At 59.2% G+C, this 56,396-nt stretch carries 54 protein-coding genes and 1 pseudogene (2 of these 55 only partly in view); 30 read left to right on the top strand and 25 right to left on the bottom strand.

Annotated elements, in window-relative coordinates:
- A protein-coding gene (locus tag JFT87_RS09560; RefSeq protein ID WP_201200699.1) for an endonuclease domain-containing protein crosses the window boundary here: on the top strand, window positions 1–96 show its final stretch. It extends 273 nt beyond the left edge of the window; only the last 96 of its 369 coding nucleotides appear in the window; its start codon lies beyond the left edge, outside the window; it ends in the stop codon at window positions 94–96.
- A gap of 393 nt (window positions 97–489) precedes the next feature.
- On the opposite strand, the gene JFT87_RS09555 is transcribed toward JFT87_RS09560, so the two are convergent.
- Both JFT87_RS09555 and JFT87_RS09550 read right to left on the bottom strand, forming a co-directional pair.
- The gene (locus tag JFT87_RS09555; RefSeq protein ID WP_201200697.1) at window positions 490–897 is read right to left on the bottom strand and encodes an HPF/RaiA family ribosome-associated protein; all 408 of its coding nucleotides are present in this window, start codon (window positions 895–897) and stop codon (window positions 490–492) included.
- Window positions 898–1,110: 213 nt separating this feature from the next.
- Window positions 1,111–2,058 (bottom strand): LysR substrate-binding domain-containing protein, encoded by a 948-nt coding sequence (locus tag JFT87_RS09550; protein ID WP_054049783.1) that lies wholly within the window; start codon window positions 2,056–2,058, stop codon window positions 1,111–1,113.
- 135 nt (window positions 2,059–2,193) lie between these two features.
- Here JFT87_RS09550 and JFT87_RS09545 point away from each other — a divergent pair, with 135 nt between their 5' ends.
- The 3 genes from JFT87_RS09545 to JFT87_RS09535 all read left to right on the top strand — a co-directional run bounded on the left by JFT87_RS09545 (window position 2,194) and on the right by JFT87_RS09535 (window position 5,463).
- On the top strand, window positions 2,194–3,570 hold the full coding sequence (locus JFT87_RS09545) for an L-serine ammonia-lyase (RefSeq protein WP_201200693.1): 1,377 nt from the start codon (window positions 2,194–2,196) through the stop codon (window positions 3,568–3,570).
- Between the two features lie 62 nt (window positions 3,571–3,632).
- The gene (locus tag JFT87_RS09540; RefSeq protein ID WP_201200689.1) at window positions 3,633–4,934 is read left to right on the top strand and encodes a serine/threonine transporter; all 1,302 of its coding nucleotides are present in this window, start codon (window positions 3,633–3,635) and stop codon (window positions 4,932–4,934) included.
- A gap of 211 nt (window positions 4,935–5,145) precedes the next feature.
- Window positions 5,146–5,463 (top strand): DUF3509 domain-containing protein, encoded by a 318-nt coding sequence (locus JFT87_RS09535; RefSeq protein ID WP_201200688.1) that lies wholly within the window; start codon window positions 5,146–5,148, stop codon window positions 5,461–5,463.
- Here the strand turns inward: JFT87_RS09535 and JFT87_RS09530 are convergent.
- Window positions 5,460–5,960 (bottom strand): phosphate-starvation-inducible protein PsiE, encoded by a 501-nt coding sequence (locus JFT87_RS09530; RefSeq protein WP_201195733.1) that lies wholly within the window; start codon window positions 5,958–5,960, stop codon window positions 5,460–5,462. The two genes, JFT87_RS09535 and JFT87_RS09530, sit on opposite strands and share 4 nt — an antisense overlap.
- Window positions 5,961–6,316: 356 nt before the next feature.
- Between JFT87_RS09530 and JFT87_RS09525 the strand changes: the two are divergent.
- Window positions 6,317–6,571: pseudogene (locus JFT87_RS09525) on the top strand (YebG family protein); the annotation flags it as partial.
- Between the two features lie 249 nt (window positions 6,572–6,820).
- Here the strand turns inward: JFT87_RS09525 and JFT87_RS09520 are convergent.
- Window positions 6,821–7,840: a Glu/Leu/Phe/Val dehydrogenase family protein gene (locus tag JFT87_RS09520; RefSeq protein WP_201200684.1), complete on the bottom strand. Its 1,020-nt coding sequence runs from the start codon at window positions 7,838–7,840 to the stop codon at window positions 6,821–6,823.
- A gap of 183 nt (window positions 7,841–8,023) precedes the next feature.
- On the opposite strand from JFT87_RS09520, the gene JFT87_RS09515 reads away from it, so the two are divergent.
- Window positions 8,024–8,827, top strand: coding sequence for a SirB1 family protein (locus JFT87_RS09515; RefSeq protein ID WP_201200682.1), 804 nt, complete (start codon window positions 8,024–8,026; stop codon window positions 8,825–8,827).
- A gap of 77 nt (window positions 8,828–8,904) precedes the next feature.
- Here JFT87_RS09515 and JFT87_RS09510 read toward each other — a convergent pair whose 3' ends face one another.
- The 4 genes from JFT87_RS09510 to hmgA form a co-directional block, all read right to left on the bottom strand.
- Window positions 8,905–10,260, bottom strand: a complete 1,356-nt coding sequence (locus JFT87_RS09510) for an MFS transporter (protein ID WP_201200680.1) — start codon at window positions 10,258–10,260, stop codon at window positions 8,905–8,907.
- Window positions 10,261–10,408: 148 nt separating this feature from the next.
- Window positions 10,409–11,044: a maleylacetoacetate isomerase gene (gene maiA / locus JFT87_RS09505; protein ID WP_201200678.1), complete on the bottom strand. Its 636-nt coding sequence runs from the start codon at window positions 11,042–11,044 to the stop codon at window positions 10,409–10,411.
- A 12-nt stretch (window positions 11,045–11,056) separates the two neighbouring features.
- A complete protein-coding gene (gene fahA, locus JFT87_RS09500; RefSeq protein ID WP_201200676.1) occupies window positions 11,057–12,361 on the bottom strand; it encodes a fumarylacetoacetase in 1,305 nt (434 codons plus the stop codon).
- A 3-nt stretch (window positions 12,362–12,364) separates the two neighbouring features.
- Entirely contained in the window at window positions 12,365–13,669 is a 1,305-nt protein-coding gene (gene hmgA / locus JFT87_RS09495; protein ID WP_201200674.1) for a homogentisate 1,2-dioxygenase, read from the bottom strand.
- A gap of 165 nt (window positions 13,670–13,834) precedes the next feature.
- Here hmgA and JFT87_RS09490 point away from each other — a divergent pair, with 165 nt between their 5' ends.
- On the top strand, window positions 13,835–14,623 hold the full coding sequence (locus tag JFT87_RS09490; protein ID WP_201200673.1) for an IclR family transcriptional regulator: 789 nt from the start codon (window positions 13,835–13,837) through the stop codon (window positions 14,621–14,623).
- Between the two features lie 13 nt (window positions 14,624–14,636).
- On the opposite strand, the gene JFT87_RS09485 is transcribed toward JFT87_RS09490, so the two are convergent.
- The 8 genes from JFT87_RS09485 to JFT87_RS09450 form a co-directional block, all read right to left on the bottom strand.
- On the bottom strand, window positions 14,637–17,198 hold the full coding sequence (locus JFT87_RS09485) for a LuxR C-terminal-related transcriptional regulator (protein WP_201205138.1): 2,562 nt from the start codon (window positions 17,196–17,198) through the stop codon (window positions 14,637–14,639).
- A 139-nt stretch (window positions 17,199–17,337) separates the two neighbouring features.
- Window positions 17,338–18,705, bottom strand: a complete 1,368-nt coding sequence (locus tag JFT87_RS09480; protein ID WP_201200671.1) for a DUF1329 domain-containing protein — start codon at window positions 18,703–18,705, stop codon at window positions 17,338–17,340.
- Window positions 18,706–18,728: 23 nt separating this feature from the next.
- Window positions 18,729–20,522, bottom strand: coding sequence for a DUF1302 domain-containing protein (locus tag JFT87_RS09475; RefSeq protein ID WP_201200669.1), 1,794 nt, complete (start codon window positions 20,520–20,522; stop codon window positions 18,729–18,731).
- Window positions 20,523–21,367: 845 nt separating this feature from the next.
- Complete coding sequence (locus JFT87_RS09470) at window positions 21,368–22,279, bottom strand: SDR family oxidoreductase (protein WP_201200667.1); 912 nt, start codon at window positions 22,277–22,279, stop codon at window positions 21,368–21,370.
- 186 nt (window positions 22,280–22,465) lie between these two features.
- Complete coding sequence (locus JFT87_RS09465) at window positions 22,466–23,368, bottom strand: alpha/beta fold hydrolase (protein ID WP_201200666.1); 903 nt, start codon at window positions 23,366–23,368, stop codon at window positions 22,466–22,468.
- Window positions 23,368–24,144 (bottom strand): class II aldolase/adducin family protein, encoded by a 777-nt coding sequence (locus JFT87_RS09460; RefSeq protein ID WP_201205137.1) that lies wholly within the window; start codon window positions 24,142–24,144, stop codon window positions 23,368–23,370. The genes JFT87_RS09465 and JFT87_RS09460 overlap by 1 nt, the downstream gene beginning before the upstream one ends.
- A gap of 139 nt (window positions 24,145–24,283) precedes the next feature.
- The gene (locus tag JFT87_RS09455; protein ID WP_201200663.1) at window positions 24,284–24,970 is read right to left on the bottom strand and encodes an LrgB family protein; all 687 of its coding nucleotides are present in this window, start codon (window positions 24,968–24,970) and stop codon (window positions 24,284–24,286) included.
- Window positions 24,960–25,361 (bottom strand): CidA/LrgA family protein, encoded by a 402-nt coding sequence (locus JFT87_RS09450; RefSeq protein WP_416195308.1) that lies wholly within the window; start codon window positions 25,359–25,361, stop codon window positions 24,960–24,962. Before JFT87_RS09450 ends, JFT87_RS09455 begins: the two co-directional genes overlap by 11 nt.
- A 96-nt stretch (window positions 25,362–25,457) precedes the next feature.
- Between JFT87_RS09450 and JFT87_RS09445 the strand changes: the two genes are divergently transcribed.
- Entirely contained in the window at window positions 25,458–26,354 is an 897-nt protein-coding gene (locus JFT87_RS09445; protein WP_201200662.1) for a LysR family transcriptional regulator, read from the top strand.
- Here the strand turns inward: JFT87_RS09445 and JFT87_RS09440 are convergent.
- A complete protein-coding gene (locus tag JFT87_RS09440; RefSeq protein ID WP_201200661.1) occupies window positions 26,335–26,790 on the bottom strand; it encodes a flavodoxin in 456 nt (151 codons plus the stop codon). The two genes, JFT87_RS09445 and JFT87_RS09440, sit on opposite strands and share 20 nt — an antisense overlap.
- A gap of 152 nt (window positions 26,791–26,942) precedes the next feature.
- Here JFT87_RS09440 and JFT87_RS09435 point away from each other — a divergent pair, with 152 nt between their 5' ends.
- Together JFT87_RS09435 and JFT87_RS09430 are read left to right on the top strand one after the other, a co-directional pair.
- Window positions 26,943–27,419 (top strand): PAS domain-containing protein, encoded by a 477-nt coding sequence (locus JFT87_RS09435; protein ID WP_201200659.1) that lies wholly within the window; start codon window positions 26,943–26,945, stop codon window positions 27,417–27,419.
- Between the two features lie 54 nt (window positions 27,420–27,473).
- On the top strand, window positions 27,474–28,079 hold the full coding sequence (locus JFT87_RS09430; RefSeq protein WP_054616118.1) for a hypothetical protein: 606 nt from the start codon (window positions 27,474–27,476) through the stop codon (window positions 28,077–28,079).
- Between the two features lie 3 nt (window positions 28,080–28,082).
- Here the strand turns inward: JFT87_RS09430 and JFT87_RS09425 are convergent, their stop codons facing one another.
- The gene (locus JFT87_RS09425; protein ID WP_201200657.1) at window positions 28,083–29,042 is read right to left on the bottom strand and encodes a MerR family transcriptional regulator; all 960 of its coding nucleotides are present in this window, start codon (window positions 29,040–29,042) and stop codon (window positions 28,083–28,085) included.
- A 234-nt stretch (window positions 29,043–29,276) separates the two neighbouring features.
- Between JFT87_RS09425 and JFT87_RS09420 the strand changes: the two genes are divergently transcribed.
- The 6 genes from JFT87_RS09420 to JFT87_RS09395 all read left to right on the top strand — a co-directional run bounded on the left by JFT87_RS09420 (window position 29,277) and on the right by JFT87_RS09395 (window position 32,410).
- Window positions 29,277–29,846 (top strand): antibiotic biosynthesis monooxygenase, encoded by a 570-nt coding sequence (locus tag JFT87_RS09420; protein WP_201200655.1) that lies wholly within the window; start codon window positions 29,277–29,279, stop codon window positions 29,844–29,846.
- A gap of 156 nt (window positions 29,847–30,002) precedes the next feature.
- On the top strand, window positions 30,003–30,713 hold the full coding sequence (gene folM / locus JFT87_RS09415; protein ID WP_201200653.1) for a dihydromonapterin reductase: 711 nt from the start codon (window positions 30,003–30,005) through the stop codon (window positions 30,711–30,713).
- Window positions 30,714–30,734: 21 nt separating this feature from the next.
- Window positions 30,735–31,310, top strand: coding sequence for a GTP cyclohydrolase I FolE (gene folE / locus JFT87_RS09410; protein ID WP_201200651.1), 576 nt, complete (start codon window positions 30,735–30,737; stop codon window positions 31,308–31,310).
- A gap of 2 nt (window positions 31,311–31,312) precedes the next feature.
- Complete coding sequence (gene folX / locus JFT87_RS09405; protein ID WP_201195761.1) at window positions 31,313–31,684, top strand: dihydroneopterin triphosphate 2'-epimerase; 372 nt, start codon at window positions 31,313–31,315, stop codon at window positions 31,682–31,684.
- Window positions 31,685–31,782: 98 nt separating this feature from the next.
- Window positions 31,783–32,079 carry a DUF1244 domain-containing protein gene (locus JFT87_RS09400; RefSeq protein WP_017336573.1) on the top strand — a complete coding sequence of 99 codons (297 nt, stop codon included), beginning with the start codon at window positions 31,783–31,785 and terminating at the stop codon, window positions 32,077–32,079.
- Complete coding sequence (locus JFT87_RS09395) at window positions 32,072–32,410, top strand: HopJ type III effector protein (protein WP_201195763.1); 339 nt, start codon at window positions 32,072–32,074, stop codon at window positions 32,408–32,410. The genes JFT87_RS09400 and JFT87_RS09395 overlap by 8 nt, the downstream gene beginning before the upstream one ends.
- A gap of 187 nt (window positions 32,411–32,597) precedes the next feature.
- Here JFT87_RS09395 and trxB read toward each other — a convergent pair whose 3' ends face one another.
- Window positions 32,598–33,560 (bottom strand): thioredoxin-disulfide reductase, encoded by a 963-nt coding sequence (gene trxB, locus JFT87_RS09390; RefSeq protein ID WP_201200649.1) that lies wholly within the window; start codon window positions 33,558–33,560, stop codon window positions 32,598–32,600.
- A 566-nt stretch (window positions 33,561–34,126) separates the two neighbouring features.
- On the opposite strand from trxB, the gene JFT87_RS09385 reads away from it, so the two are divergent.
- From JFT87_RS09385 to JFT87_RS09355, 7 genes are all read left to right on the top strand, one after another.
- The gene (locus tag JFT87_RS09385; protein WP_201200647.1) at window positions 34,127–34,642 is read left to right on the top strand and encodes an Hcp family type VI secretion system effector; all 516 of its coding nucleotides are present in this window, start codon (window positions 34,127–34,129) and stop codon (window positions 34,640–34,642) included.
- A gap of 108 nt (window positions 34,643–34,750) precedes the next feature.
- A complete protein-coding gene (locus JFT87_RS09380; RefSeq protein ID WP_201200643.1) occupies window positions 34,751–37,504 on the top strand; it encodes a type VI secretion system Vgr family protein in 2,754 nt (917 codons plus the stop codon).
- A complete protein-coding gene (locus tag JFT87_RS09375) occupies window positions 37,497–38,111 on the top strand; it encodes a hypothetical protein (protein ID WP_201200639.1) in 615 nt (204 codons plus the stop codon). Before JFT87_RS09380 ends, JFT87_RS09375 begins: the two co-directional genes overlap by 8 nt.
- Window positions 38,108–38,845: a hypothetical protein gene (locus JFT87_RS09370; protein WP_201200637.1), complete on the top strand. Its 738-nt coding sequence runs from the start codon at window positions 38,108–38,110 to the stop codon at window positions 38,843–38,845. The genes JFT87_RS09375 and JFT87_RS09370 overlap by 4 nt, the downstream gene beginning before the upstream one ends.
- A gap of 80 nt (window positions 38,846–38,925) precedes the next feature.
- Window positions 38,926–41,070, top strand: a complete 2,145-nt coding sequence (locus tag JFT87_RS09365; protein ID WP_201200629.1) for a T6SS effector phospholipase Tle3 domain-containing protein — start codon at window positions 38,926–38,928, stop codon at window positions 41,068–41,070.
- A complete protein-coding gene (locus JFT87_RS09360; RefSeq protein ID WP_201200627.1) occupies window positions 41,070–42,656 on the top strand; it encodes a type VI lipase adapter Tla3 domain-containing protein in 1,587 nt (528 codons plus the stop codon). Before JFT87_RS09365 ends, JFT87_RS09360 begins: the two co-directional genes overlap by 1 nt.
- Window positions 42,657–42,802: 146 nt before the next feature.
- Complete coding sequence (locus JFT87_RS09355) at window positions 42,803–43,063, top strand: PAAR domain-containing protein (protein ID WP_054048120.1); 261 nt, start codon at window positions 42,803–42,805, stop codon at window positions 43,061–43,063.
- 51 nt (window positions 43,064–43,114) lie between these two features.
- Here the strand turns inward: JFT87_RS09355 and JFT87_RS09350 are convergent, their stop codons facing one another.
- On the bottom strand, window positions 43,115–44,575 hold the full coding sequence (locus JFT87_RS09350; RefSeq protein ID WP_201200625.1) for a fatty acid desaturase: 1,461 nt from the start codon (window positions 44,573–44,575) through the stop codon (window positions 43,115–43,117).
- Window positions 44,576–44,818: 243 nt separating this feature from the next.
- Between JFT87_RS09350 and JFT87_RS09345 the strand changes: the two genes are divergently transcribed.
- Window positions 44,819–45,478, top strand: coding sequence for a hypothetical protein (locus JFT87_RS09345; protein WP_201205133.1), 660 nt, complete (start codon window positions 44,819–44,821; stop codon window positions 45,476–45,478).
- Window positions 45,472–46,587: a hypothetical protein gene (locus JFT87_RS09340; protein WP_201200624.1), complete on the top strand. Its 1,116-nt coding sequence runs from the start codon at window positions 45,472–45,474 to the stop codon at window positions 46,585–46,587. The genes JFT87_RS09345 and JFT87_RS09340 overlap by 7 nt, the downstream gene beginning before the upstream one ends.
- On the opposite strand, the gene JFT87_RS09335 is transcribed toward JFT87_RS09340, so the two are convergent.
- Together JFT87_RS09335 and JFT87_RS09330 are read right to left on the bottom strand one after the other, a co-directional pair.
- Window positions 46,575–47,468 carry a hypothetical protein gene (locus JFT87_RS09335; RefSeq protein WP_201205132.1) on the bottom strand — a complete coding sequence of 298 codons (894 nt, stop codon included), beginning with the start codon at window positions 47,466–47,468 and terminating at the stop codon, window positions 46,575–46,577. The genes JFT87_RS09340 and JFT87_RS09335 overlap by 13 nt on opposite strands.
- Before the next feature lie 14 nt (window positions 47,469–47,482).
- Window positions 47,483–48,361, bottom strand: coding sequence for a metal-dependent hydrolase (locus JFT87_RS09330; RefSeq protein WP_201200622.1), 879 nt, complete (start codon window positions 48,359–48,361; stop codon window positions 47,483–47,485).
- 105 nt (window positions 48,362–48,466) lie between these two features.
- Here JFT87_RS09330 and JFT87_RS09325 point away from each other — a divergent pair, with 105 nt between their 5' ends.
- From JFT87_RS09325 to JFT87_RS09305, 5 genes are all read left to right on the top strand, one after another.
- The gene (locus JFT87_RS09325) at window positions 48,467–49,396 is read left to right on the top strand and encodes a fatty acid desaturase family protein (protein WP_054617154.1); all 930 of its coding nucleotides are present in this window, start codon (window positions 48,467–48,469) and stop codon (window positions 49,394–49,396) included.
- Window positions 49,396–50,997 (top strand): GH3 family domain-containing protein, encoded by a 1,602-nt coding sequence (locus tag JFT87_RS09320; protein ID WP_201200620.1) that lies wholly within the window; start codon window positions 49,396–49,398, stop codon window positions 50,995–50,997. Before JFT87_RS09325 ends, JFT87_RS09320 begins: the two co-directional genes overlap by 1 nt.
- On the top strand, window positions 50,982–52,067 hold the full coding sequence (locus JFT87_RS09315; RefSeq protein WP_201200619.1) for an aromatic ring-hydroxylating oxygenase subunit alpha: 1,086 nt from the start codon (window positions 50,982–50,984) through the stop codon (window positions 52,065–52,067). Before JFT87_RS09320 ends, JFT87_RS09315 begins: the two co-directional genes overlap by 16 nt.
- A 139-nt stretch (window positions 52,068–52,206) precedes the next feature.
- On the top strand, window positions 52,207–52,959 hold the full coding sequence (cysZ, locus tag JFT87_RS09310; RefSeq protein ID WP_201200618.1) for a sulfate transporter CysZ: 753 nt from the start codon (window positions 52,207–52,209) through the stop codon (window positions 52,957–52,959).
- Window positions 52,960–52,999: 40 nt separating this feature from the next.
- On the top strand, window positions 53,000–54,199 hold the full coding sequence (locus JFT87_RS09305; RefSeq protein WP_201200617.1) for a glycosyltransferase family 4 protein: 1,200 nt from the start codon (window positions 53,000–53,002) through the stop codon (window positions 54,197–54,199).
- 137 nt (window positions 54,200–54,336) lie between these two features.
- Here the strand turns inward: JFT87_RS09305 and JFT87_RS09300 are convergent, their stop codons facing one another.
- The 3 genes from JFT87_RS09300 to JFT87_RS09290 all read right to left on the bottom strand — a co-directional run.
- Entirely contained in the window at window positions 54,337–55,440 is a 1,104-nt protein-coding gene (locus JFT87_RS09300) for an NADH:flavin oxidoreductase (RefSeq protein WP_201200616.1), read from the bottom strand.
- Between the two features lie 188 nt (window positions 55,441–55,628).
- Window positions 55,629–56,111 (bottom strand): glutathione peroxidase, encoded by a 483-nt coding sequence (locus JFT87_RS09295; RefSeq protein WP_201200615.1) that lies wholly within the window; start codon window positions 56,109–56,111, stop codon window positions 55,629–55,631.
- Between the two features lie 123 nt (window positions 56,112–56,234).
- A protein-coding gene (locus tag JFT87_RS09290; RefSeq protein ID WP_201195774.1) for an FKBP-type peptidyl-prolyl cis-trans isomerase crosses the window boundary here: on the bottom strand, window positions 56,235–56,396 show its 3' portion. Its footprint extends 324 nt past the window's final position; 162 of the gene's 486 nt are visible here — the last part of the coding sequence; the start codon falls outside the window, past its right edge; its stop codon occupies window positions 56,235–56,237.

Genomic DNA, 56,396 nt, shown 5'->3' with positions numbered 1-56,396 from the left:
GTGCGCTTCAGTAATCTGGAGGTACTTCAGCAGATGGATGAAGTACTTGATCAGATCATGCGAATTGCGGCAATTCGAAGATCGCCCTCACCCTAACCCTCTCCCGGAGGGAGAGGGGACTGATTGGGGGATGCTGATGATTTTTCGCCGACCTGAACGTGCTATGCCGAATCCACAATCGACTCGGTCTTTCAGGTCGATGTACCTCTTCAGACACCTCGCCGGCCCTCTCTCCTTCCGGGAGAGGTGGCTGATTGGGGGGCCGCAGAAATACATCGACCTGAAAGTACTGTGCCGAATCCACAATCGACTCGGTCTTTCAGGTCGATGCACCTCTTCAGACACCTCGGTCGGCTCCCTCTCCTTCCGGGAGAGGGCTGGGGTGAGGGGCTGCCCTCTAATGCCCTGCGCAAAAAAGCGCCACGCAAACAAAAACGGGCCTGCATTCGCAGGCCCGTTCTCATTGGGTTGGCTTATAAAATCAGCGTATCAGCTGTTGATCGCTGCCTGTTCGTTCTCATCAAACTCTTCCGCCAACAGCTTGTCGTTGGCCTTGCCGGTGAATGGGACTACAGCGGCACGTGGCTTGCCCCGCAGTTTGCCGAACAGGTGATCCAGCGCATGTTCCAGTTTGGTGGCCGCCCCGTCGATCGCTTGTTCAAGGGTATCGGCTTTATGGGTCACAGAAATTGGTTGATGGCCTTTAGGCCGCGCTTCCAGCTGGCAGCGCATGTCATGCGGTCCGGGCTTGTCGCCGTTTTCGTCCCGCAGGTGAACCTCGACGCGGGTCAGGTCCTCTTCATAACGTTCGAGCGTGCTCTCAATGGTAGTACGTACCCACTCCTCCAGTCGGATGCTGCTTTGAATATGGTTATCGCTGTTGACTTGGATTTGCATAGTTCATCCCTTATTTCAGCTAGCTCGCGAGAGGCCGGTCGGCTAGCCCTTGGGCGTCATCACCGTGACCTCTTACTTACACAATCGGTCTGTGCGCAGAACATTTCAACCCCTAAAAAAAGATAATTTTTCAGACGCAAAAAAAGCCGGACAAGGAGCAAAAGCGCTGTTAAGGTCGGGAGTTCGGTCGCTTCACTTCTTTGTCACAATTGCTCACATCTGCTGCTCCGCCAACGGGTGCAGACTGCGAAAAATCCCCGCCTCTTCTACCAGCCAATCATGCACCGCACGCACGCCCGGATGGCTCAACGCCCCCGGCGCATAGAGCAGCACGTAGCGTTTGTGATTCGGCACCGCCAACCCGAACGGCACAATCAGCGTGCCCCGCTCCAGTTCATCGTTCAGCAATGTTCGCCGCGCAATCGCCACGCCCATCCCGGCAATCGCCGCCTCAATGGTCAGGTGATTGCGATTGAAGGTGTGCCCGCGCCGTACGTCGGCGCCTTCGAAGCCGATGGCATTGAGGTAGAACTCCCACTCCGCGTACTCGTAACTGCCACGCCAGGCAGTGATGTCGTGCAGCAACGGAAAATGCACCAGGTCGGCCGGGCCGTGCAGCGGTGGGCGGCCGCGCAACAGGCTCGGGGCGCACACCGGGAAAATCTGCTCGTCGAGCAAGGCTGTGGATAACAATCCGGGGTAACTGCCGTCGTTCAGGTCGATGGCCAGGTCGAAGTCGCCCTCGTGCAGCGGGACGCTGCTGTCCTCAGCCACCAGCCGCAACTGAATATCCGGAAAGCGCTGCTGCAAACGCGGCAGGCGCGGGGTCAGCCACTTGCTCAGGAACGACGGAATCGAGCGCAACCGTAGAATCCCACTGATCATTCCGGCGTCCAGTCGTCGCAATTCGGCATCGATGCTGCCGTACGCCTCGTTGACGGTGATGGCCAGTCGCTGGCCTTCGGCACTCAATTCCACACCCCGCGCACGCCGGTGAAACAGACGAAAGCCGAGGCGCTCTTCCAGCTGTCGGATTTGCTGGCTCACCGCACCCGGCGTGATGTGCAGTTCTTCGGCACAACGGGTGAACGACAAGTGCCGCGCGGCACAGGAAAACACGTGCAGCCAGACGTAGGTCTGGGCGTGCAATTGACGACTCATCGTTTAGTCCTGCTAAAGGCTGTCTTAGGAAGTTTCGTTGGTCATGGTGGACCGAGGTGGGCAGTATCGCCGACATTGCGCTTGTCCTACAAAAATGGCAGCGATTTCTCTTCCATTGCTTGTATAGGCTTTAGCATGGCTATCAGTGTTTTCGATCTCTTCAAAGTCGGCATCGGTCCGTCCAGTTCCCACACCGTCGGCCCGATGCGCGCCGCCGCGACCTTCGCCCAAACCCTGATTGACCAACATTTACTGGCTGACGTACGGCGAGTAGAAATCCGACTTTACGGCTCCCTGTCGGCGACCGGCGTCGGTCACGCGACTGACCGCGCCTGCGTCATGGGCCTGATGGGCGAATGGCCGGACAGCATTGATCCGACCACCATCGAAAGCAGAATCCACACGCTGCGCGAGACCGGCGAATTGTCGCTGGCAGGCAAATCGACCATCGCCTTCAACTGGCAACGCGATCTCCTGCTGCTCGACGAGAGCTTGCCCTACCACCCCAATGCGATGTCTCTGACAGCCTTCGGCGAAACCGGCGAACTGTATGAGCAAACGTACTACTCGGTGGGCGGCGGTTTCATCATCGAAGCGGCCGAAGCCGAGTCCGGCATTGCGCCGAGCAGCGACGTGGTACTGCCATACGATTTCTCCAGCGCCGCCGAATTGCTCAAGCTCTGCAACCAGCACGGGTTGCGGGTTTCCGAGTTGATGATGGCCAACGAACGGGCCTGGCGCAGCGACGCCGAGATTCGTCAGGGCCTGCTGCACATCTGGTCGGTGATGCGCGAATGTGTCGAGCAAGGTCTGCGCCACGAAGGCATCCTGCCCGGCGGTCTGAATGTTCCGCGCCGCGCGGCGAAATTGCACCGAAGCCTGTTGGAAATCGGCAAACCGAATGTCATCACTTCGACGCTGTCGGCGATGGAATGGGTCAACCTGTTCGCCCTCGCCGTGAACGAAGAAAACGCCGCCGGCGGACGTATGGTCACCGCACCTACAAACGGTGCGGCCGGGATCATTCCCGCAGTGCTGAGCTACTACATGAAATTCAACCCGGACGCGTCGGACGATGACGTGGTCGCGTTCTTTTTGGGCGCGGCGGCGGTCGGCATTCTCTGCAAGAAAAACGCGTCGATCTCCGGTGCCGAAGTCGGCTGTCAGGGTGAAGTTGGATCGGCTTGCGCGATGGCCGCTGCCGGTTTGGCCGATGTGCTCGGCGCCACCCCGGAGCAACTGGAAAATGCCGCAGAAATCGGCCTGGAACACAACCTCGGCCTGACCTGCGACCCGGTCGGCGGCCTGGTGCAGGTGCCGTGCATCGAGCGCAACGCCATCGCCGCGGTGAAGGCGATCAACGCCACGCAAATGGCCCTGCGCGGCGACGGCAAACACTTCATTTCCCTGGACCGGGTGATCCGCACCATGCGCGATACCGGCGCCGACATGCATGACAAATACAAAGAGACTTCACGGGGCGGCCTGGCGGTGAGCTGGGTGGAGTGCTGAGGAGCATTCCCGACCGTCCGTAACACGTGAGCCCGAGCAACAATAATAACGAGGCCAAAACGATGACCGATGTACGTACACCTGCTGCCGATAATCCTGCTGTAGACCTGCAACGCGACACCGCGACAGTCACCAAGGGCTGGAGCAAACAAGACACCACCTGGATGCTCGGCCTCTACGGCACGGCAATTGGTGCCGGCACGTTGTTCCTGCCGATCAACGCCGGCGTCGGTGGTTTTTGGCCGCTGTTGGTGTTGGCGGTTCTGGCGTTCCCGATGACCTTCTTCGCCCACCGCGGCCTGACGCGCTTCGTGCTGTCCGGCCGTTCGGGGGACATCACGGAAGTGGTGGAAGAACACTTTGGCATCGGTGCCGGCAAACTGATCACGCTGCTGTATTTCTTCGCGATCTTCCCGATTCTGCTGGTGTACAGCGTCGCGCTGACCAACACCTTGAGCAGCTTCATGGAGCACCAGTTGCACATCGCGCCGCCGCCCCGGGCGATTCTGTCGCTAGTGCTGATCCTCGGTTTGATGGCCATCGTGCGTTGCGGTCAAGGCGTGATCGTCAAATGCATGAGCGTGCTGGTTTACCCGTTCGTCGCGGCATTGCTGCTGCTCGGTCTCAGCCTGATCCCGAACTGGAACGGCGCGTTCTTCGCCAGCGCCAGCGAAGGCATGCCGCTGCCGCTGTTCTTCAAGACGCTGTGGCTGGCGATCCCGGTGATGGTGTTCTCGTTCAACCATTCGCCGATCATTTCTGCGTTCGCCGTCGATCAGAAGCAGCGTTACGGCGAGCAGGCCGAGCGCAAAAGCAGCGGCATCCTCGCTATCGCCCACGGGATGATGGTGGTGACGGTGATGTTCTTCTGCTTCAGCTGTGTGCTCGCGCTGTCCCCAGCGGATTTGGCGGCTGCCAAGGCGCAGAACATCTCGATCCTGTCGTACCTGGCCAACCACTTCCAGACCCCGGTCATCGCTTACGCCGCGCCGTTGATCGCGCTGGTGGCGATCACCAAATCCTTCCTCGGCCATTACATCGGCGCCAGCGAAGGCTTTCAGGGCCTGATCGTGAAGAGTTTGCGCGGCCGTGGCCGAGTGATGTCATCGAGCTGGCTGAACCGCGCGACCGCACTGTTCATGATTCTCTGCTGCTGGGCCGTGGCGACCTTTAACCCAAGCATCCTCGGCATGATCGAAACCCTCGGTGGGCCGATCATCGCGTGCCTGTTGTTCCTGATGCCGATGTACGCCATCCGCCGCGTGCCGGCTTTGCGCCAGTACTGCGGCCAGGCCTCGAACGTGTTCGTGGTGTTGATCGGTTTGATTGCACTGTCAGCGATCATCTATTCATTCCTGCCCTGAATCGGGCAGGCAAAAAGAAGGCGGGCCATGGTGCCCGCCTGCTTTTTGCCGTGATCATTGTTCGACAGTTTTCCCGGCATGGCCCTTGCTATGCCCTCCTACACGACATGGATGAAAGTACATGAACATGGAATGCCGATGGTCCGGTATTGCGAACCAACCCGATCATGGCCGGTCAACAACTGCACGTTCAATCAGGCGGTGACGCATCATGGACAACCCTTTTCAGCTCATTACCGATGCCTTTGCACCGGATTATCAGATCAACCTGAGCATTCAGGGTCTGGACGGCAGCATCATGCTGACCCTGTCCAACAGCGGCCGCGTGGTCGCTAAACGGATGATCAGCGCCGAGCAGCGCAATGATCCCAAGCGTCTGAAGCGCTTGGTGCAAAGCATTCAGTTCGGCATCGCCATCGAACAGGGCCACAGCGCCGTGGCGATCCTCGAAGCGATGACCGACGGCGACAATCGCAACCTGCCGCCGCCACAAATCAAAGGCCAGCCTCGCGTCGCGTTCGGGCTTTAAAGCTCGCCCTTCTCCACTTCGGGATGCTCACCGGAACCTGCGCCAATCTTGCGCTGCGGGTGTTCGATCTTCACCGAGGGGAATTGCGACGAGGCGTATCGCACCACCAGAATCGAAAACGCCAACAGCAGAATCCCGCCGCACAGGTAGATGATGCCGATGTCTGGTGGGTTGTGGTGCGAGACGTTGGAGATCAGCAGGCGCGTCAGCGCAGTGATCGCCACGTAGATCAGGAAGCGCACCGGCATGTGGTTGGTCTTGAAGTAAATCCCGACCATCGCCCCCAGTTCGAGGTAGATGAACAGCAGCAAGATGTCATCGATCTTGATGTGCCCCGCCTCGATCATCTGCAAAAACTCCATCACCGCCGCCCACGCGGTCACCGCACCGATGGCGAACAACGCCGCGTAATGGAAGGTCTCGACGAACAGGTTGCCCAGGGACTCGGCAAGTTGATGCACGTTCTGCCGCAGGTTCTCGGCCCAATTGATTTTCACGATGGTTCTTCCTTAGCTCGGTTCGAGCGGATGATGCGGGTTGGACGTGACGGTTGTTCTGCATGCAGAAAAAAGGCCAGAGGCTGTTGAGTGAGATGGCGATAGGCTGCCACTGGACACTTTTGTGCTGTCGGGACGGACGCCTTCGCGGGCAAGCCTCGCTCCTACGGATCACACCGACCTGTAGGAGCGAGGCTTACCCGCGAATGGAACAACACGGTCCACCTGACAAACGCCAAATTCGGTCTACATTAAAAAGCCACTACCCAAAGCGCAGGGATTCGCTTATCCTTTTCGCTGTATATAGATACAGTAGTCGCAAAGACAACTTAATGTGAAGGCATGTGAGGTGGTGAATGGCCGTCGAAGTGGTATACCGCAGCAGCCGAGATCTGGAGCGCTTGTTCATGGATAAAGCCGAAGCTGACCGTCATGACAAAATGCTCGAACTGGCCGAATTGCTGGCTGAAGTGTTGCAAAAAGCCGTTCCGTCCCTGAGCGAGCAGCAAGTCGAAGAAGCCGGGATTTACATGGCGAAGAACCGCGATGTGTTCGCCAAGGCGTTCAAGAGCCAGCCGGACGCACTGTCCGAGTTGCTGAGCGCGCCGGCTGAAGTCATTGAAGTTGCTAAACCTGTCGAGGTGGCTGAAGCCGCCGAGCCAGTCAAGCCAGCGAAAGCAGCCAAGCCTGCAAAATAAGCAACGCCCGAATTGAATAGGCTCTGAGTCATTGGACTCCGGGCCTTTTTAATGGCTGAAGATCAAAAGATCGCAGCCTTCGGCAGCTCCTACAGGTGTACACAAAACACCGTAGGAGCTGCCGAAGGCTGCGACCTTTTGATCTTGATCTTGCTCTGCAAATCACCGATACAAAACCTTCTCCGCCAACTCATCCGCCACCCGCGCCGGCGAGCGCTTTTCCGCCTGCGCATGGGCAAACACTTCAGTCAGCCGCGAAGCGATTTTCGACAGGTGGGCGGTGATCGTCGACAGCTCTTCGCCGCGGTGTTTGAGCGAAACGTAGATCAGCCCGCCGGAATTGATCACGTAATCCGGCGCATACAGAATCCCGCGCCGTTCAAGCTGATCGGCGACATCCAGATGCGTCAGTTGATTATTCGCCGACCCGGCCACCGCCGAGCAGCGCAGTTGCGTCACGCTATGACTGTTGAGTACACCGCCCAGGCCACAAGGCGCAAGGATGTCGCACGGGGTACTGAGCAATGCTTCGTTGGCGATCGGATGCGCGCCGAGCTGCTCCATCGCCAGTTGCACTTTGCCGTGATCGATGTCGCTGACCAACAGTTCGGCGCCGGCGGCGTGCAGTTGTTCAGCCAGCGCATAACCGACGTTGCCCAGGCCCTGGATGGCAACGCGCAAACCTTCGAGGTTATCGCTGCCGAGCCGGGCCATGGCGGTGGCGCGAATGCCGGTGAACACGCCCATTGCGGCGTGTGGTGCCGGGTCTCCCGCCGAAGTGGTGCTGGTGACGTGCTGGGTCTGTTGGGCGATGCAATCCATGTCCGCCACCGAGGTGCCGCTGTCGATGGCGGTGATGTAGCGACCGTCGAGCTGATTGATGCAACGCCCGAAGGCTTCAAACAACGCCGCGCGGTTTTCGACATGGACCGGGCGAACAATCACCGCCACGCCGCCGCCCTGGGCAAGACCGGCCAAGGCCGCCTTGTAGCTCATGCCTTGGGCGAGGCGCATGGCGTCCTCGACTGCGGATTCGTCGCTGGGATAGGCAAGGTAACGACATCCGCCCAGGGCAGGCCCCAGGCGGCTGTTATGAATGGCAATCACCGCCTTCAACCCGGTGACCGGGTCTACGCTAAGGTGCAGCGATTCAAGGCGAGTGCTTTGCATGAGAGCGAACATCGTCGGGCTCCCGAATCACTTCTTGTAGTCGCCAGTATAGGCTTGCGCCTGAAAATTGCTGAAGCGCACCGGAATAAGCAACGAGCCTTTCAGGGCTTTAGGACATAACCTGTAACCGCCTGTTTACGACACTGGACGAAAACCTGTGGCGGGGCTAAAACGAGGCATGCCCCGGAGATTTTGATGACCCCGCGCCAACGTTTTTTCGCCTGCCTGCAACGCTCACCGCCCGCCCTGTTCGAGGCGGCGCTGTGGATTGCGGCCGAACATGATGCCGAGATGAACCCCGAGGACGTTCTGGCGGACTTCAAGGACCTGCAACAACGGGTCAGCTCAGGCCTGCCGATGCTACCGGTGAGCGAACTGGCCCAGCCGTTGTTGCGCCGCATGAATGACCTGGGGTTCGCCCAGGACGACTTCACTCCATTGCGCCCGCAAGTGGCGTTGATTCACAAGGTGCTGGAACGTCGTCGAGGCCAACCGCTGGCGTTAGGGTTGATTGCACTGGAGCTGGCCAGAAGGCTGGAGATCCCTCTGGTCGGGGTCAACTTCCCCGGGCATTTCCTGCTGCGGGTGCAAGGCGCCGATCACCTGCTGGACCCCTGCGGTGGGCGCCGGTTGTACCCCAACGACTGCCGCGACTTGCTGCAACGTCAGTACGGCCCGAACATCAAACTCAGCGCCGAGCATTTACTGACGGCGGAGCCGGCGCACATGCTCCAGCGCCTGTCACGCAACCTGCGCCAGTTGCACCTTTCCAACGATGACTACATCGGCGCGTTGATTGACGCTGAGCGAGTGCTGGAACTGGGCAACGGCAACGCCGCCGACTACCTGGCCCGGGCCAGCCTCTATCAACGCCTCGACTGCCCGAACGCCGAGCGTTTCGACCTGGAGCACGCGCTGCTGCTCAGCGATGACCCGATCCAGCGGATTCGCCTGACCGAACGTTTGGGCCACCTGCCACCAAATTCTGTGGTTCATTAAACGCAAAAGATCGCAGCCTTCGGCAGCTCCTACAGGGTGTACGCCGTCCCAATGTAGGTGCTGCGATCTTTTGATCTTCAAGGTTTAACCACCACCCCCGACGGATCACCCGATGTTGCATCAACCGGTGAGCGCACCTGGATGATGAACAACGCCGCAATCACCGCCGGTATCGCACAGAAGAAGAAAATCTGCTGCACCGGAACGTGCATCGCCAGCAGCATGCTGCCAAACAGCGGCCCGAGGATCGAACCGAAACGTCCCACGCCCAGCGCCCAACCGGTGCCGGTGGCGCGCACCTGCGCCGGGTAGAAGTTACTCGCGAAGGCGTTGAGGGTCAGTTGCCCGCCGATGATGCAGAACCCGGCGGCAAATACGCTGGCCACCAGATAACGCGGATTGTCGTGATTGAGGCCCAGCAAAATCGTGCACAGCGCCGCCGCAGCCAGCACGCAGGACAGCAGACGCACTTTGCTTTTGAGACGGTCGGCAAACCAGGCCATGCAGATCGCACCGATGGTGCCGGCGAACAGGAACATCGACGTCACCAGGTTGGCTTCATTAAGTTTCAAGCCACTTTCCAGCAACAGCGTCGGCAGCCAACTGATCATGAAATACAGCAGGATCAGGCTGACGAAAAAGGTTGCCCAGATCAGCAACGTCGGGCGCGCATAACCGTTGCGGAACAACTCCAGCACCGTGAGTTTGCTGCCCTGCTCTTGCTCGTTTTGTTCAACCGAGGCGGCGGGCGGTTGCCAGTCCGGCAGCATCCGCGCGGTGACTTTGCGCAAGCGTGCGTAGGGCGGTGCATCGCGAAGTAAACGCGGCAGGGATTCAGGAAGGAACCAGGCCAGGAACGGAAACAGCAGCAAGGGCGTGACGCCGCCGGCGAGGAACACCGCTTGCCAGCCGAAACTGTCGATGAAACCCGCCGCGACAAACCCACCCGCCGCACCGCCGAATGAAAACCCGCAAGCGGCCAACGTCACCATCAAGGTGCGCAGTCGCGGTGGCGAATACTCCGACATCAGCGCCATCGCGCTCGGCATCGCCCCGCCCATGCCGATCCCGCAAATGAACCGCGCGGCCATCAGGGTATTCAGGGAATTGGCGAACACCATCAACACCGTGAGCGTGGCGTAGATCAGCACGCAACACAGCAGAATACGACGCACGCCAAAGCGATCCGCCAGCGGAGTGACAGCCAGTGAACCCAGGGTCAGGCCCAACAGGTTGGCGCTGAACACGGGGCCGAACGCGGCTTTTTCCAGGCCCCAATCCTGGGCCAGGGCCGGGACTACGTAACCGAGGACTTGCGCGTCGTAACCGTCGGTCACCAGCAGCAATGCCAACAGCAAAAGGAGCAACCATTGATAACGGGACACAGGACGGGCGTCGAGTGCCGCCCGGAAGCTGGCAATCTGGTTGTGCATCGCAAGGTACCTGTTTTGTTTTTATGGTTTTTTTGTGTTGCAAAACACCTTGTGGGAGCAAGGCTTGCCCGCGAAGGCGGTGGATCAGCTACACAATAAATAACTGAACCACCGCCCTCGCGGGCGGGTCTTGCTCCCACGATTTTGCTTACGGGGTGTCCGGCTGATTCGCCGGATGGGCCTTGATGAAGGCCGGGTGTGTCGCGGCCAGCGCCGCAACCCGGCGAATCCGCGGATAGGCCTCAAATGAAATGTTGAAACGCTCAGCCGCGTACAGCTGCGGGATCAGGTAAACATCCGCCAGCCCCGGTTGATCGCCGAAGCAGTAACCGGCATCTCCAATCAACTGCTCCACCGTCGCCAGGCCTTGGCTGATCCAGTGACCGATCCACTCCACCACTTGCGGTTCATCGTGCCCCAACTGGCGCAGTTTATTGAGCACGCTGACGTTGTGCAGCGGATGCACATCGCAGCCGATCACCGCCGCCACGCCGCGCTCGTGAGCGCGGGCAGCGAGGTCTTTGGACAGCAGAGGCACCTGTGGATAACGTTCCTCCAGGTACTCGATGATTGCCGGCGACTGGATCAACAGTTCACCTTCATCGGTACGCAAGGCCGGCACCCGACCTTGCGGGTTGACCGCCAGATACGCCGGCTGTCGGTGCTCGCCACCGGGCGGTGCGATCAGGTTGACCGGCAGCGCCTGGTAATCCAGCCCCTTCAGCGCCAACGCGATGCGCACCCGGTAAGACGAGGTCGAACGGTAGTAGGTAAAGAGTTCCATGACCCAATCCTCTTAACGTGCTGACACGACTTTGCCACGGCATTCGCCGAAACCAATGGAGGCAAACCCGTCACGGCTGCAACGGGCGCGCAGGATGATTTCGTCGCCATCCTCAAGGAATTTGCGCACCTCGCCCGACGCCAGTTCGATCGGCTTTTTACCGCCCTCAGTGATTTCCAGCAAGCTGCCGAACTGACCGTTTTCCGGGCCCGACAACGTGCCCGAACCGAACAGATCGCCCGCCTGCAATTGGCAACCGTTGACGCTGTGGTGCGCGACCATTTGCGCCACGGTCCAATACATGTGTTTTGTGTTGCTCAGGGTCAGGCGATGGGCCGGCAGGTTTTGCTCGCGCATGGTTTCAGTGAGCAGCAGTACTTCCAACTCGATGTCGAAAGCACCGCCCGCCTGATCGCGCTTGTCGAACAGGTATGGCAGCGGTTGCGGATCACCTTCAGGGCGTACAGGTTGCGCGCGACGGAATGGCTGCAGCGCTTCGGCGGTGACGACCCAAGGCGAGATGCTGGTGATAAAACTCTTCGACAGGAACGGCCCCAGTGGCTGGTATTCCCAGGCCTGGATGTCCCGCGCGGACCAGTCGTTGAGCAGGCAGAAACCGGCGATGTGATCGGCGGCGTCGCCAATGGCGATGGAGTCGCCCATGTCGTTGCCCTGGCCGATCCAGATACCCAGTTCCAGTTCATAGTCCAGGCGTGCACACGGACCAAACGTCGGTTCGGTCTGACCGGCCGGCAGGGTCTGGCCCTTCGGACGGCGCACGTCAGTGCCGGACGGACGGATGGTCGAGGCGCGGCCGTGATAACCGATGGGCACGTACTTGTAGTTCGGCAGCAGCGGGTTGTCGGGACGGAACAGTTTGCCGACGTTTTGCGCATGCTCGATGCCGACGTAGAAGTCGGTGTAGTCGTTGATTTTCGCCGGCAAGTGCATCACGCAATTCGCCGCCAGTGGCAGCAGTTTGGCGCCTTGGGCTTCGATTTTGCCATGCAGGGTGCTGCCTTCGGCGAACAGCTCCAGCAGACGTTCGCGCAGGGCAACGCGGGCTTCGCGGCCCAGTTCGAAGAAGGCATTGAGCTGACCGCCACGGGTCGCTTCAACCGCCGCACGCGCCACGCCGTCAAACAGGCCGGCGTCGAGGGCCGCTTCCAGATCGAAAATATGTTCTCCGATGGCCACGCCACTACGTGGTGCAGAGCCATTCACGCTGAACACACCCAGAGGCAGGTTTTGCAATGGGAAATCCGTGTGGCCGTTGGCGGAGGCAACCCAGCTACGAGTGATGGAAGTCTGAGTCATGGGTTATCTCCGGGTCGGGTCGAAAGTGACGGGCAGCGTGGCCCAGCAGGCATCGTAGTTGGTTTGCAGTTGCGGACAATCGAGGGCGAACTGGCGCGGGCGCAACACTTGGCTGGTCTCGAACATGAAGGCCATGGTGTTGTCGATTTTCGCCGGGGCCAGTTCGGCATTGATCGCCTTGGTGCAGCTCTCGCCATCTGGGCCGTGGGCGCTCATGCAGCTGTGCAAGGACGCGCCGCCGGGCACGAAACCCTCGGCCTTGGCGTCGTATTCGCCCTTGATCAGGCCCATGAATTCGTTCATCAGGTTGCGGTGGAACCACGGCGGACGGAAGGTGTTCTCGGCCACCATCCAGCGCGGCGGGAAGATCACGAAGTCCAGATTCGCCAAACCATGCACGCTGGTCGGCGAGGTCAGGACGGTGAAAATCGACGGATCCGGGTGATCAAAACTCACGGTGCCGATGGTATTGAAACGGCGCAGGTCATATTTGTACGGCACGTTGTTGCCGTGCCAGGCCACCACGTTCAACGGCGAATGATCGAGTTCACAGCCCCACAACTGACCAAGGAATTTTTGTACCAAGGTGGTCGGTTGCCTGAGGTCTTCGTAATGCGCCACCGGGGTCAGGAAGTCCCGTGGGTTGGCCAGGCCGTTGCTACCAATCGGCCCGAGGTCCGGCAGGCGTAGCGGCGCACCGTGGTTTTCGGCGATGTAGCCGCGGGCTTGCGGGTCGAGCAGTTCGACGCGAAATTTCAGCCCGCGCGGCAATACGGCAATTTCCAGTGGTTCCAGGTCCAGCACACCGAGCTCTGTGGCGATGCGCAGACGGCCCAACTCCGGCACCAACAGCAGTTCGCCGTCAGCGTTGAAGAACACACGCTCCATGGAGCGGTTGGCGCGGTAGCTGTAGATGCTGATCCCGGACGGTTTTTCCGCGCTGGAGTTGGCGGCCATGCTCACCAGCCCGTCGATGAAGTCGGTCGGTTCGCTCGGAATGTCCAGCGGGTTCCAGCGCAGGCGGTTAGGGGTCACGTCACCCAAGGGGCCGCCGGCCAGTTGCCGCTCCAGTTTGACGAATGCCGGGTGGTTGGCCGACGGCGTGATGCGGTACATCCAGGTACGCCGTGATTCGCTGCGGACCATGGTGAACGCGGTGCCGGAGAACAGCTCGGTGTAGAGGCCGTACGGGACTTTTTGCGGGGAGTTCTGGCCGACGGACAGTGCGCCGGGCAACGCTTCGCTGCTGAATTCGTTGCCGAAGCCTGACTGGTAAGCCAGCGCTGGCGCCGTTGAATCGAGGTTCATGGAGCCTCCTGAACAGGGAGTAGGCAATGGCCTGTCGCTCTGTTGCAGAGGTCTTGGCACGCCCGGGTTATTTTTATCGTAATCCAATTACGCTTAACGTAATTTGATTGGTATTGACCGTCAAGCTATAAAGACGCCCATTCGTCCCGGGATCACACCGCCTCCATGGAAAAGCCGCGCAACAACGATAAACAAAAGGTCCGCTCGGCCGAGGTCGGCACCGACATCCTCAAGGCCTTGGCCGAACTGTCACCCTCGACCTCGTTGTCGCGCCTGGCCGAACACGTGCAGATGCCGGCGAGCAAGGTTCACCGCTATTTGCAGGCGCTGATCGCCAGCGGCTTTGCCGAACAGAACACCACCACCAACCACTACGGCCTCGGCCGTGAAGCCCTGCGCGTGGGCCTCGCTGCACTCAACAGCATGGACGTGCTGAAAGTCGCCGCCCTGCCCCTGGCCGAGTTGCGCGATGACTTGAACGAAACCTGCTTTCTGGCGGTGTGGGGCAATCAGGGCGCGACCGTGGTGCACATCGAACCGGCGGTGCGCGCAGTGACGGTGGTGACGCAACTGGGGTCGGTGCTACCACTGCTGAGTTCTTCGACAGGGCTGGTGTTCAGTGCCTTTTTGCCGAATCGGGAAACCGTGGAATTGCGCGAGCGGGAAATCCAGGCCAGCGCGGCGCATGCTTTGGCTGACGATCAGGTCTATGCGACCTTGTGCGAGCAGATCCGCGAACGAGGCTTGCACCATGTTCATGGCTTGCTGATGCCCGGCGTGGACGCGTTGTCCGCCCCGGTCTTTAATGCAGTCGGCAACGTGGCAGCGGTATTGACCATCGTTGGTCCGACTTCGCTGTTCCACGCAGATGAAGATGGCCCGGCGGCGCAGCGGTTGCTGGCGGCGACCCGGGCCGTGAGCTGGCGGATGGGTTTTGAAAGTTCCCGCCCTTGAAAACACGACAGCACTAACTTAGCAGCCCTGATAGTTTTGCCTTCGCGACAGCCTGGGTTCGGCGCTCTACGCCCAGTTTCACGTGAATGCGCCGGGCGTGAGTCTTTACTGTATGCAACGAGATAAACATTTCATCGGCAATCTGTTGATTTGAATAGCCGAGTGCAATCCGTCTTAAAACTTCCAGTTCACGCTGACTCAACACAGGCAGGCTCGCCGAATCGGCAAATGACTCTTGGCCATTTGAGCCTACTGACGACGCCTGCAACATCGCGCCCCTGCGCAAGCTCAGCTCTCGCAATGCCTGTTGGCACTGAAAGCTCGCGACCAGCCCTAAGCCTTTTTGCAAGGCGTTATCGGCCTCATCCTTGCGACCTTCAAGCCACAGCAGCTCGGCTATTGCCAATTGCAATTCCGTCTGCAAAGCGTTCATTGCGCGGGCTTCTGCCAGGCTGACCATCTGCTGCAACTGCGCCAGAGCGGTGTTGATCATTTGCGGATCTTTTGCGTTAGCGAGTATTAACAGATATTCAATTCGTGAGATCAACAATACGGTCGCAGGAGGCGCTTGCAGGCCTTGCGGCCCTCGATAATGGCGCACCACCCGGCCAAGCGTTTCACCGGCAAGCTCTCGACGGTCTTGCTGCAACCAGAAGTGGCTGCTTATCTGCAACAGGACGCCACGGTAAACAGTGTCCGGAATCTGCCGCTGCTGCATCAAGCGCTCTGCCGCTCGGAGCCGATTGAATGCCAGTTCAAAGTCACGCCGATTGGCCGCCAACTGCGCCTGCCCAAGGTAGCCATACAACACACGTTTATCATGGCTGCGCAGACAATCATTCAAGCCGCTTTGAAACAGTTGCGACGCACGTTCATCCTGCCCTTGATTCAACGCCAAACGCCCACGCAGCAGGGCGATTCGTCCATGCAAAGGCGTAAGCCGGCAAGGTTGCTCGCGCAGCAACGCACCCATATTGCTCAACAATGCCTCGGCACGACCAGACGCGCCTCGCTGTTCGAGCAACTGCGCATGGTCGAGTTCAAGCAGGCCTTCGAACACCAGCGAATCCTGTGCGCGCGCCTGGCACAGCGCTTGCCGATTGAGCGCTTGCGCAACGTCCAGCTCGCCTCTGAGCAACGCCTGTTGCGTCAGCCCCGACAGGCACAACAGTCGAGTCGGCCACGCCTCGGGAGCGAGCTCAGCCAATGCCTGCTGAAAATGTTCACGCGCAGGTTGCATCCGCCCCTGCAAATGCAACAGCCAGCCCTGTTGCGCCTGCCAGCGCGCAATCAGTTGCCGCTCAAGTGACGCCGACGGTTGTGGCATGAAACGCGCCAGATGCGCGATGCACTGCGCCGCCTGTGCAAACCGCCCGGCAAACAACAGTGCTGCGGTAAACAACCCGACCAGTTGCGGCGAGCTGAGGGTCAACTCTTCCCCTTGATGCTCATGCAAGTGCAGCAACAGAACCACGGTCTGGTCTTCGAAGAGCTGCTCGAAGCTGAAGTGTTGCAACAGACTGACCGCCACTTCGAATTCCTCGGCAAGCAGGGCCTGTTCAAACGCCGAGCGCCAATCTTTGCCGACCGTAAAGAATTGACAGGCGCGACGATGCCAGGAGCGCCCCGCCGGCCACTGCGCGTCGCGCATGACTTGCGAGAGTGGCGCAAACACCTGCTGCCATTCAGCCGATTCATGCCACGGTTCGATGAAGCAGCCAAGCATTTGCAGCGTGCGCAGGTGCTGCGCGCCCTCCCCGGCACCAAACAAGTGCTCACATAATTCGTCGTTGAAACGCGGCAAATGTGCGAGCACCCGCCAGACCTCGGCCAGCTCCGGCGTCAGACTGCTGAAGAGTTCGTGTTGCAGATAATCCAGCAACTTGTCGACCCGTTGCTGCGGCTGAAGACCTTGCGACCAATCGCACTTTTGCAGAAGCGCCATACGCACACCGGCGCACCAGCCACCCGTGCGCTGGACAATGCGCGCAGCGACACTGGCAGCCTGCTCCGGCGACAAATGCTGCAAGGAGCAGGCGATCTCGTCTTGGGTGAGGGCCAGCGTCGCACTCTCGCATTCATACAATTCATCATCGAGCAGCAGACGCGGCCAGTTGCATTGTGGACGTCGGCGAGTACCGATCCACCAGGTGAGTGCCGGACTGCTGATGGCAAGCAGACGGTCGAGCAGAGCGTCCAGCGCCGCATCCGGCAAGCGGCAGTAATCGTCGATAAACAACCAGGTCGGCTCAGACCAGCGCGCCAGCACCGCGGCCAACTGCGCCTCATCAACACGCTCGACCACCCCCAGCGTCTGCGCCAGACGTTGGCGGAGTTCATCGGGACTGAACGCAGCGCCGGCCAGCGGCAACCACAACACCCCGCACGCCGGCGGCGCCTGAAACAGGCATTCAGTGAGCAAGGCACTTTTGCCGCTGCCGGCAGGCGCACACACCAGACGCACCCGCGCAGAGGATTCAAGCAACGGCTCGCTTAAACGCGCACGCGGCTGATGATGGGAAGAAAGCCTGGGGAGAAATCCGCGGCGATCCAGGCACGGCGTCATGGCGGTCATCGAGTGAGCCTTTTTATCGTTGTGCACTCACCCTAGCCCTCTGCAGGCACCTTGTTGACGAGTATTCAGCACGCTGATTAACGCCCATAAAAAAGGCGACCGGGTGGTCGCCTTGTGTTTCGCCAATGAATCCAGACCGTTACCGCACGCCCTCGGCGCGCAAGGCCGATGGGGTGTAGTCGGCCGCCTTGGCTTCAAAGCCGAACTCGAAGCTGTGCTTCTCTTCGTTCTTCATCCCCAACGCAATGTAGCGACCGGCAATGATGTCGTAGAGCGCTTCGAGGGTGTAGGCCTGTGCCTGATGATCGTAGTAATACTGCGCGTGACCTTCGGCGACGCGCCACAGTTGCCCGCGACCGTCGTAATGGTCGACCAGTGCCACCTGCCAGCTGTCTTCGTCGATGTACATGTGGCGCTTGGCGTAGATGTGCCGCTCGCTCGGTTTGACCGTGCCGATCACTTCCCAGACGCGATGCAGTTCGTAGCGCGTCAGATCCTGATTGATGTGCCCGGCCTTGATGATGTCGTCGTACTTGAGCTTCGGCGAGTCGAGTTTGTAGCTGTTGTAGGGAATGTACATTTCCTTCTTGCCGACCAGTTTCCAGTCGTAGCGATCCGGAGCCCCGGAGAACATGTCGAAGTTGTCCGAGGTGCGCAGGCCATCGGCCGCCGTGCCCGGGCCGTCATAGGCCACTTGCGGTGCCCGACGTACGCGGCGCTGACCGGCGTTGTAGATCCACGCCAGACGTGGTTCCTTCACCTGGTCGAGGGTTTCGTGAACCAGCAGCACGTTACCGGCCAGTCGTGCTGGCGCGGTCACCGACTGCTTGAAGAAGGTCAGCACGTTGGCAGCCTGTTGCGGGTCAAGATCCTTCATCAGTTGCGGCACGGCGATCTCTTCTTCGAAGCGGATCGGCGTGTAGCTGCCGTTGGTCTGCGGTGTGACCTGAGTGATGATCCGTTTGACGTTACCGCCGTGATAACGGGTGATGTGGTTCCACAACACTTCAACGCCATTCTTGGGGATCGGGAACGCGTAGTAGCGATTGCCGGTGAAATTGGCCAGGCCGTTACCATCGTTGATCGTGGTCACGTTGAGGGCGCTGCGCTTGGCCGACTCGTAGATTTCCGCTGGCACGGCGACGGTTCGATGAGTCGGGTAGACCGGAATCTTGTAGGTTTCCGGGTAGCGCTTGAACATCGCCACCTGGCCCTCCGAGAGCTTGTCCTTGTACTTGTCGACGTTGGCCGCGGTGATGGTGAACAGCGGCTTTTCATTGGCGAACGGATCGGCGAGGAAGCCTTTGCTGTCGACCGCCCCGGCGTTTTTCGGGATGCCGCCGGTCCACGCTGGAATCGAGCCATCGGCGTTGCCGGCCTTCTCGGCGCCGAGCGGCGTAAGGCTGGTGCCGAGTTTGTTTGCCTCATCCGGCGACACCGCGGCCATTACGTTGGCCGCCAGCAGACTCAGGGCCAGCACACCGCATTGCAGAATCATTTTGCGCATTGCATTCATCCTTCTCGGGCAGATCAGAAGTTCACGCCGAAGCTCAGAGCGACGAAGTCACGGTCTTCGAGGACGTTGTAGTCGCCACCGAAAAAGTCGGTGTAACTGAGGCTCGCGGTATAGGTGTTGCGGTAATCGGCATCGACGCCAACGCTGATCGCTTTCGCGCCTTCGTTGAACAGGCCGTTGGGCCCGTAACCGGCGACGTCATGCGACCACGACAGGTTGGGTTTGAAGTTGACCCCGCCAATCACGTTGGCGTAATCGAGGATCGCCCGGGCGCGGTAGCCCCAGGACGTCGAGGTGACAAAACCATCGGTGTCGCCCCCAAAACCGTACTGGCCGTATACCGAGTCACGGCCATAACGCAGCTGACTGCGCGGCTCCAGACCGCCGACGTGAACCACCGCGGCTTCACCGACCACGGTCAGTCGCTCGGCGCCCAGGACTTGATCGAAGAAGTGCGTCAGCGTGCTCTGCACTTGCGTCACTTCTTTACGGCGATAGCCTTTGTTGTCCGCACCCGGCGCGGTCGACAGTGGCGACGCTGCGCCGCCGGCAATCGGGTTGAGCAGCGCCAGCGTCAGGTCGTTGGTGTTGACCTGCACCGGAGCATTGGGCCGGTAGCTGATCTCGCCAGTCCACGCGGTGCCGGTGGGCAGCGTGGTGGAGAAACTCGCGCCGTACAGGCGAATGTCTTCCGGGTATTCGAGGTAATACTGGCCGCGCCCGAGCATCACGCTCTGCGCCAGCCCCGCGCCGCTGCCTGGCGCCAGACCGTTGGCAATGCCGACCATCCCCGGCAATGCCGCCAGCGTCGAAAGCCCGGCAGTGGTGGTGCCCACGGTTGGCGTGCGACTGTGGTAGTTCATGAAATAGAGGCCGTATTCGGTGTCGTCGCCGAGCCAGCGCAGCGCCGTGCCCCACTGCCCGGAGTCGCGCGCATCGCGGTCACCACCGCGAGGTACCACGACGCCTTCACGGGTCACTTCAATGCCTTGGCCAAAGGCCTGGGTCAGCGGTACAAACGGCGCAATCGCCGGGCTGCCGACGGTGTAATTGTTGTTGCAACCGTCGGCCGCGACGTCGACGCCGAAGAACGTGCCACAGTTGTCGAGAACGGTCTGGTCCCATTCCAGTTGATAGAAACCTTCCACCGACAGCTTGTCGGTGAGGCTCTGGGAACCGAACAACATGTTCACCGGAATCAGGCCTTCCTTGATCTCCGCGCCGGGCCGGCGAAACGCCGAGACGTCGATCGGATTGATGCTGTTGATCGAGTTGCCGATGAAGGTACTTTCGCCCCAGCTCACCACTTGTTTACCGGCACGCACGGTGCCCGGCAGGTCGGCGATGGAGTAATTGTGATAGACGAATGCGTCGAGAATCTGCGCGCCGGAAGACTTGGCGCCCTCCTTGCGGCCGCTGTCGCTGATCTGCTTGAACTCGCGGTCTTCGTCCTTGAGTTCGAAGTCGTACCAATACTTGCCACGCACGAACACCCCGGTGTCGCCGTACTTCAGCTCAAGGTCGTGAATGCCTTTGAAGATTTTCGAGAAGGTCTCGCCCTTCTTGAAATTCAAGCGCCCGTCATCACCGGTCGAGGATTGCCCGGTACCACCGTTGACCGTGCCGACCAGCGACTTGTCGGCATCGCGCATCCCCCAACTCGCACCGACCGACAGCGAGGAGTCGAACGTGCCTTCGATTTCGCCGATGTTGAACGAAACCGCGTGCGCCTGGGCACAGCAACCCAGAGCCACCGCGGCAGTCAGCGCCTGCGGTGTGAAGATGGCGCGCATTGTTTTTGTTGTCATGCGTCTTCCCCGGTGAGTGACAGAAGGCCTCACCCTACTGCCGCCGACACAGGACGATAAGCGCACCAAGGAGGTATTCGCGTTGTCGCTCGAAAGGATGAATGCCCGCACTGGACGGGGCTTTGCGCGGGCCATGCGTCAGCTGGATGGCGGATCATCAGTGCAGCGCATGGTGCTCAGCGAGCCATCTTGACTGTTACATGCCCCGTAACAGTGCATGTCCGGATTCGCTATTTTTCCTTTGGGCTCAAGGCCTTATTCTTGCCGGGCTTTCACGGGAAACCGGCGCAAAGCACGAAGCGAAGGCCTGTGATCAGCCCACGTCATTCGCGAAGATCTCAGATGGATTGAAGCGTTCTTCGACTCATCACCCCGTGTTCACTGACGTTGATTTATTGCTCCTTGATCAAACGTCTTACTTTGGCCGCTGCGTTTGCAGCGGCCTTTTTTATGCCTCGGGAAAAGTCACTGCTCCGTCCTGCGTGAACTGTACTGTCCAACCAGTTCTTTGGAGACAGCCCACTCAATAAAGACTTTGATGCTTATTTTCAAAAAGCGAAGAGCATCGATAGCTCAGTCAATGCGCGAGGGATTGCTATGCAGGCTTGGGCGGCTTCGTACCGAGCCGTTCACGAAGCGAAATTGCAGCAGCAGATAAGCAGGAGGCAGTTTTTTATAAAAAACTTCTGAAAGGAGGCCAGCAATGAGCACCGTCGAGCTATTGGCCGACGGCAAAGGGCCTGTAGCAATCAAAGGGCCAAACTGGAAAGCTCCAAGATTCATGACAGAAAACAGATATTCCTAAAAAATTGGGCCATCAATCCCAAGATTGATGGCCCTTTTACTTAGAGGGCATATTTTTGCAAATTCCCCATCATTTCCTTCAACGCCTCAATATTATCCTTCGGATGCGCCGCCCCTTCGAAATCACAAATCTGCTGCCAATGCGCCGCCACATCTTCCGGCGAGAACCCCACCCGCGGATCAAACCCGGCGCCCAAACTGCGTTCCCAACGCACCTTGCCCATCCAGCCGCCACCCACTTCAAACAGTCCCGATGTTTCCTGACAATTCTCGCTGGCCAGGTACACCACCAACGGGCTGACCAGTTCCGGTTTGAGTTGTTCGAACACTTGTGGCGGGATCAGGCCTTCGGTCATGCGGGTGCCGCCGGTTGGCGCGATGGCGTTGACCAGGATGTTGTTCTTGCGGCCTTCGATGGCCAGGGTGCGGGTCAGGCCGTAGAGGCCGAGTTTGGCCATGCCGTAGTTGGACTGGCCGAAGTTGCCGTAGATGCCTGACGTCGAAGCCGTGAAAATCACTCGACCGTAATTCTGCTCACGCATATGCGGCCAGGCAGCGCGGGTGACTTTGTAGGCGCCTTCGACGTGGACGCGGTAAACCAGGTCCCAGTCGGCGTCGTCCATTTTGTGGAAGGTCTTGTCCCGCAGGATGCCAGCGTTGTTGACCACCACGTCGACGCGGCCAAACACGTCGAGGGCGTTTTGCACCAGTTTGTCGCCGTCGGTGACGGAGTCGTGGTTGGCCTCGGCCGTGCCGCCCGCCTCGCGAATTTCAGCGACCACACGGTCCGCTGCCGATGCGTTGGCACCTTCACCCTGAGTCGAGCCGCCGAGGTCGTTGACCAGCACTTTGGCGCCCTGTTTGGCGAACAGCAGCGCATGCGCCCGACCGAGGCCGCCACCGGCGCCGGTGATGATCACGACTTTATCTTCGAAGCGCACAGACTCATTCATGGGGAACTCCAGCAGGCCAGGGGACGATAACCTCGAGTGTCAGGCACCGGGCGGCGGGTCACAATCAAGACGAGGGGGCTGAATGGTGTGCGATAAGGCAGGGGGATGATGAGGTGAATGTTGAAAAGATCGCAGCCTTCGGCAGCTCCTACGCGCCTGTGGGCGCCGCCGAAAGCTGCGATCTTTTCAGGAACACGCCCGCTTCAGCGGCGCTGAAACCAGCCGGTCGCGGAACGCCAGATAGTGCTTGAGCACCTGCACCGGTGCCTCGGTCTGGGGGTAGTGGCCGATACCGTTGAGCAGCACCGTGTCGGGGTCGGGGATCAGCTCGCGATAGCGCGCGACCATGTGTGCTCCGGAAATCGGATCGACCTCGCCATCGATCACCCGCAACGGCACGTCGCCGCGCTGCATGGCGCTCACCCAGCGTTCCCGTTGAACCCGTCGCTGCGGAATGTAACCAATGAGTTTATGCATGACCCGCGGCCCGTGATTGCTGTCGATCAGGCTCCAGAAATCATCCATTTCGCTTTCAGTGGGCCGGGTCTGGGGACCGAAAATCTGCCGGAAACTTTTCACCAGGCCATCGCGGGTAAAGGCGCGGCCGATCATCCAGCCCAACGGGCTGAGCAAGAGCTTTTGCATCAGTACCGGGCGATGGGTTTCGGGGAACAGGCCGCCATTGAGGAACACGCAACTGGCGATGTTCACCCGGGCCTCGTGATGCCGGGCCAGCAGTTCCTGGGCCACGCTGTCGCCGTAATCGTGGGCCAATAGGTGCACCGGCTGCTCGATGTTCAGATGCGTCAGCAAGGCCTGTTGCAAATCGGCTTGCTCCAGCAGGCTGTAGTCGTGATTCACCGGTTTGGCCGAATCGCCGAAGCCGAGCATGTCGCAGGCAATCACCCGATAGCGCTGTGCAAGCGGCTGCCACAGGTAATGCCAGTCCCAACTGGCGGTCGGGAAGCCATGGATCAGCAACAGCGGCTCACCCTGCCCGGCCGTCCAGTAGCGGATGGCCTGGCCACGGAAGACAAACGTCTGGCCGCGTTTGCGCCAGACACACAGGGGAATCTCGGCGAGTGGCATTAGAGTTTATAACCCGGGGCTTGTTGATCGAGTTTGCGCAGCAGCGCTGGCCAGGCCAGTGCGCCGCCCATCCCTTGAGCACTTTTGGTGACGCCAGCGATCATCGCCTTGGCGCCTGCCAGAATCTGCGGTTCGATGGCGATCAACTCGGCGCCACCGTTTTGCGCCAGCACCTGGATATCGCAGGCACGCTGGAAGGTGAACATCATCAAGAAGGTGTCAGCGATGGTGCCGCCACAGGTCAGCAGACCGTGGTTGTGCAGCATCAGGAAATTGTTTTTGCCGAGGTCGGCTTGCAGCCGCGCCTTCTCTTCGTGGTTCAGCGCAACACCTTCGTAGGCGTGATAAGCCAGGCTGGACAGGACGAACAACGATTGCTGGCTGATCGGCAGGACGCCTTGTTTCTGCGCCGATACCGCAACACCCGCAGCGGTGTGGGTATGCAGCACGCAGACGACGTCGTGACGCACTTCATGCACGGCGCTGTGGATGGTGTAGCCCGCCGGGTTGATCTCGTAAGGGCTGTCCATCAGCTTGTTGCCGGCCTGATCGACCTTGACCAGGCTTGACGCGGTGATTTCGTGAAACATCAAACCGAACGGGTTGATCAGGAAGTCTTCGGTACCCGGCACCTTCGCCGAGATGTGCGTAAAGATCAGATCATCCCAGCCATGCAGGGCTACCAGGCGATAACAGGCGGCCAGATCGACGCGGGTCTGCCACTCGGCGGCACTGACCTGGTCTTTGACACTGTGGGGCGATTGAACGTGGGTCACACTCACGGCAAGGACCTCTCTTTTTTTATTGTTTTACTGACGTGTCAGCAGTCTAGTCAGCCCCCGGACTTCGTGTAGTTGCATTAGCAGCCAGCTTGATGGCCTAGCGAGTCAGTGCGGCACCGGGCTTGGATCCATGTCAAAGCACCGACGCCAACAAGGGTGCTGCGAACAGATTCAGCAACCCAGTCAGAACCATGACCAGCCCCGCCACCGAGCCTTCTTCACCGCCCACTTCATGGGCCCGGCTGACCCCGGCACCGTGAGCACCGACACCAAACAATGCGCCTCGCGCCAAGGCACTGCGCAACGGTAACCACTTGAGCAGGATGCCGCCGAGCATCGCCCCGAACACACCAGTGAACATCACAAACACCGCCGTCAATTCCGGTACGCCCCCGAGGTCGTGGGCCAACGGCATGGCAAAGGGGGTGGTAATCGAACGGGGCACCAGCGACATCGTCACTGAGCTGTCCAGCGCCAACGCCTTGGCCAGACCGAATGAACTGCCGATGGACGCCGCGCTGCCCGCCAGCATCCCCAGCAGCAACGCCGACCAATGCCGCGCCAGCATCTGCCGCTGCTGCCAGATCGGCACCGCGAAGGCCACGGTGACCGGCCCCAGCACCGCCATCAGCCAATGGGTGTTACTTGAATATTCAGCGTAGGCCGTATGCAGCGGCACGGCGAGCGCCAGCAGCAAGGCCGGGACCAGAATCAGCGGCGACAGCAAGTATCGACCGGTGCGCCGATAGATCCAGCGACTGAACAAATAGGCCAGCAAGGTGAACGCCAGCCAGAACATCGGCATCAGTTCAAGCTTCATGGGACCTCCTCAACCGCACGACCAATTCCACAGTAAACGCCGTCACCAGCATCACCATCAACGTGCTGACGCCGATCACCAACAGAATCCGCCAGCCGTCGTCGCGCAGCAGGCCGCCGTAATCGAGCAGACTCATCAGCGCAGGAATAAAGAACAGCAGCATCTCGGCCATCAACAACCCGGCCCCCATCTGCAACGCGGCAGGTTTCACCCAACCGAACGCGAACGCCAGCAACAACAACGCCATGCCGATCACCCCGCCCGGAATCGGCCAGGCAAACCACGCGGCCAACTGGCAGCCGAGCAGGTAGATCGCCAGCAGCACGGCTAATTCAGCGACCAGTCGGGAAAGCTTTCTCAGCGTTGGAGAGTTCAGGATTGATGCGTTCATGGTTTCGGTCCTCACAGGCGCTCATTTTACGGAGCGGGCTGCTATCCCCGAAGCGAATTGTTAGACTCAAAGCCATTCCAATATGGAATCAGGCCCATGGAATTCAAACAGCTACGCAGCTTCATCGAAGTGATGCATCAAGGCGGATTCACCCAAGCCGCCAAGACCTTGCACATCAGTCAATCGGCGGTGAGCAAGCAGGTCGCACAACTTGAGCAAAGCCTGGGTACCCCGCTGCTCGAACGCCTGGGCTCGCAGTTGCGACTGACCGCCGCCGGCAGCGTGGTGTTACAACGGGCCGAAGGCATGCTGCGGTTGCGCAATGAATTGCTCAGCGAGCTGGACGATTTGAGCCAACTGGCCCGTGGGGAGTTGCGTCTGGGTTTGCCACTGCTGGGCAGTGACGCGTTGTTCGCAGGACTGTTCGCCGAGTACCGGCGGCGCTACCCGAACATCAGCATTCAATTGCTCGAAGGCGGCAGCCTGAACATAGAGCAAGCCGTATTAAGTGGAGAACTGGAACTGGGTGGCAGCCTGCTGACGAAGGATCCTCAATTCGCTTTTCAGCCGTTCTGCGACGAACCGCTGGACGCCCTGTTGCCGGCCGATCATCCATTGGCGACGAAGACAGTGATTGGTCTGGAGGAATTGGCCGACACGCCGTTCCTGCTGTACCAGCGCAGTTTTGTGCTCAACGACCGATTGCTTCAGGCCTGCCAACAGCTGGGATTTACGCCCAAGGAAGGTGGACGCAGCGGTCAGGCGGATTTTCTCGCGGCGCTGGTGGCCGCCGGGCAAGGCGTAGTGCTGTTGCCCCGCGTGGTGGCGCGCGGGCTGGTGCGGCCAGGCGTGGTGCGCCTGACCTTGAACGCGCCGGCGTATCTGCGTTGGGACATTGCCTTTATCTGGCGCCAGGGCGCGTACCTGTCAAAAGCCGCCCAAGCCTGGCTCGCACTATTGCGCGAGCATCCGGTCAGCCCCGCAGAGCACTGACCAGCTCGGCCAGCCAAGGCTCGGCGTCGCTTTCCGGGGTAACACTTTCGCTGGCATCCAGGCGCAACATCGGCAGGACCTCGCGCAGACCCAGTTCGCCGAACAATTCGCGCATCTGCTCACCACCACCGCAGAAGGTGTCGCCATAGCTCGCATCGCCCAGGCCAATCACGGCCCCCGGCAAACCACGCCAGGCGGCAGGCAACTGGTCGCGAATCATCGAGTACAACGGTTGCAGGTTGTCCGGCAATTCGCCCATGCCCGTGGTCGAGGTCACGGCCAGAAAGGCTTCAGGGCCGAACGCCTGAACATCGGCAAGGCTGGCGCGCGGGTTGTGCCAGGTCTCGAAACCGGCGGCTTTCAAAATATTCGCAGCGTGCCGGGCGACTTCTTCAGCCGTGCCGTACACCGAGCCGGAAAGGATGGCGACTTTCATCAATCTGATCCTGAAGCGGGAAAAAGACTGGCGATATTAACAGCACCGGCAAAAAACCTGCGATTGCCTCTCAATAAGTGCTGATGGCCAGTAGACAGCCCTTATTGTTCTTCTAGAATGCAGCGCTTAATCAACTCAGAAAGGATTCTCTGATGATCAACGCTCAACTGCTGCAAATGGTGATCAATGCTTCCAATGACGGCATCGTGATTGCCGAAAAGGAAGGCGAGCTGGATAACATCCTGATTTACGTCAACCCGGCGTTCGAACGCCTGACCGGTTACACCAGCGAAGAAATCCTCTATCAGGACTGCCGCTTCCTGCAAGCCGGGGATCGGGATCAAGAAGCGCTGGGGTTGATTCGTAAGGCCCTGGACAGCGGCGGCTCGTGTCGGGAGGTGCTGCGTAACTACCGCAAGGACGGCAAGCCGTTCTGGAACGAACTGTCCCTTTCGACGGTTAGAAACGAAAGCGACGGACAAACGTATTTTGTCGGTGTACAAAAAGACGTGACCGCTCAGGTCAAGGCACAGCAGCGGGTTACGCAACTAGAGGCGCAAGTGGCTGAATTGCAGACTGAACTGGCTGCACTCAAAGCGACGAACGGCGCAAACAAACCAGCGAACTAAGTGTCATTAACTACAATCACCAATGACTTTGTAACTATTTCTTTCGAGCAAGCCATGCAACGCGACGCACTCCTGACCCAGGATGAGCTGGATTTTATCCAGACCATGCAGCACAACCCGCAACTCAATGTGCGGGATGCAACGTCGAGCCTGCTCGTCAACGGTGGATCGCAGATCCGTGACCTGCTCACTCGCCTGGCAGCCCATGAGCAAGTCACCATCCAGGCCAACTTTGAAAATCAGCAAATGACCTTCCCGCTGCACCTGGTCGAGGACGAGTTTCACGCGTTGCATTTGCGCCTGGGCGTGCCGAGCATTTTTGAAGATGGGCCAATGGTGCGACCGTGGCGCCTGACACTTGAGGAACCGGTTGCGCTGGAGAATGCCAAGGGGCAGCCCGGCACGATGTGGGTCCACGAAGTGTCGTTCAAAGGGGTTTTGCTGGAAGTTCGCAACAAAACCAAGCCACCGAAGCATTTCGCGTTGTGGTTCAGCCCGTCAGGCTATGAGCGAATCGCGTTGCGCGGCACATTCGAACGGGAAACCGAGCAAGGCTTCTTCGCTTATCAGCTCAGCCAGAGCGACAAGGACGAAACCGAACGTCTGCGTCAGTTCATTCTTCAGCAACATCGTCTGACCCATCCTGCCCTGCACGTCTGAATTTCAAGTATCCAGGTTGCCCGCCAGGAACTGCTTCAGGCGCTGACGCATCAACAAACCCTCGTTACCCAGACAACCAATCGATGATCCGGCCAGGCTTTCCTGCGCCAGGTCAGACGCATCACCGGCAAGCATCAGCTGACAATCCAGGCTCATGGCCAAGCGGTTCAGGCGCCTCGGCAGCTCCGGTGAAGGCGCGTGATTGGAAAACAGCACAAGCGCCTCGGGTTTGATTCTTTCGCAGACCAGCGTCAGTTCATCGAATGGCTGGCCGATCGTGAGCACACTCACGCCTGAATCGGCCCCACTCAGAAACAGCGCTGCCACCAGCAGTTCAAATTCACGGCACTGACCGGGCAGGGCGCTGATAACGACCCGGCGCGGCGATGTATCACGTATCAGCAACAAGCGCTGCGACACCCGTGATCGCAAGAATGCATCGAAGAATAACCACTCGCTGGTCTGGCCGAACATATCCTGTCGCTGCAACAGCAGCTTCCAGAGCGGCATCAGAATGTCCTGGAACACCACAGGCAGTGAGTAGCTGGAAAAAATCTGCCCATAGACCCGTTCCAGCTGGAGATCGTCAAAGGCACTGACAGCGGTCTGAACCTGCTGCTGCCATTGAGCATAATCCGCCAGCACCAGTTCATTGGGAATGATGTGCGAGAGCGCTTTGAACGGTTCGGTCTTTGCCAGGATCTTGCCGACCTTGCTCACCGCCACACCGCGCTCGATCCAGCCGAGAATGCTGCGAACCGTCTCGATATCGACCATTGAATACAGTCGATGCCCACTTTCGGTGCGCGTGGGTTGAATCAGACCGTAACGACGTTCCCATGCCCGCAAAGTGACCGGGTTGATACCGGTCAGGCGTGACACTTCTCGAATCGGAAAAAGTTCTTCCCGCTCGAGGGAGGCAGCTGGCAACAAGCCGTGGACAACGTCAGTCAGGACAGGCATTTGGGGGGTGATCGTCCACGGGCAAGTTGGATCCCATTCTAGCGCCTATCTCCCGCAATCATTCAAGACATTGATGGATAACACACAAGATATTGATGGACGACGAATGCCACTGGCGTAATTTTCATATTCGGGAATAATCCTTGCTTGTTCAAAGACGCAGCCCACCACCCCGGCGTTGCGTCTGGCGAAACTCCTACCCGGAGCGACGCGATTGCCTTACGGAGATACACAATGTCTACCTCACCCGTCACGCTGATGGTGGCGCGCCGCGTTGCCGATGGACGTTATCAGGACCTGATCGCCTGGTTGCGTGAAGGCGAACAGCTGGCCACCGACTTCCCCGGCTATCTCGGGTCTGGCGTGCTCGCTCCGCCGCCCGATGATAACGAATTCCAGATTATCTTCCGCTTCGCCGACGAGCAGACCCTGCACGCCTGGGAGCACTCCGCTTCGCGTACCGCCTGGCTGGGACGCGGCAGCGACTTGTTCGCCCACCCGACAGAACATCGGGTCAGTGGCATCGAAGGCTGGTTCGGCGCGGTTGGTCAACGCCCGCCACGCTGGAAACAGGCTGTGGCGATCTGGCTGGCATTCTTCCCGGTCTCGCTGTTGTTCAATTTTGTGCTGGGGCCGTTGCTCGGCGAAATGAGCCTGTTGCCTCGGGTGTTCATCAGCACCCTGTGCCTGACGCCCTTGATGGTTTATTTCTTTATTCCGTTGTCGACCCATCTGTTGGCGAACTGGCTGCACACCACACCGACGCGGCCGTTGCCCGCCGCCCCCACCACCCAAAACCGCTGATCTCTGTAGGAGCGAGGCTTGCCCGCGAAGGCGGTGAAACAGTCGACATCAATGTTGCCTGACACACCGCCTTCGCGGGCAAGCCTCGCTCCTACAAAAACCACCTCACGCTTCGTCGCTGGTATAGTTTTGCTCTAACCGCGACGCGAGCCATTCATGACCTCTTCCGCAGCCCCTATCCTCATCACCGGTGCCGGCCAGCGTGTCGGCCTGCACTGTGCGCAGCGTTTGCTCGAAGACGGCCAGCGAGTGATCTTCAGCTACCGCAGCGAACGCCCCGGCGTACAAACATTGCGCGATCTGGGGGCGACGGCGGTGTTCGCGGATTTCTCCAGCGAAGCCGGCATCCTCGCGTTCATCACCGAACTCAAAACCCACACCGACAGCCTGCGGGCGATAGTCCATAACGCCTCCGAATGGCTGGCCGAAACACCGGACACCGACGCACAGGCATTTACCCAAATGTTCACTGTGCACATGCTCGCGCCCTACCTGATCAACCTGCACTGCGTCGACTTGCTCGAACGCTCGAGCCCCGCCGACATCGTGCACATCAGCGACGACGTGACCCGCAAGGGCAGCAGCCAGCACATCGGCTACTGCGCCAGCAAAGCCGGGCTCGACAGCCTGACCCTGTCGTTCGCCGCGAAATATGCGCCAACGATCAAGGTCAACGGCATCGCGCCAGCCCTGCTATTGTTCAATCCCGACGACGACGCGGCGTACCGCGCAAAGGCCCTGGCCAAGTCCGCGCTGGGCATCGAACCCGGCAGCGAAGTGATTTACCAGAGCCTGCGCTATCTGCTCGACAACCCTTATGTCACCGGCACGACCCTGACCGTCAACGGCGGACGGCACGTCAAGTAAGCCGCCCCGCGAGGATATTTCATGACGTTATCCCTGCCCCAAAACGCCCTGTCCGAGAGCTATCGCGAGGTTCTCATCGGTCTCGGTGAAAACCCTGACCGCGAAGGACTGCTAGACACCCCGGTGCGTGCGGCCAAGGCCATGCAGTACCTGTGTCACGGCTACGAGCAAAGTGTCGAAGAGATCGTCAACGGTGCGCTGTTTTCGTCGGACACCGACGAGATGATCATCGTTGCCGACATCGAGCTCTATTCGTTGTGCGAGCACCACATGCTGCCCTTCATCGGCAAGGCGCATGTAGCTTATATTCCGACCGGCAAGGTGTTGGGCCTGTCGAAGATTGCACGCCTGGTGGACATGTTCGCCCGGCGCCTGCAAATTCAGGAAAACCTCACCCGGCAGATCGCCGACGCGGTACAGCAAGTCACCGACGCCGCTGGTGTCGCCGTGGTGATCGAGGCCAAGCACATGTGCATGATGATGCGCGGTGTCGAGAAACAGAATTCGACCATGAACACCTCGGTGATGCTCGGCGCCTTCCGCGAGTCGAGCAACACCCGCCAGGAGTTCCTGCAATTGATTGGACGGAGCAAGTAGCAATGCCACAACTTCAACCAGGAATGGCGCGCATCCGGGTCAAGGACCTGTGCCTGCGCACCTTTATCGGGATCAACGAGGACGAAATCCTCAACAAGCAGGATGTGCTGATCAACCTGACCATCCTGTACGCGGCGCAAGAAGCGGTGCGCGACAACGACATCGATCACGCGTTGAACTACCGCACCATCACCAAGGCGATCATCGCCCATGTGGAGGGCAATCGCTTTGCCCTGCTCGAACGCCTGACCCAGGAATTGCTGGACCTGGTCATGGCCAACGAATCAGTGCTATACGCCGAAGTCGAAGTCGACAAACCCCACGCCCTGCGTTTTGCCGAGTCGGTGTCGATCACCCTCGCGGCGAGCCGCTAAGCTTCAAGCTTCGAGCCGCAAGCGTTAAGCTACAGCCACCCACAATCCAAACTTGCAGCTTGAAGCTCGCCGCTTGAAGCTGTCTCGAAGAGCCCGCCATGAACGATCAACAACGCCTGGAACTTGAAGCCGCCGCCTTCCGCCGACTGGTCGCCCACCTGGACAGCCGCAAAGACGTGCAGAACATCGACCTGATGAACCTCTCGGGTTTCTGCCGCAACTGCCTGTCCAAGTGGTACAAGGCCGCTGCCGACGAACGCCAGATAGAGGTCAGCCTCGACGACGCCCGCGAAGTGGTCTACGGCATGCCGTACGCTGAATGGAAAGCCCAATACCAGCAAGAAGCCAGCGCCGAACAACAAGCGGCGTTCGCCAAAGGAAAACCCAATGAGTGATTTGAACACCCTGCGCGCCAGCCTCAACAGCGGCGAACACGTTTTCGCCGACACCCTGGCATTCATTGCCGCCGGTTACGACTATCAACCACAGGCCTTCAACAATGGTGGCGTGGAAAACGCCGCCGGGCAAAACGAAGGTTCGTGCAAGACCCTGGGCCTGGCGCTGCTGGAAGGCTTGAGCGATGAAGAAGCGCTGTTGGCGTTTGGCGAACATTACCGTTCGGTAGTGGCGACACCTGAAGGCAGCGATCACGGCAATATCCGCGCGTTGATTGCCCATGGTCTGGCCGGCGTGAAGTTCTCGCAGCAACCGCTGAATCGCCGCTGATCACAGAACCAACCACAATCCCCAGTGGGAGCGAGCCTGCTCGCGAATGCGGTCTATCCGTTGACTCATGTGCTGAATGTGAGACCGCTTTCGCGAGCAAGCCCGCTCCCGCATTTGAGCTTTATCGCCGGTGAAATCGTGGGCACAAAAAAACCGGCCGAGGCCGGTTTTTTTTATTTCAACGTTCTCAGAACTTGGCGTTCTGCAGATCATCGAGGTAACGCTCAGCGTCCAGTGCCGCCATGCAGCCAGCGCCAGCCGAGGTGATGGCTTGGCGGTAAACGTGGTCAGCGACGTCACCGGCGGCGAAGATGCCTTCGAGGTTGGTCGCAGTAGCGTTGCCTTCACGGCCGCCGTGCACGACCAGGTAGCCGTCCTTCAACGTTAGCTGACCTTCGAACAACGAGGTGTTCGGTGTGTGGCCGATGGCGATGAACACGCCGTCGACTGTCAGCTCGTCGAAGCTGCCGTCGTTGTTCTTCAGGCGAGCACCGGTCACGCCCATCTTGTCGCCCAGGACTTCGTCCAGGTTCGAGTTGAGCTTGAGGATGATCTTGCCTTCGGCAACCCGGGCATTGAGCTTGTCGATCAGGATCTTCTCGGCGCGGAAGGTTTCGCGACGGTGGATCAGGGTCACCGTGCTGGCGATGTTGGCCAGGTACAGCGCTTCTTCGACAGCGGTGTTACCGCCACCGACCACAGCCACTGGCTTGTTGCGATAGAAGAAACCGTCGCAGGTTGCGCAGGCCGAAACGCCTTTGCCCATGAACGCTTCTTCCGACGGCAGGCCCAGGTAGCGAGCGCTAGCGCCGGTGGCGATGATCAGTGCGTCACAGGTGTAAGTCGCGCTGTCGCCAGTCAGGGTGTACGGCTTGGCAGCGAAGTCCACGGCATTGATGTGATCGAACACGATCTCGGTTTCAAAGCGTTCGGCGTGCTCTTTCATCCGTTCCATCAGCGCCGGGCCGGTCAGGCCATGGACGTCGCCCGGCCAGTTGTCGACTTCAGTAGTGGTGGTCAGTTGACCGCCGGCCTGCATGCCGGTGATCAGCAGCGGCTTGAGGTTGGCACGGGCGGCATAGACCGCGGCGCTGTAACCGGCAGGGCCGGAACCGAGAATAATCACTCGCGAATGACGGACTTCAGACATGACCTGCTCCTGTTAACCGGCCCGAAACACCTGGCGCGGAACGCCGGTTTGCCGGCGGGAATAAAAAAGGACTGTTGAAAGCACTTGGGGAAGGCTTGAGCTCGACAGTCCTGTAAAAGAATGGGTGCAGCGTATCGAGGGGGCGAAGATTAAGGAAATACGGTTTAACAATCCAGCTCATAGGCGGTCTCTATGCCGACAGACTGACGAGATGGACGTCCACATCTATGAGAGATACCAACCAAATCTACAACGCCACTATTAGGCCATTATGCGCAAGAAGTTGCGCAGTTGTTTCTCAAAAAAGCCCTCTGAAAGCGCTACAGCCCTTGTAATCAAAGGCCTCCAGCCAAGTGCGCAAGAAGTTGCGCAGTACTGCGCAACTTCTTGCGCACTTTTCATGGTTTTTCCTTGCCCGAGTCGCCTGTCTGGATGAGATGTTTCGCTTAAATCATTGATCCGGAATGACTATCGAATCGCTGGCATGGAAGTTGATGTCTCCCAAAACACACGGGCAGGCAATCGTGCCTGTTTGACGTGTTTTTTCGAGCAAGGAGAGCATTCCCATGGCAACACCCGCGTACATGTCCGTCACTGGCGAAAAACAAGGTCTGATCACTGCCGGCGCCTTCACAGCCGACTCGGTTGGCAACACCTTTCAGGAAGGCCACGAAGACCAGGTCATGGTTCAGGCTTTCACTCACGATGTGATCATCCCGCGTGACCCACAATCCGGTCAGCCAACCGGCCAACGCGTGCACAAGCCAGTGGTGATCACCAAGGTCTACGACAAGGCTTCGCCACTGCTGCAAGCGGCTCTGACTTCCGGCGAGCGCATGAGCGAAATCGTTATCCAGTGGTACCGCACTTCGGCCCAAGGGACCCAAGAGCACTACTACACCACCAAACTGGAAGACGCGATCATCGTCGCCATCAACAACAAAATGCACAACTGCCAGGATCCGTCGAACTCCCACTTCACGCACCTGGAAGAAGTGCAATTCACCTACCGTAAAATCACCTGGACCCACGAAGTATCCGGTACTTCGGGTTCCGATGACTGGCGTCAACCAGTCGCTTAATCGCGGCTGATCGTTACAAACGTCGGCCAGCTCTGCTGGTCGATGCGATTTATGCCTTGCAGAGTTGATGTGCGGACTCTCTTTCTCACCTGACCAAGGAACAGTTAAATGCGTCAAAGGGATTTGAAGTTCACGTTTGCTGTGTTGTCAGGGCAGATGGAGTTCGAGGTCGTAGAGTTCACGCTGGAGGAGGCCATCTGTGAGCCTTTTCGACTCACGATCGAGTTGGCCAGCCGCAACCCGAACATTGATTTTGGCAAGGTGCTCGATCAGCCCTCATTGCTCACGATCTGGCAAGGCGGCACGGCTGTGCGTCATGTTCACGGGCTGGTGTCCAGTTTCACTCAACGTAAAACCGGCTTCCGCCGGACACGTTATCGGGCGGTGGTCGAACCGCAACTCGCCCGACTGGCCTTGAGTTCCAACTGGCGTATTTTTCAGCAGAAAAACGTGCCGGACATCATCAAGTCCGTGTTGAGCGAGCACGGCATCCTCGACTATCAGCAACACATCAACAGCGAACATTTGCCGCGCGAATACTGTACGCAGGTCGGCGACACCGACTTGTACCTGTTCGATCGGCTGTCCAGTGAAGAAGGCTTGTTCTATTTCTTCAAATGCAATGAAAGCACTCACACGCTGATCCAGGGCGACAAACTCTATGTGCAGGAGCGTATTCAAGGCGCTCCGGTGCTCTACACCACTGAACCGGCAGCGGATGCCACGCAACCCGTGCTCTATGCGTTCAGTTACACCGAGAACGTCCGCACGGCCGAGCAGACCCAACGCGATTACACCTTCAAGCGCCCGACCTTCGACCAGCAGCAGAACTTCGCCGGCGATGACTTGCAACATCAGACGCCTAACTACGAACGCTATGACTATCCGGGCCGCTACAAGGCCACCGCTGCCGGTAAACCCTTCACCCAGAATCGCTTGCTGGGGCACCGTGGCGACGCGCGGATCGCCGTTGTCGAAGGCGACGATCCGCGCCTCATCCCGGGTTTCTCTTTCCAGCTCACCGGCCACCCCCGGGAAGATTTCAATCGCTGGTGGCGCTCGCTGAGGATCACTCACAAGGGCATCCAGCACGCCAGTCAGGAAGAAGAGTCCGCCGGTGCCGATATCGGCGTGAGTTATGACTTTGTCGCCGAGATCGTTTCCGAAGAAACCGAATGGCGTACCCCGCCACGCCCCAAACCTATTGTTGACGGACCACAGATTGCGACGGTGACCGGGCCGGACGGAGAAGAAATTTACACGGATGAATTTGGCCGGGTAAAGGTCCAGTTCCCATGGGACAGAGAAGGTAAGAACAACGAATTCAGTTCCTGCTGGGTGCGCGTGGCGCAGAACTGGGCGGGCGCGGACTGGGGCCATATGGCGATCCCGCGCATTGGCCAGGAGGTCATCGTCGATTACCTCGACGGCGATTGCGATCAGCCGATCATCACCGGCCGCACCTACCGTGCGACGAACATGCCGCCTTACCAACTGCCCAATCACAAGATTCTCAGCACCATCAAAAGCAAGGAATACAAGGGCACTAGGGCCAACGAACTGCGCATTGACGACACCACCAAGCAGATCAGTGCCGCGTTAATGAGTGATCACGGCAGCACCGCATTGCATCTGGGTTACCTGACGCATCCACGACCGAGCGGCGGTGAACCGCGCGGCGAAGGTTTTGAGTTGCGCACCGATGAACACGGCGCGTTGCGAGCAGCCAAAGGCCTGCTGCTGAGTACCGAGGAGCAAATGAACGCCAGCGGCGGTCACCTCAATCGCGCCTCTGTCGTACAGGTGCTGGAAGCGGCGTTGAAGCTAGCCAAGGACTTGGGCGATTACGCCCAGGACAACCAGGGTGTAGGCCATGACAAGGCGCCGCAGAAAACGCTCAGCGATGCGGTTCGCGACCTGGGCAACGGCGCGAATGACGAATCGGGCAAGGGCAATGGTGGCAATCCGGCGATTGCCGTGAGCGGTGAAGCCGGTATTGCTGCGGCGTCGCCCAAGAGCATCACGGTGGCGGCGGGTGAGCACATCGACACCATTGCCCAGCAGAATCAGCAACAGACCTCGGGGCAGAAGTTTGTGCTCAATGCCGGGACCGACCTGGGGATGTTTGCCCACAGCGGCGAAATGCGCCAGATCACCCATCAGGGCCCGATGCTGTTGCAGGCGCAGAAAAACAACATCCGCCTGGAAGCGGATCAGAGTGTGGAAGTCAGCGCGAGCAACCAGCATGTGCTGGTGTCGGCCAAAGAGCACATCACTCTGATGTGTGGCGGGGCCTACATCACCATCAAGGGCGGCAATATCGAACTGGGCATGCCCGGCAACCTGATCGTCAAAGCGGCCAAACACAGCCTGCTCGGCGCCACTAGCCTGGAAGCGGAACTGCCCAAATTCAAAGTCGGCGATACCCAGCGACGCTTTATGCTCAAGCAGATTGACGGGACGTCGGCGATGCCCAACATGCCGTACAAAATCACCCTGTCCAATGGCGAAGTGGTCGAAGGAGTGACCGATGCTCAGGGCGCCACGCAGTTGTTGCAGAAAGATGCGATGAGCATTGCCAATGTGGCCATGCTCAAGCCGCCCTCCCCCGCAGCCGCGGGTGCCGCGGCAGGCGGTGCGGGGGCTGCTGCCAGTGTTGCCAGTGCCGATGATGAGGCGGAGGAAATTGTGCAGTTCTTTGAATTCAAGGATGACAAAGGTGGACCCGCGCCGCACCACTTCAAGGTGATGTCCGCCGGGGAAGTCGTGGCCGAGGGTTCCGGTGAGCGCACGCCGGAATTCCCTTCCGACATGGAGCTGGAACTGGAATCGTGGCCGGTGAAGGAGAAACAAAATGCCTGAAGTCCTGACAACGCAGGTGCGCAAGCTCGCGGCCATCGGATACGGCGAAGCTTCGACGGACAACAACCCGCAGGAAGTCCGCGCTATTTGCTTTACGGTGACCAACCGCATGCGCGCGTGGCAGCTTGCCGACGTCGACAGCCTGCTCAAGGAGGCCGGCGCCGGCTACGTCGTCGCCACGAAGGGCAACAATGTCCGTTACAACCAATTGATGGCGGCTTCGGACGCGGCCATCAATGCCGATCAGAACATGCGCTCGGCGGTAGAGAGTGCACGGGACGCGCTCGCCCAGCGTGGCAATGATCCCTCCAACGGGGCGTATTGGTGGGATGGTGTCGATATCAAGAAGTCGACCAACCCCCGACACTCTTCCGGGTTCCACTACGGCTCCCCCTCGCACAACATCTTTGGTGTTGCGCAAGTCACGTTGCCGGAGAAGATCACCTATTGGACGCAGTTCAACAAAAAGACCAACACAATGGTAAATACCCGCGAGCGGGGTCGTTATACCTACAAATACCAATCCACTGCCGCCATCGGCAAAACGATCTTCTGGACCACCAATCCGGAGTACATCAAGGCATCCGGCGCCAAGGGGCATCGATGAGAAAAGTCACCCGTTGTCTGAGCCTGTTTCTCGGTGCGGGCCTGCCCTTTCTGGCGCAGGCAGCTCCGGTACAGTTCACCGATTACCGTGCTTTCTATCAGTCGTTGGGCGACAACCTGTTTGCAGGGCCCGGCACCGAACTCGCCATGCCCTGCTCGGAATCGCCAAGGCATTGCCTGTGGGTCAACGCCATGCGCCCGGTGTTTGAACGTTTTGAAGATGCGCAATGGAGCGCTCCCGACGGGCTGAATCTCGAACCGCCCAAAGGCACGCCCGAGATTGTCTTCGATGGCGAAGCCCTGACGATTGGCAAACAACGTTGGCCACTGCGCGATGCGGTCAACTTCGCCTCGCCGCAGTGGCCCGTCGGTGACCCCATCGACCCGGAAAACCTCGCGACCGCCACGGCCTGGCGCCAAGGCACCTCAACGTGCCTGGAGATGCAGTACGTCAGCAGTGGCTACGGTGATCGATACACCCAAGTGTTGCTGGTACACGGTCAGCATTTGTACGCCTTACCGCCACTGTTCGCTTCTTGCTCGGCCATTCGCAAGGCGCCCGGCAATCAGTTCAGCTATCCGGATAACGCCTACCTGGGGGCGGAGCTGGAAAACAATCCGACCGGGCTGAAAGTGGATTACCGGGTACCCAATGCTAAAAACCCGGTGGCGCAGTACCTGTTGCACTTCCCGAATCAGGGGGACCCCTTCGTATTTGAGGCGCAGCGCCAATAGGCCTCAGCGAGCGAATCCGTCATGACCTTGCGCCCACGCGTCGAGACCAACGGGGTAACACTTCAAGGAGGAAATGCACGATGAATGACGCCGTCCAGACGAAAAAAATCTGTTCCGCCCAATCGATCACCATGCCCAGCGGTGGCGACGTACACCTCATCCCGCCGCCACCCAAGCCCTGCGTGACTATCGTCGTACATGGCGTCAACGACATGGCCGGTTGCTACGAACGCGTCGAGCGTGGCCTGTGCCAGGGATTGAACGAGCGCCTGGATATGCCACGCACTCTGCCCAACGGCGCGAACAATCCGGGCTTTCTGATGCCGGCCACGTACAGCCTGCCCGCTGACGATGACGGCAAGGCAACAAACCCTGACGCCGTGTACTACCGGCGCAACTTCGGTGCATCCAGCAACGGCTGCCAACCGCGCAGTGTGGTTATTCCATTTTATTGGGGGTTTCGGGAGGAAGAGGAGAAGATCAATAAAACCAAAGCTCATGGACAGTGGGAAGACCGAAACGGCAACCGCCTGGATAAGACCGGCACCAAGGAAGGCGGTCAGTTCGCCAATGCCACCACCAACTTGCCTGACATGTGGGGCGAGGGTTTCAACGGCTATCCGTTCGGCATCCTTCCCCTCAATTTTATTGGTGGCAACCTGACCCACCCGCTGTACTCAGCCACTAACCGTCGCTATATGGTACTGGCCGCCCTGCGCCTGGCGATGTTGATCAAAATTATTCGCAAGCGTTATCCGAACGATACGGTCAACGTGGTAGGTCACAGTCAGGGCACGCTGCTCACCCTGCTGGCCCATGCTTTCCTCAAGGATGAAGGTGAACGTCCGGTTGACGGGGTCGTCATGATCAACTCACCTTATAGTTTGTACCAGCCGAACAACGAAAAGGCCCAGAAATGGCTGGGGCAACAGACGACAGGAGCGCGTATTGCCACCCTCAACGGCATATTGCAATTCATCTCTGGCAACCCGAACTCCAATCCGGCGCTGTCGAGCGTCACGCTCAAAAACTGCCAGGGTTATGGCGCCATTGGTGGGCTGGGTTGGACCGGTAGCTCGTCGTCTCAAGCCAACATCGGCGGAGAGAAAATCTCGTTCGACGAGCGAGACAATCGCGGCTGCACCTATCTTTATTTCACTCCCCAGGACCAGACCGTGGGCCTTGGCAACGTCCAGGGTATCGGTTGGCAGGGTATTGGGGACGAGATCGAAGGCGTACCTGCACGCAAGGTACTTCCGCATCTTTTCCATCAGCGCATATTCACTGTGCGTAAACGCAACGGCGAAAAAGAACCCGTCGGCAAACACGTGCCTCCTTATGTCTACCTGTTGCGCCAGGACAGCGAACAACCGTGGGAGGACACCGGGCTGGGCTTCATGGACCGTATTCCCAATGGCAGCCTGGACAAGGGCGCCAGCGTGGTCTTGACCGCGCCGCAATTGCCGGTGCCGGGCGACGTGAATTTTTCCAACGATGGCGTTATGACCGCCCCCGGGGAAGCCTCCAAAAGCGGGGTGTACCAGATGAAGGACAAACTCGACCCTGTCGATGCTTCGATCGGCGTAGCCAATGGCGGCTGGGAGCCGAAGAACCCACGTCATGCCGAAGCGGAGATCATGGAAGAAGCCCTGGCCTTCAAATATGGGCAAGACATCCAGAGCGTCGAAAAGGCCCGCAACGAGGGCAAGGAAGCCTCGGAGTGTGCCCATGTGTTTGCCGCTCGGGCTCAAGGCAACGGCAAGGTCCTCATCACTCGCGGGGAAACGCCTTATCAGGCGCGTATTCGTCTGCAAGGCGAGGACTACTCGGAGGCTCTGTCTTTCCACTCATCCATTCCCAACAACCCTGAACACAGCCGACAAGTGCTGGCCTATGACGTGGCGATCGGTGCCGGCGAATGCGTCGATGAAGCATCGTTTTACGCGTATCTGTGTCGGGTGGCGGATTGGCGGCTGGACTGGGCGAAGACCGACGGCGGCGCCAACGCGCAATTTCAGGCGGAGAATGAAGATCCGGACGACTCCGTGGATCAGCACTACCAGGAGGAGGACGGTAAAAACCGCGAGCTGATTGACTCTACAGTCGCCTATCGCAAGACCGGCACGCTACCCGCCATCAGCGACACCATGCCAAGTCTGGTGGCCACCCAGACCCGCACCGAGCTCAGAAAAGGCGAGCCGGTACGTTTTGGTGGCATCGCCTGATGCGCCTCGATAGAGCTTGTCTGTTTTTCACCGGCCTTTTGCTGACCAGCCCTCTGGCTCAGGCGGCTGAACATCCACTGACGGCTAGCCGTTGCTTTGCCAGCTCGGCCACGTCCGTGACTGCCTATACCTCGTCGGCCAAGGAGGCCGCCACCATGCCTGTTGATGCTCGTTACCGCGCCCCAACCACATCGCCCCGTCTGGAAACTCTGGATGTGCTCAGCATCGGAATGAGCCTCGACGTATTCCGCCAAGGGCAGACCTGGCAAACCTTGCAAGAACAGAATGCAAAACAGTCAGAAGCCTTGCACGTTGGCAGCATCTTGCCCTTGGACCCGAAGAAGTACCCGGTAACTGCCGACGACAAGGACATGGCCTCTGAAAAAAGGGAGGCAGACGCCTTGGAATTGGGATTACGGGATTTTCTGGAGAAATGGCCTATCCCGACTATTACCGTAGTTCGTGGCTGGAATCCAAAAACACCGAACCTGCGTTTTACGCCTGAAGAAACTGAAGAAAGTTTGTCTGTAATGGTCAACAACATGCGAGGACCTGCCGGGCTGCATTGGCATCGCATTCGTAATTTGCAGGACGGCATCGTCTGTAGTGATACCCCCGAAGCTTTACTGGAGTCGCTGTTCCAGACATTCGAGCGCAATCCCGATCTTCCTGCATTGCTGATCTACGTTAATGAAGGCTTCAATATGGCGTTGTCATTGACTACGAAGGGTAATAAACCCATAGGGCTCGGAACCGGACCTCGACAACCTGGCGAACTTACCGACTCGATGGTTGCCTTGGTCGTCGGCCGCCCCGAACGCGTTGAATGGCTGCGTTACTACGCCCAGTTCGCCAAGGTCAACGAGAACAAGATCGATCCTGCGTTCACCGGTTGGGGCTGGCGCAAACCTGCGGTGGAGTTCCAGCCGTCGGAGTTTCTTCCTCAACCTTGGACCCAACGTGCTTTCGAGCAGTGGGATGCGCTGCCGGTGCTGGCCAAGTTGCACCGGCCGGTGACGGTGTCACTGCGACGACCGGATACTGGCGAGCGCCTGAAGCGCGAGGCCTTGACTGTCAAACTGGCCGACGGCTGGAAAAACGCCACGGACGGGCTCTCTCCGAAACCGTCCCGAGTGTTCTTCGATGGCGGCCTGAACACCACGCCGCTGGCCGAACTGTTACCGGCCCTCAGAGCGGCCAACAGCCCGCTCGACTTGCTAGAGTCGCGGGAAAGCTACGACCTCACCCAGCGTCTCGGCGATACCGGCGCGGCCTCGCCCTTTGTCGGAATTGCGTTGGCAACCATGGCCAGTTACCTGAATGCCGACACCAGCGTGGTCATGCCGATGCGCCGCCAGGACCAGGCAACGATCATTACCGTGACCTCACCAACGCCTGGTAAGAAGCCTGCTGGCAATGATCATTTCGGTGTCACGTTGATGCCGCAAACTGCCAGCACGGAGGAGGCGCCTCCCGCACCTCCAGCTCCTTTGGCACCCAAAGTGTCGGTCGTGCAGCAGGATCACACACTGGAAGAGTTCCTGGCCGACTTGAAGCCGAACAGTAACTGGGTGGATGAACTGTAAAAACTCCGCAGACATGTGTGTTTGGCTGTTCCAGGGTGCCACTTGGCCCTCTGGAACTGCGCTTCTTATATCTGAAATACTCATTCTTCAGTAAGCATATGCCGCTGAGAAATGAATGTCTGTCAGTAACACGAAAAGGATCAGATATGGACATCATTCGGCTCGGCGACTCCACCAGTCACGGTGGCACCGTTCTTGAAGCTTTCAACCAGACGGACCTGAACGGCAAACCCATGTCCGGTGTTGGCCATAAGGTGGTTTGCCCGCTGTGCAAAGGGGTTTTCCCTATTACGCAGGGCAGCGCCCTGCTGGATGTCGGCGGCATCGCGGTAGCGCTTCACGGGATGAAAACCGCGTGCGGCGCCAGCCTGATTGCCAGCAATCCCAAGGGTGAAGCTGCAAGTTAAAAACGTGGGGCGTTCTTTGCGCCAGCGGTACTGCCCGGGAAGCAGGCTGGATCAACGGTTCTTGTTCATCCCCGACCAGAGCAGCGAGGGCAGCGTCCGAGAGTCCAGCAACGCGTCATCCGCCGTCACCAGACGCGGGAGAACATGCCAGGGATAGTTGGCACTGCGGTGATGATGCAGGTGCAGATTGATGTGATAAGGCCAGATGAAAAACCGCCCTGCGCACCCGACTTTCCAGGCATATGTCCATTCCCGCCAACCGGGGGTGACGTCAGGTCCGCCACTGTGCTCGGCGATGCTGCGGATTTTCTGCAGCAGGGTGCCCAGCGTGGCCAGTGGCACAAACCAGAAAAACACCATCAGAAAGAGCGTCTGGGCGGACGTTTGCCAAGCGATGAAAGATAAAAGGACCAGCCAGATCACACCGGCAGCCAATGCCGACCGGGTCATCTTCGGTGATGCTCCGCCCGCCGCCTTGTAGGCGCGCAGGTTGCGCAGCGTGTTGATCAAGAACAGATCCCCGAGCAATTGCCGCAGCAACAACTTCCCACTCAGCGGGCGGAAATCCCAGGGCTGCCGGTGATACAGAAAACGCCGCTCCGGGTCGTTCGCGGTTCCGGTCTGTTGATGATGTTCGAGGTGCAGGGGCCGATAGAATTCCACCGGGACCATTCCTGGCACCCCGATCGCTAGGTTGATCAGAAAGTCGTTGAGCGTGCGATGACGGGTCAGGTGATAGTGCGTCGCGTCGTGGTACAGAATGAACAGCGCATGTTGGCGCGCGGCAATCACCACGAAGGCCACGCCATACAGTCGCCAGTCCCCCACATACAGCGCGATGCGCAACGTCACGATGATGCACAGCCATTCCAGCAGGATCGCAGCGATGGTGCGCAGATCCACCGTCAAACGCTTCAGCATGACGGTGACCAAGCCCACTACGCCGCCAATCGCGGCGCCATACACCACGTCGAGCAACACGTGCTGACCAGTCGTCAACACGGTAATCCCCAGCACCACGCTCCAAAGACTGAAGAGCCATGCCGCACGAACGCGCAGATAACCAAGGACAACGCTGATGGCCACCGGCAATGCGACATGCCCGCTGGGCGAGGCGGCCAACGGTGAGTCGATCCGGTAGAACCAATTGAGCCACTGCGACGTGCTGTCCGCACGCTCGATCATGGTCGGCCAGAACAAGTGGCTCAGCAGGCAGGTTCCGGAAGCCACGGCCGCCGCAAAAAAGGCCGGCAACAGCCATTCGCGGCGCCGCCCCAGCAGCACCAGCGCCGGCATGATCAGTACATAGCTCAGGTACAGCGGCAACGTGTAAGGCAATCGAGCAATGTGCGTATCAAACCCAGTCGGTTGAATCACCCGTACCGCGCCCATCGGGAAGTGCGTGACGAGAAAGTACAGCGCGCCCGTCACGACGGTGTAGATCACCAGCCAACTGAAGGGCCGCGTCACGATCGAGGTATTAAGGTGATGACTGACAAACGTGGATGACATGAATAAGGCGCCTGATGGGTCAGAACAAACTCAATTTTCCATACCGCCATGAACGGCGATTTCCGCTCGGTTACTCAAGGTTTGCACCGTCAGAAATGGCAGCGACGAAAGGAAGTCTACGTTGCATTGACCCTTTCAACTCGCCAAACTCCAAACATCTTACTTGCGATGCCGAGGATCTCCATGCGTTTGAGCGCAACGTCCGTTGAATGCTGCGATCTGCATCCACATGAAATCGATCGGATGTTCGAGATTTATTCCGCATCCTACTGCGATACCTCCCGCCCGCGATTCGATCAGGATTTGCAGGACAAGACGCACTGCATCGTATTGCGTTGCGCAGATGAAACCATCGTCGGTTTCACCACCCTCAAACGGTATGAGCGCACGTGGTCAGGCCAACCGATCAGGGTGATTTTTTCCGGCGACACCATCATTGACCGCAAACACTGGGGCAGCCAGCAACTGGCATTCGCGTGGATGCGCCTGGCCGGTGAGATCTGGCAGGAGCAGCCCGACGTGCCCCTGTACTGGTTTCTGATCTGCAAGGGTCACCGCACCTACCGTTATCTGGGCGCCATGGCGTTGAATTACGCCCCCCGTGCCGGCGTGGTGACGGATCCTACGGTGCAGGCGTTGGCGGATCATCTTGCAGTGGAACGTTTCGGCGAGGCCTATGATTCGGCAACGGGCGTGCTGTCTTTCAAAGTGCCTCAAGGTCGGTTGACGACGGAACTGGCACAAGTCCCTGCCCCTCACCTGCGCCTGGAAAACGTCGCCTATTTTCTGCAGAAAAATCCTCATTACGCGTCGGGCGATGAGCTGGTCTGTCTGTGTGAATTGCACCCCGACAACCTGCGGCCGATGGCGCTGCGTCTGTTTGCCGCCACACAACCATGCTGATCCGCCAGGCCAGCGCTGCGGACAATCGGCAACTGCTCGACTTTCAGGCGCAGCGGGCCATGCAGGGCGGCTTGCCAATGCGTTTTGATCGTGGGCCTGACTATTTTGCGCTGCACCATTGTCATGCCTTGGACCATCGCACCTGGCTCGCCGAGAACGAGGTCGGTGATCTGAAGGGCATTGCCAGCCTGGTGGTGCGCGAGGGTTATCTTCAGGGTGACATTCAGCCCGTGGCCTATCTGGGGGATCTGCGGCTGGTACCTGATAGGCGTCTGTCGGTGTCGTGGATGGCCGAGGTCAAAGTCAGGCTCGAAACGCTGGCCGATGAAACGGGTGTCCAGCACGCCTATTGCTGTGTCATCCGCGACAACCGTCTCGCCACGCAGTCGCTGCTGAGCGGACGGCGTGCCAATCCTCTCAGGCTTGCGCACTGGCGGGGCTACAGCAACGTAGCCGTGTATGCCCAGCGCGGATGGCGAAGCACTCCGCGAACGCTGGACAACGTGCGTATCGTACAAGCGCAGCCGTGCCACGCTGATGCGCTGCGCGCGTTTCTCGACCGCGAATCGGCAGGTCAGCCCTTCGGCAGCGTTTTCAGTGAAGCGCAGTTTGCACGGCGCCTGGACACCTGGCCGGACTTCGGCCTCTCGTCATTTCTGCTGGCACTGGACGCCCAAGACAATCTGCTGGGCTGTGTCGCGCCTTGGGATGCCGGGCGGATCAAACGGGTGGTGCTTGAAACATTGCCCTTGGCGCACCAGACCCTTCGCCTCGCGTTCAACACCTGTGCGCCGCTGTTGGGGCGCCCTGCCATCGCCGCGCCCGGCGAGGCATTGCGCGACGTTTACCTGACCCACTTGCACGTACGACAGCGCGACCCGCAGATCTTTGCGGCACTGCTGGATGCTGCGTGGATGCGCGTTCGCGGTCAGTACGCGTTGATGCAATTGTGTCTGTATGACCATGACCCGCTCTGGATGGCCATGACGCGCTATCGCGCCGTGTCCATTCCAATGGACCTGTACACGGCGCCCTGTGTGGGGAATGCCGCGGCTTTGACGGCGCAGGACGCCGAGCGCATCCCGGGCTTCGAAATCTATCTCGTCTGAGCGCGTCCGTGCACGACAGCCAATAGCGTCAGCCAGAAACGTGTGGCGTCAAAGCCACCGCCGCCCAGCACCGGTTGACCATGATCGAGCCGGGGCAGACAGATCTGCGGCATGCCCTCGATGCGTTGATGCTCGAGGTAAAACTGCCCGTCATGAGCCCAACCGGGTCGCCGGGCATTGAGGCGGGCGTGATGGGTATCGAGGCGCGAACTGGGGACAGCGCTCCAACTGACGACGTGCACGCACTGCACGGCGGCGGGCAGGTGTTTGAGCAGGTGGGTAATGTGCGGGTCGCGCAGACTGCTGATATCCCGCGCGCCATCGGCCACCCAGGGGGTTTTCGCCAGCACGCGGCGAACGCGATCGAACGGGTAGTTGATGCTCGACTGCCCTACGCTGCCAGCCAACACGTCATCCATGACTGTCGACGGACCTGTTGGCGGTTGCACCAGCGCAACGCCATCACATGCCTCGCTCAATGCCTTGTTCTGTGCCAATGCCGCGAGCGCGTCAAGGCCACCCTTGCTGTGCGCCAACACGACAAATCGTTGCCCCTGCCTGAGTTCGGCCGTCAGCACCTTGCTGATATGCCGCCCCTGCGCCATGACGCCCCGAGATGAACGCACGGGCATGCGCAGAACCGGATAGTCCAGGTGCCGCAACGTCCGCGCACAATCCTGAAAACAGCCGCGCAACCATTCGGAAAACAGTCCGGCAACCAGTACCACCAATGTGCCTGGGGGAAGGCTGGGCATGGGCTTGTGCCAAGACGCGATAAATTGTTCCGTCCAGTCCAGACGTGCCTCGGGCGCTGCGAATTCGGTTGCCGGAAAATGCAGTGGCCAGTCGTCAAACCCCTCAGGCATCCAGACTTCTGTTATCGCCGAAAGACGCCTCATGGTGTGCGCCCAGCGTACTCGTCCAGCGTTTGCCGCGCCGCTTCCAGCGCTTCACGGGTATCGAGGTGATTGGGATGAAACCCCGGAATGAACCAGGCCAGCCATCTCGGAAATACACGGGTCAGCGGACCGGGACTTACGAATAACCAGCCGAGCAAACGCAGCCACTCGCGCCCGTTGCGGCGTTGCCCGTCATTGCCGGCAAGTCGATAAATGAAGTACATGACATCGACTGCAAAGTAGCCGGTCATGATCAGCATGACCCCGCATCGCATCAGGTATCGCCAAACCGGATTACGCACCACCGAGCACAGTACGTCGAAGGCGACGGCTTTGTGCTCGGTTTCTTCGATCGCATGCCAGCGCCATATCATGGCCATCTTTCCATCGGCACCTTTGAGGACCGCGGGATTGCGCAGGAGTTGATCGGAGAGAATCGCGGTGAAATGTTCCAGGCTGGCCGTCATGGCCAGACGCATCGCCGGCGAAAACTTGTTGCCCACCTCCTGACGGCGCAACAGCAGTTGTTCGAGGGCATCGATAGGTGCGCCTTGTGCCGCGAGTTGCTGGTTATACGAACGATGTTCGCGAATATGCGACGCTTCCTGATAAACGAACGCGTCAACGGCTTCGGCCAGTGCCGGATCGTTTTCGATCGCTTTTCGAAAGTACACGACACTGTCGATGAAGAGTTTTTCGCCGAGTGGAAACATGATCGACAGGCCATCGAAAAAGCGCGTCACGTGCGGCCAGCCACGATACCAATAGCGAGGAGTCTGCTCATCGAGTGAAAAACGCACATTGCGCCGGGGGATATCTGCGCAAACAGGTTTCGCCGGCGAGCGTCTAGTTAAAAGACGTTTTAAATACGACATAAAGTTTTCTGCGGTTCCTCGTTGCCCCGACGCGTCAGCAATTGATCGTTAGTGAAGCGGTTAGGGCGGTATACTTTTTGACTCGACCTTTCTCAAGGAGCCCATATGCGCAGTTCCAGTGACATTTCGCAAACGCGTCGTTTCGACGTGAGCAATCTGTGTGTTCTGGCGCTGCAGACGCTGTTTTGGGGCGCGACACTGACCTGGCTTTCCCACACTGATGCGGGTTGGCTCAAATGGCTGGTGCTCGTTCCGTTCTGCCTTGTCATGCAAGGTGTCTTCTCGATGATGCACGAGTCCTTTCATGGCTTGGCGCACAGTCGCAAATCACTTAACTACTTCGTCATGTGGTGGGCTTCTACCCTTTTTGGCGCCTCGGCCACGCTGATCCATATCAACCATCTGGGGCATCATGTGCGCAATCGCACACGCGCAGAACTGGCCGACTTCGCGGTCGCGGATGAGTCGCTGTGGCGCAAGCGTATCGAGTACTACTTTGCGGTGCTCGGCGGTATCTGGCTGGCGGCGTTTGTCGGCAGCCTTTTATTGCCGGTGCTGCCGGCCCGCATCACGGACAAGTGGTCGCAAACCGCAGAGGTCAATACTTATGCCGCGGCTTTCAAGGATTTCTCCAGCGCCGACTTCAAACGCATCCGCCGGGAAGTCATTGCCGGCGTCGCCGCGTGGTTATCGATCGGACTCTTGCTGGGATGGACGTGGCACGTTGTGCTCATCGCCTACCTCGCTTTTGCATTTTCCTGGTCGTCGCTGCAGTGGGTGTACCACATGCGCACGCCGCTGGATGTCGTAGAGGGCGCCTATAACATGCGGGCCCCGCATCTGGTGCGCTGGGCGTTTTTGAACTTCAACTACAACCTGACCCATCATCGGCACTCGGCCATGCATTGGCAGCAGATGCATGAAGCCTCCAACCTGAAAGAAACGCGGCCGCTCTGGTATGGCTGGCTGCAGGTTTTTCTGCCGCCCCAGCGGTTACCCGATGACTTGACGCAACTGGACAAGACTTACTTCTGATGAGCGCCCACATGGATGTCAAACGCGCGCTGTGGCAGACCTTCCTGGAACGCGCCAAGCCCACGCTCGATCAATGGCACGCGCAACTCGAGCAACCGCAATCGACGCAAGAGCGGGCATTGCTGCGACTGGTCGAAGCCAATCGTGATTGCGCATTCGGCCGCGCCCACCACTTTGCTCGGTTGCGTGACTCGACGCAGTTTCGCGATAACGTACCGATCCACACTTACTTGCAACTGCAGCCGTGGATCGAGCGCGCGCAAAATGAATCCGAAGCGATTCTGACCTCCTCCCCGCCGCTGTTCTTCGAGCGTACGAGCGGAAACAGCGCGCTGCAGAAAGCGATTCCCTATACGCGCGCCTTCCTCGCAGAAATGCACAGCGCGCTGACCGTGTGGCTCGCCGACATGCATCGTCAGGTGCCCGGAATCAGCCACGGATCAAGCTACTGGTCGATGTCGCCGCCCTTGCAAATGCCAGTGGCGGGCCCCAATGGCATTTGCATCGGTTCGGCCAGTGATCTGGAGTATTTGCACGGCAGTCATCTGGCCGGTCTGGCAGGGACTATGTTGATTCCCGAGTTCAGCGGTGCGTTGTCGCAATGGCGCCGACAGACCCTCCTCGCATTGCTGGCCGATGCCGATCTGAGCTTTATCAGTGTGTGGAGCCCGACCTTCCTGACCAGCCTGTTGCAGCCACTGTTCGACGGCGAAACGCCCGAACATGTGCAGACGTTTGCATGGCTGGAGGCCGCGCTTCCCGCGTCGCGCCAGTCAGCATTGCGCCGAGCGAGATCCCAAGGAGTGTGCACTGAATTATGGCCACGACTGGCCGCCGTCAGTTGCTGGATGGAGGGCCCCAGCCGCCACTACTTCACGCAACTGGCCGTGCGTTTTCCGCAAACGCAGTGGCTGCCGAAAAGTCTTTTTGCCACCGAAGGCGTCGTGAGCGTTCCATTCGGCGACGGGCCTGGATGCCCGTTGGCGATCGGCAGCCATTATCTGGAATTTCTCTGCGAAGACGGCGCCCTGCGCCATGCTCATTCGTTACGCCTGGGAGAAACGGCGCAGGTCCTGCTGACCACCGGTGGCGGCTTGTACCGCTATGCATTGGGCGATCGGGTCCGCGTCGTCGGCATGTCGGGGGCCACGCCACGGGTCGAGTTCGTGGGACGTGCCACGGGAACCAGTGATCTGGTTGGAGAAAAACTCGATGAGCAAACCGTGCAGAACCTGTTCGACCGTTGCCTGGCCACAAAAGGCGCCGCCTGCCTGATCCCCAATGCCTACGCGTCGCCACCGCATTACACGGCGCTGGTTGCGACATCCCGCCACCTTGATGCCAGTGCCTTGGCGCTGACGATCGAGACGGCACTGTCCGACGCCTTTCATTACTGCCAGGCACGCCGACTCGGGCAACTGGGACCTGTGCAGGTGCGCCTGCTCGACGGCGGTGCTGATCAGCTCGCGCATGTATTGCAGCAGGCGGCGGAGTTGAGCGGCATCCGTGCGGGCGACTTCAAGCCGCGTTCACTTATCAATCGGCTGGAGACAGCCGAAGCCCTTCTCGCTCTAACGGAAAGCTCATGTCGGCACCTTTGAACAATCTTCTTGAGATGCCGGACGATGGCACCCTCGAACAATGGTATGTGGCGTGCGCACAGAAAGAACTGCGCAAAAACAAACCTTACAAGGCAAAGATTCTGGGCCTGAACCTGGTGCTTTTTCGCCAGCGTGACGGCCGGGCAGCGGCGTTGCTCGACCAGTGCGTGCATCGCGGAACGCGCTTATCGGCCGGCAAGATTGCCGACGATTGCCTGGTGTGCCCTTACCACGGCTGGCGCTACGACGCTCAGGGGCAGGTGGTGCACATCCCCAGCGTCGGCGATATGTCGTGTACATCGACTTCGCCCGCGTATCGATACCGCCAGCGTCACTTTGTGGTGCAAGAACAGGACGGACTGGTCTGGGTCTACACCGGCACGGGCAACCCGCAGGAAAAACCTGTGTTCAAGCTACCGGTCTACGGCGAAAAACCCTGGCAGTCCTATTTCATGATCAACACGTTCGAGGCAGATGTCGGCAGCCTCGTGCAGAACTTCATGGACGTACCCCACACTGTGTTTGTGCACGAAGGCATCTTCAGATCCAGCACGGGGCTAACAATGGAGGCCACGCTCGCGTGTAAAGCGCAGAGCGTTGAAGTGACCTATCACGATGACGGCGACAAGATCGGTTTCCTGAACTGGCTCAGTAACCCCGACGGCGAGCCATTGGTGCACACGGATCGTTTTTTTGCGCCCAACGTTACGCGCTGCGACTACCGTTGGGGCGACAGTTCGGCGTTCTTCATCATCAGCCAGATCACACCCATCGATTTACGACAGTCGCGCGTCTATACCTACATCGCCTACCGCTTCCGGCTACCCCGCTGGATACTACGTCTGTTGCGTCCGTTCATTCATCTGTACACCCGTATCGTTATTCGTCAGGACGTGAAAATCATTCAGGCGCACCGGCAAGGTCTCGATAATGTACCGAATTTCAAGCCGTCCAACGTGCAAGCCGATGCCGTGCATATCGGGGTCGATCAGCTACTAGCCGCCGTGAGACGGGGAGAAGCGTTACCTCCGGCACAACGCCGTGAATCCCGGATACGATTTGCGCTCTGAGGGCGGACGGCAAACGATTCACTGAGGAATAGCCTCCCTCTGATCTTTGTTACAGTGAATGTCGATGCTGCGACCGCGCTTTCACCCTTGAGGCAAAGTCGGTAAGGTCGGCGCGTTTCCCTTCTGCTCGGAGCACGTTATGCCCGCCCCTGTTCTGTCCGGCCCGCAATACCTGCGCGAAGGCCTCAAGCTGGTCCTGAGCCCGGGCCTGCGTTTGTTCGTGTTGTTGCCGCTGGCGATCAACCTCGTGCTGTTCGTCGGATTGATTTACCTCGCTGGCCATCAATTCAGTATGTGGGTCGACACGTTGATGCCGTCCCTGCCCGACTGGCTGAGTTTCCTCAGTTACATCCTTTGGCCGATTTTTGTGGTGCTGGTGGCGCTGATGGTGTTTTTCACCTTCACCATGCTGGCCAACGTCATCGCCGCGCCGTTCAACGGCTTCCTGGCGGAGAAAGTCGAAGTGGTGGTGCGTGGCACCGACGACTTCCCGTCCTTCAGCTGGGGCGAACTGATCGAAATGATCCCCCGCACCCTGGCCCGGGAAATGCGCAAACTCGGCTACTTCCTGCCGCGGGCCATTGGCCTGTTCATCCTGTCGTTCATCCCGGTGGTGAACATCATCGCCGCGCCGCTGTGGCTGCTGTTCGGGGTGTGGATGATGGCAATCCAGTACATCGACTACCCGGCCGACAACCACAAACTCGGCTGGAACGAGATGCTCGCCTGGCTGCGCCAGAAACGCTGGCAGAGCATGAGTTTTGGCGGGATTGTTTACCTCGTACTGCTGATTCCGGTGGTCAACATTTTGATGATGCCGGCGGCCGTGGCCGGGGCGACCTTGTTCTGGGTGCGCGAACGAGGCGCAGAGAACCTGGTGCCCCAACGCTGAGTCGGTCACAAATCCATCATCGAAACGCCACAATGGCGACATGGCCTCAGCCGACACTGAGGTCATGACGACAGCTCTGCATATCACTCTGATCACCGAAACCTTCCCCCCGGAAATCAACGGCGTGGCCAATACCCTTGGCCGCTTGTGCGACGGTTTGCGCGCGCGTGGGCATCAAGTGGAACTGGTGCGACCGCGCCAGGGTTGTGATCGGCAACTGGGCAGCGACGATGAGTTGTTGCTCTGTCGCGGCTGGCCGTTGCCCGGTTATCCCGGATTGCAGTGGGGTCAGTCGTCGATGCACAAACTGCTGCGGCGCTGGAAACGCCATCGCCCCGACGTGCTGTACATCGCCACTGAAGGCCCGCTGGGTTTGTCGGCGTTGCGCGCCGCGCGGCGGCTGGGGATTTCGGTGGTCAGCGGCTTTCACACCAACTTCCAGCAGTACTCGAGCCAGTATGGGCTCGGTCTGCTGACGCGAATGCTGACCCACTATCTGCGCTGGTTTCACAACCGCTCGACCTTGACCCTGGTGCCCAGCGTCAGTCAGCGGCTGGAACTGGAGCGTCGGCATTTCGAGCGCTTGGCGCTGCTCTCCCGCGGCGTCGACAGCCAGTTGTTTCACCCCAGCAAGCGTCTGAACGCGCTGCGTGAGCAATGGGGATTGAGCGAAGATGACATTGCCGTTATCCATGTAGGACGCCTGGCTCACGAGAAAAACCTGGGGTTGCTCAAGCGCAGTTTCGACGCGCTGAAGAGCTCTTTCCCACAGCGAAACCTGAAGTTGATCGTGATTGGCGATGGTCCGTTGCGCATGGCTTTGGAGAAGGAATTACCCGAGGCCATTTTCTGCGGTTCGCAGCGCGGCGAAGCTCTGGCCAGTCACTATGCGTCGGGGGATGTGTTTCTGTTTCCGAGCATGACCGAGACCTTCGGCAATGTGGTGCTTGAAGCGCTGGCCTCGGGGCTGGGCGTGGTGGCCTACGATCTGGCGGCTGCCGGTCAGCACATTCGCCACGGCTACAACGGCGTACTGGCAATGCCGGGGGATGAAGCGGCGTTCTGCGAGGCGGCGCGCTGGTTGCTGGAGGAAGACGAGACCTTGCGTTGCGTGCGGCTCAATGCGCGCCAGCATGCGAGTCGTCAGGGCTGGGGCGCTATTATCGAACAGTTTGAAAGCCATTTGCGTGGGGCATGTTTGGGGGAGTTGGTGGTGCCAGGGGCCCAGACACTGCCCTGAATCTTTGCCGACCTGACAACCGCCTTCGCGAGCAGGCTCGCTCCCACATTGGATCTTGGGTGTTCACATATTTTGTAGTCGGCAGAGACACCTGTAGGAGCGAGGCTTGCCCGCGAATAGGCCCTACCAATCGCCGCTTAAACCAGCGTCATCAACGCCTCACGGCTGAACGGCAGGATGTCTTCTTCACGGCCATCGCGCACTTTCTGCGCCCAGTCCGGGTCCACCAGCAGCGCACGGCCAACCGCTACCAAATCGAACTCTTCGTTATTCAAACGCTCCAGCAGATTTTCCAGGCTGGCCGGTTGGGCGATTTTGTCAGTGTTGACCATGAACTGCAGGAACTCGCCATCCAGGCCGACGCTGCCCACGGTGATAGTCGGTTTGCCGGTGAGCTTGCGAGTCCAGCCGGCCAGGTTCAGGTCGGAACCGTCGAACTCTGGTTCCCAGAAACGCCGCGTCGAGCAGTGGAAAATATCCACGCCAGCGTCGGATAACGGCTTGAGGAATTCGCCCAAGGCTTCCGGGGTTTGCACCAGGCGCGCGGTGTAGTCCTGCTGCTTCCACTGGGAGAAACGGAAGATGATCGGGAAACCTTCGCCTACCGCAGCGCGTACCGCCTGAATCAACTCGATGGCGAACCGCGAACGATTGGCCAGGCTGCCGCCGTATTCATCGGTGCGCTGGTTAGTGCCTTCCCAGAAGAACTGGTCGACCAGATAGCCGTGAGCACCGTGGATTTCCACGCCGTCCATACCGATGCTTTGCGCGTCCTTGGCAGACTGGGCAAACGCAGCAATCACGTCCTGGATATCCTGCTTGGTCATGCCGTGAACCACGACCTGACCGTCCTTCAATTTTTCAGACGGGCCATAGCCCGGAACGCTGGCATCCGGCTCGGTGCCAATGCGACGCACACTGCCCACGTGCCACAGCTGCGGAACGATCTTGCCGCCCTCGGCGTGCACTGCGTCGACGACTTTTTTCCAGCCCGCCAGCGCTGCTTCGCCGTAGAAATGCGGCACATTCGGGTAGCCGTTGGAGGCCTTGTGGCCGACGGTGGTGCCTTCGGTGATGATCAGGCCAACACCGGCGGCGGCGCGGCGACGGTAGTATTCGATCACCTTGGAATTAGGCACGCCGCCTGGGGAAAAGGAGCGGGTCATCGGCGCCATGACGACGCGGGACGGCAGTTCGAGGGTGCCAAGGTGGAACGGTTTGAACAGGGCTTTGACAGGCATGGGACGCTCCACGGGAATATAGACTTTATGACGGCGATAATATGGAGAGTCGTAAGCCTTGAACAGTACTATTGATTTAAGTGATTAAGGATTAGAAACGAAAAGATCGCAGCGTTCGGCAGCTCCTACGCGGGAATGTGAACACCCGTAGGAGCTGCCGAAGGCTGCGATCTTTTGATCTTGCGGAATCAGCTCAGTGCTTTTTCGATTGCATGAACAATCGTCGGATCATCCGGCGCCGTCCGCGGCGAGAAACGCGCCAGCACCCGCCCGTCTTTACCCAGCAGGAATTTTTCGAAGTTCCAGGTGATATCGCCCGGAAACTCCGCGCCCTCGCCCGCCAGCAAACGGTACAACTGATGACGTTCGTGACCGTTGACTTCCAGCTTGCTGGACAACGGAAAGGTCACGCCATAGTTGAGGCTGCAGAATTCCTGGATCTCTTTCTCGGTGCCTGGCTCTTGTCCCGCAAACTGGTTGCACGGCAAACCCAGCACGCTGAAGCCCTGGCCCTTGAATTGCTGATAGAGGTTTTCCAGCGCCGCGTACTGTGGGGTCAAACCACATTTGGAGGCAACGTTGACCACCAGCACGACGTGCCCTTTGAAGGGCGCCAGAGGTAGCTCCTGACCATCCAGGGCTGTCAATTTAAGGTCGTGGAAAGCACTCATGACGAACTCCAAATTCCCATATTCTTCTCGAAACAGCCACTTGGCGGCGCCGCCTGGGACAGCCGCGGACTAAAAAAGGCGCCCCTCGGGCGCCTCTCCAGTTCTCTGAGCTTAGCGCAGAAATCAGTGGTGATGGCCACCTTCGCCATGGACGTGACCATGAGCGATTTCTTCCTGGCTGGCGTCACGGATGTCGATGATCTTGACCTGGAAATTCAGGCGCTGACCGGCCAACGGGTGGTTGCCGTCGACGGTGACATCGTCGCCGTCCAGGTCACGGATAGT

It is taken from the genome of Pseudomonas sp. TH15, from assembly GCF_016651105.1.
GTDB lineage: Bacteria > Pseudomonadota > Gammaproteobacteria > Pseudomonadales > Pseudomonadaceae > Aquipseudomonas.
This window is presented reverse-complemented; position numbering and strand designations above follow the sequence as displayed.

Coding starts and splice junctions, on each gene's coding strand:
- JFT87_RS09555 (WP_201200697.1), bottom strand. CDS start 897: ATGCAAATCCAAGTCAACAGCGATAACCATATTCAAAGCAGCATCCGA.
- JFT87_RS09550 (WP_054049783.1), bottom strand. CDS start 2,058: ATGAGTCGTCAATTGCACGCCCAGACCTACGTCTGGCTGCACGTGTTT.
- JFT87_RS09545 (WP_201200693.1), top strand. CDS start 2,194: ATGGCTATCAGTGTTTTCGATCTCTTCAAAGTCGGCATCGGTCCGTCC.
- JFT87_RS09540 (WP_201200689.1), top strand. CDS start 3,633: ATGACCGATGTACGTACACCTGCTGCCGATAATCCTGCTGTAGACCTG.
- JFT87_RS09535 (WP_201200688.1), top strand. CDS start 5,146: ATGGACAACCCTTTTCAGCTCATTACCGATGCCTTTGCACCGGATTAT.
- JFT87_RS09520 (WP_201200684.1), bottom strand. CDS start 7,840: ATGTTCGCTCTCATGCAAAGCACTCGCCTTGAATCGCTGCACCTTAGC.
- JFT87_RS09515 (WP_201200682.1), top strand. CDS start 8,024: ATGACCCCGCGCCAACGTTTTTTCGCCTGCCTGCAACGCTCACCGCCC.
- JFT87_RS09510 (WP_201200680.1), bottom strand. CDS start 10,260: ATGCACAACCAGATTGCCAGCTTCCGGGCGGCACTCGACGCCCGTCCT.
- maiA (WP_201200678.1), bottom strand. CDS start 11,044: ATGGAACTCTTTACCTACTACCGTTCGACCTCGTCTTACCGGGTGCGC.
- fahA (WP_201200676.1), bottom strand. CDS start 12,361: ATGACTCAGACTTCCATCACTCGTAGCTGGGTTGCCTCCGCCAACGGC.
- hmgA (WP_201200674.1), bottom strand. CDS start 13,669: ATGAACCTCGATTCAACGGCGCCAGCGCTGGCTTACCAGTCAGGCTTC.
- JFT87_RS09490 (WP_201200673.1), top strand. CDS start 13,835: ATGGAAAAGCCGCGCAACAACGATAAACAAAAGGTCCGCTCGGCCGAG.
- JFT87_RS09485 (WP_201205138.1), bottom strand. CDS start 17,198: ATGACCGCCATGACGCCGTGCCTGGATCGCCGCGGATTTCTCCCCAGG.
- JFT87_RS09480 (WP_201200671.1), bottom strand. CDS start 18,705: ATGCGCAAAATGATTCTGCAATGCGGTGTGCTGGCCCTGAGTCTGCTG.
- JFT87_RS09475 (WP_201200669.1), bottom strand. CDS start 20,522: ATGACAACAAAAACAATGCGCGCCATCTTCACACCGCAGGCGCTGACT.
- JFT87_RS09470 (WP_201200667.1), bottom strand. CDS start 22,279: ATGAATGAGTCTGTGCGCTTCGAAGATAAAGTCGTGATCATCACCGGC.
- JFT87_RS09465 (WP_201200666.1), bottom strand. CDS start 23,368: ATGCCACTCGCCGAGATTCCCCTGTGTGTCTGGCGCAAACGCGGCCAG.
- JFT87_RS09455 (WP_201200663.1), bottom strand. CDS start 24,970: ATGAAGCTTGAACTGATGCCGATGTTCTGGCTGGCGTTCACCTTGCTG.
- JFT87_RS09450 (WP_416195308.1), bottom strand. CDS start 25,361: ATGAACGCATCAATCCTGAACTCTCCAACGCTGAGAAAGCTTTCCCGA.
- JFT87_RS09445 (WP_201200662.1), top strand. CDS start 25,458: ATGGAATTCAAACAGCTACGCAGCTTCATCGAAGTGATGCATCAAGGC.
- JFT87_RS09440 (WP_201200661.1), bottom strand. CDS start 26,790: ATGAAAGTCGCCATCCTTTCCGGCTCGGTGTACGGCACGGCTGAAGAA.
- JFT87_RS09435 (WP_201200659.1), top strand. CDS start 26,943: ATGATCAACGCTCAACTGCTGCAAATGGTGATCAATGCTTCCAATGAC.
- JFT87_RS09430 (WP_054616118.1), top strand. CDS start 27,474: ATGCAACGCGACGCACTCCTGACCCAGGATGAGCTGGATTTTATCCAG.
- JFT87_RS09425 (WP_201200657.1), bottom strand. CDS start 29,042: ATGCCTGTCCTGACTGACGTTGTCCACGGCTTGTTGCCAGCTGCCTCC.
- JFT87_RS09420 (WP_201200655.1), top strand. CDS start 29,277: ATGTCTACCTCACCCGTCACGCTGATGGTGGCGCGCCGCGTTGCCGAT.
- folM (WP_201200653.1), top strand. CDS start 30,003: ATGACCTCTTCCGCAGCCCCTATCCTCATCACCGGTGCCGGCCAGCGT.
- folE (WP_201200651.1), top strand. CDS start 30,735: ATGACGTTATCCCTGCCCCAAAACGCCCTGTCCGAGAGCTATCGCGAG.
- folX (WP_201195761.1), top strand. CDS start 31,313: ATGCCACAACTTCAACCAGGAATGGCGCGCATCCGGGTCAAGGACCTG.
- JFT87_RS09400 (WP_017336573.1), top strand. CDS start 31,783: ATGAACGATCAACAACGCCTGGAACTTGAAGCCGCCGCCTTCCGCCGA.
- JFT87_RS09395 (WP_201195763.1), top strand. CDS start 32,072: ATGAGTGATTTGAACACCCTGCGCGCCAGCCTCAACAGCGGCGAACAC.
- trxB (WP_201200649.1), bottom strand. CDS start 33,560: ATGTCTGAAGTCCGTCATTCGCGAGTGATTATTCTCGGTTCCGGCCCT.
- JFT87_RS09385 (WP_201200647.1), top strand. CDS start 34,127: ATGGCAACACCCGCGTACATGTCCGTCACTGGCGAAAAACAAGGTCTG.
- JFT87_RS09380 (WP_201200643.1), top strand. CDS start 34,751: ATGCGTCAAAGGGATTTGAAGTTCACGTTTGCTGTGTTGTCAGGGCAG.
- JFT87_RS09375 (WP_201200639.1), top strand. CDS start 37,497: ATGCCTGAAGTCCTGACAACGCAGGTGCGCAAGCTCGCGGCCATCGGA.
- JFT87_RS09370 (WP_201200637.1), top strand. CDS start 38,108: ATGAGAAAAGTCACCCGTTGTCTGAGCCTGTTTCTCGGTGCGGGCCTG.
- JFT87_RS09365 (WP_201200629.1), top strand. CDS start 38,926: ATGAATGACGCCGTCCAGACGAAAAAAATCTGTTCCGCCCAATCGATC.
- JFT87_RS09360 (WP_201200627.1), top strand. CDS start 41,070: ATGCGCCTCGATAGAGCTTGTCTGTTTTTCACCGGCCTTTTGCTGACC.
- JFT87_RS09355 (WP_054048120.1), top strand. CDS start 42,803: ATGGACATCATTCGGCTCGGCGACTCCACCAGTCACGGTGGCACCGTT.
- JFT87_RS09350 (WP_201200625.1), bottom strand. CDS start 44,575: ATGTCATCCACGTTTGTCAGTCATCACCTTAATACCTCGATCGTGACG.
- JFT87_RS09345 (WP_201205133.1), top strand. CDS start 44,819: ATGTTCGAGATTTATTCCGCATCCTACTGCGATACCTCCCGCCCGCGA.
- JFT87_RS09340 (WP_201200624.1), top strand. CDS start 45,472: ATGCTGATCCGCCAGGCCAGCGCTGCGGACAATCGGCAACTGCTCGAC.
- JFT87_RS09330 (WP_201200622.1), bottom strand. CDS start 48,361: ATGTCGTATTTAAAACGTCTTTTAACTAGACGCTCGCCGGCGAAACCT.
- JFT87_RS09325 (WP_054617154.1), top strand. CDS start 48,467: ATGCGCAGTTCCAGTGACATTTCGCAAACGCGTCGTTTCGACGTGAGC.
- JFT87_RS09320 (WP_201200620.1), top strand. CDS start 49,396: ATGAGCGCCCACATGGATGTCAAACGCGCGCTGTGGCAGACCTTCCTG.
- JFT87_RS09315 (WP_201200619.1), top strand. CDS start 50,982: ATGTCGGCACCTTTGAACAATCTTCTTGAGATGCCGGACGATGGCACC.
- cysZ (WP_201200618.1), top strand. CDS start 52,207: ATGCCCGCCCCTGTTCTGTCCGGCCCGCAATACCTGCGCGAAGGCCTC.
- JFT87_RS09305 (WP_201200617.1), top strand. CDS start 53,000: ATGGCCTCAGCCGACACTGAGGTCATGACGACAGCTCTGCATATCACT.
- JFT87_RS09300 (WP_201200616.1), bottom strand. CDS start 55,440: ATGCCTGTCAAAGCCCTGTTCAAACCGTTCCACCTTGGCACCCTCGAA.
- JFT87_RS09295 (WP_201200615.1), bottom strand. CDS start 56,111: ATGAGTGCTTTCCACGACCTTAAATTGACAGCCCTGGATGGTCAGGAG.